The sequence below is a fragment of the Pseudomonas sp. ASL7 genome, assembly GCF_056680375.1.
Window position 1 is genome coordinate 401,768 of record NZ_CM155279.1, and the last position, 57,386, is coordinate 459,153.

Consider the following 57,386-nt stretch of genomic DNA (forward strand, 5'->3'; position numbering starts at 1 on the left):
TGTTTCTGTCTTGGAAACTCAGCAATTCTTCTTTGCGTTGGGTGTAATTCTTTTTAGCACCTTCGAGTTCGCTGTGAGCAAATCGCATTTGCTCGCGTGCAATGCCGTGAGAGACTTCGTTCACGAAGTGCTCACTGGCTTCTAGGATAGTATTGACCATTTGCTCAGCTAGTTCTGGGCTGAATGCTTGCACTTCAACTTTCAGGAGGCCAGTGGTTTCGTCATAGTGGGCGGAGACCATACGTTGGTAATACTTGAGCATTTCTTCGCGAGGAGTGTCAGTGGCCAACCAGAAGAGTGGGTCACCGCGTTGCTTGCTGTACTGTTCAACCCACTGCAGGCGATCTTCCAGTAACTGCATCATGTCCATCGACACAATGTACTCCCGCAGGTAGAGAGTTTCCTCTCGGGAGGCGGGGTTTGTACCTGTAAGCAGCATTGCCAAGCCAGGCAGTTGTGCGCCTGGATTGCTACCCTCTTGGCGCACAACCACCTGGGCAGAACTGACAAAGCGGTCCACGGCAAAAAAACCATAGTAGACAATTGCCAATAACATTGGCGCTACGATTAGTCCCAATGTTAGGCGCCAGCCTTTAAATTTACCCGTACTACTCATATGCACACGCATCCTTGAAATGAAACTGTCACGCCAGGTCCAGGCGATCAGGTGTTGTAGGCCTTGATGCCTTCATCGACATCGTCATAGATCTGTACTCCGCCATCACGCACCAGCAGCACGACGTCACAGAGTTTTTGGATTTCATTCATGCTGTGGGAAACCAGTACAACCTTGGATTTCTGCAGGCGTTCCTCGAACACGTCAGCGCATTTGCGCTTGAAGTGTGCGTCACCCACCGACATCACTTCGTCGATCAGGTAGTAGTCGAAGTCGAAGGCCATGCTCAGGCCGAAGGCCAGGCGTGAACGCATGCCGGAGGAGTAAGTTTTCACCGGTTCGTCGATCCAGCTGCCGATTTCGGCGAAGTCTTCGACGTAGGCGACCTTCTGGCGCATGGCGTCACCGACCGCGCCGTATACGCGGCTGACGAACTTGATGTTCTCGCGTCCGGTCATGGTGCTCTGAAAGCCGCCGGACAGACCCACTGGCCAGGAGATGCTTTTGTCGGTGGCAATGGTGCCGGAATCCGGCATATCAGCACCGCCGAGGAGGCGCATGAGGGTCGATTTGCCAGCGCCATTACGGCCGATCAGGCCAATGTTTTTTCCGGCGGGGATCTTCAGCGACAGGTCACGAAAAACGTGGCGACGGCCTTTAGGGGTCAGGTACGACTTGGTGATGTTTCTGAGCTCGAACACGGGAAGCCTGCGGTTAGCCGTTCTTGGAAGAAATCAAATGCAGTCGACGAACCCGATAGGTACCCAGGGAGACGAACAGCAAGACTAGGGTGAACCCGATCACGTAGAGCACCGAAATGCCATCGACAGGAACGTAATGCGGGAAGATTTCGGCGCGTATCAGTTCCATCAGGTGCAGGAACGGATTGAGCAACAGCAGCGGCAGCATGGCGTGCGGCAGGTAGGTCGCGGGGATGAGTACGCCCGACATGAAATACAACGGGAAAAACATCATTCGGATAAACAGCGCGCTACTGGGCATTGCATGGGTAATCAGGGACAACAGCATGCCCAGGCCGAAGGAAAACACAACGCCTAGCAAAACAGTCAGCATCCACTCAATGGGTGATTTGATTGCCATGTCAAAACCGAACCAAGCGAAGCCGAACACGAGGATGGCGTAGACAGTCGCTGAAATGCTGAACTCAACCAGCACTCGGGCAATGTAAGTGTCGAGGGGCTTGATCTGTTTGTAGGAAAACAGCGCTCGGTTTTCCTTGGGGCTGTTCATTAGGCGCAAGGCGGTGTTGCGAAATAGCAGGAACGGGGCCAGACCCACCAGTACAAAGACCGGGAAGTCGATTCCGGCCACGGTGCGGCCACGAAGCAGCCCAAACAGCACGCTCAGAATCAGCAGGTGGCAAATCGGCTCGATCAGCGTCCAGCTAGCGCCCATACGGCGATCACCAAAACGCGAACGCGCTTCGCGCAGCACCAGGGCAAAAATGACGGATTTTTTGATTTGCAGGGGAGAGCGAGGCTTTAGCATTATTTACCGCACAGCACACAACAGCGCGATAAACGCGCTGCTTGAATTCATTTTCAGAGCTCTATCAGTCGTAAATGACAGATTGCTTCCATTCGTGGGGCGGGAGGGTAAACGGTGTGCCCGACAGGAGTCAAGCCGCTTAGTTCCCTAACGATAATCAGCTGATTTTGCCAATATTCAGGGCGATTTGATGTTTTTAACCGATATTCAGGCCCTGTCTGTTCTGACTTCCCATTACTCAACCCGCCAGCATCGGGTAGGTAAAAAGACCGAAATGCAGCAGGTTCAAACCGAAATGGGTGGCAATGGCTGCCGCCAGTCCACCGAATCGATAGGCCAGCCCATAACCAATTCCCGCCAGGCTTGCGAGCACTACCCATTCCCACCCGGCACCCCAATGGGCCAGTCCGAACAGGAGCGAGGCGATCAGCAGGGCAAGGTGTTCACCGTAGGGCAGATGTTTTAAGCATCGGCTCAGGCCGCCCTGTATGTAGCCACGAAATAATGCTTCTTCTACTACGGTCACCAGCAGGAGGTTGTTGTTTATCCACAGCCACGCCTGATCCGGCCACTTGGGTGCCCACTCGACGATCCCCAGCAGCCAAGCGGCTCCAAACGTGACGGATACCGTCAGGCTCAAGGCCGCAGCGCTTGCTTTGAGTGTCGGTAGCAACGGATGGCGGTCGACGATCCAGGGGCACACCAGTAACAGCCAGAAACCAATTAGCGGTTTGTCGAGGTTAAGGTTCATCGAAAACGGGACGGCGTCCTCGGTAAAGCGCTCGTGGTCGATCATCTTGGCGTTGTAGAACCCAGGCCACCAATGCAATGCCAATGCGAGTGCCAGCAGGACGAATAATGTGTGGCCGACGTATCGAAGGTAGCGGTAGTCGGGTTGTCGGATGGCAAGACCGGCGAGCACCAGCAGGATGATTGCCATGCTCGCCAGGACAGTCAGTTGTCCATAAGTGAGTGCCAGGACATAGCCGGCGGTGAGTAGTGTCAGGTACGGCCACGGCAGTACGAGCATGGGGTCATCCTGGTTGACTGACGAGGCCGCCTTATGTGAAGCATTCAGGTAGAAATGCCGGTGAATCAGCCTAAAGGTGCTGACTGTTTTCCTTAACTCAAGCGTAGAACTGAACCTGTGACTATGTTTAAGCATGCCTGACATTAACTTGAAGGGCGCTCTGCCGGATTTTCCTGAACCAGGGGATGCGCATGATGACTTGGCCTGTTATTGCTATGACGTTGTTGATGCTGGCGGCGCTTTTTGTTGTTGTGACTTCACTCAATGGTTGGGTTGAGCATTTCAGGATTGAAGGGGATACCGAGTTCTAGTTGCGGCTTGGCGAAACCTGCGGTCTTTACTATCGCGTGGGTCTTGAGCGCAGGGATGTGGCCTCCCAACAAAAACACCGCCCGAAGGCGGTGTTTGTGTCAGCTCGCGATTATGAGGCAATCAACTGCCGCAACACGTAGTGCAAAATCCCTCCTGACTTGAAGTACTCCACTTCATTGAGCGTATCGATCCGGCACAACACCTCGACTTTCTCGCGGCTACCGTCTTCACGGGTGATGACCAGGGTCAGGTTCATTCTCGGCGTCAGCTCGACGCCCGTGAGGCCAAGGATGTCCAGGGTTTCCTTGCCGGTCAGGTTCAGGCTTTTGCGATTCTGATCCAGCTTGAACTGCAAGGGCAGCACGCCCATGCCCACCAGATTGGAGCGGTGAATCCGCTCGAAGCTTTCGGCGATGACGGCTTTGACCCCTAGCAGATTGGTGCCCTTGGCCGCCCAGTCGCGGCTCGATCCGGTGCCGTATTCCTGGCCGGCGATCACCACCAACGGCGTGCCCGAGGCTTGATAACGCATGGCTGCGTCGTAGATCGGTACTTTTTCCCCGGTGGGAATGTAGATCGTGTTCCCGCCTTCTTCGCCGCCGAGCATCTCGTTACGGATGCGGATGTTGGCGAAGGTGCCGCGCATCATTACTTGATGGTTGCCGCGCCGCGAGCCGTAAGAGTTGAAGTCCCGAGGCTCCACGCCTTTCTCGCGCAGGTACTGGCCGGCGGGGCTGTCCACTTTGATGTTGCCGGCCGGGGAGATGTGGTCGGTGGTCACAGAATCACCCAGCAGTGCAAGGACTCTGGCACCGGTGACGTCCTTGACCACCGGCGGCGGCCCGCCAATGTCATCGAAGAACGGTGGGTGCTGGATGTAAGTCGAATCGTCCTGCCAGACATAAGTCGCCGCTTGCGGCACTTCAATCGCCTGCCATTGCGCGTCGCCGGCAAACACTTCGGCGTATTCCTTGTGGAACATCGAGGTATTGACCTGGTTCACCGCGTCGGCGATCTCTTTGGTGCTCGGCCAGATGTCCCGCAGATACACCAGGTTGCCCTCCCTGTCAGTGCCCAAAGGCTCGCTGCTGATGTCGATGCGCACCGTACCGGCCAGTGCATAGGCGACGACCAGCGGGGGCGAGGCGAGCCAGTTGGTTTTCACCAGCGGGTGCACGCGTCCTTCGAAGTTGCGATTGCCCGAGAGCACCGAGGCCACGGTCAGGTCGGCTGCCTGAATGGCTTTTTCGATCGGTTCCGACAAGGGGCCGGAATTGCCGATGCAGGTGGTGCAGCCATAACCGACCAGGTCGAAACCGAGTTGATCGAGGTACTGGGTCAGGCCGGCGGCCTTATAGTAGTCGGTGACCACTTTCGAGCCTGGGGCCAGCGAGCTTTTGACCCACGGTTTGCGCTTGAGGCCTTTTTCCACGGCCTTCTTCGCCACCAGCCCTGCCGCCATCATCACGCTCGGGTTAGAGGTGTTGGTGCAGGAGGTGATCGCGGCGATTACTACCGCGCCGTTTTTCAATCGATAGATCTGACCGTCGTATTCGTAATCGGCTTCACCGGCCAGGTCGGCATTACCCACCGCCACGCCACCACCGCCTTCACTTTCGAGGCGACCCACTTCCTTGCTGGTGGGTTTGAATTGCAGGTCGATGAAGTCACTGAACGCTTGCGCGACCTTCGGCAGCGAAACCCGGTCCTGAGGGCGTTTCGGCCCGGCGAGGCAGGCTTCGACGCGGCCCATGTCGAGGGCCAGGCTGTCGGTGAACACCGGTTCCTTGCCCGGCAGGCGCCACAAGCCTTGGGCTTTGCTGTAAGCCTCGACCAGTTTCACGGTTTCGACGGGGCGGCCGGATAAACGCAGATATTCAAGGGTGATGTCATCTACCGGGAAGAAGCCGCAGGTGGCGCCATATTCCGGGGCCATGTTGGCGATGGTCGCTCGGTCGGCCAGCGGCAGATCCGCGAGGCCGTCACCGTAGAACTCGACAAATTTGCCGACCACGCCTTTCTTGCGCAGCATCTGGGTCACGGTCAGCACCAGGTCGGTGGCGGTGATGCCTTCCTTGAGCTTGCCGGTGAGTTTGAAGCCGATGACTTCGGGAATCAGCATCGACACCGGTTGACCGAGCATCGCCGCTTCCGCTTCAATCCCGCCGACGCCCCAGCCGAGCACGCCGAGGCCATTGATCATGGTGGTGTGGGAATCAGTGCCGACCAGGGTGTCGGGGAAGGCGTAGGTGCGGCCGTCCTCGTCCTTGGTCCAGACCGTGCGGCCCAGGTATTCCAGATTCACCTGGTGGCAAATGCCGGTGCCCGGTGGCACCACACTGAAGTTGTCGAAGGCGCTCTGGCCCCAGCGCAGAAAGGCGTAACGCTCGCCATTGCGCTGCATTTCGATGTCGACGTTCTGTTCGAAGGCGCTTGAACTGCCGAACTTGTCGACCATCACTGAGTGGTCAATCACCAGGTCCACCGGCGAGAGCGGGTTGATGCGCTGCGGGTCACCGCCGGCCTTGGCCATGGCGGCGCGCATCGCGGCCAGGTCGACCACGGCGGGGACGCCGGTAAAGTCTTGCATCAATACCCGCGCCGGGCGGTATTGGATTTCGCGATCGGAGCGGCGCTCCTTGAGCCAGGCGGCAATCGCCTTGAGGTCGGCGCCGGTGACAGTTTTTTCGTCTTCCCAGCGCAGCAGGTTTTCCAGCAGCACTTTCAACGACATCGGCAGCTTGTCCAGGTCGCCCAGGCTTTTGGCGGCGTCCGGCAGGCTGAAGTAGTGATAGGTCTTGTCGTCGACTTGCAGGGTTTTAAGGGTTTTCAGGCTATCGAGGGACGGCATTGAAATGACTCCTTTGAGTCCGTATGACTACAGACTGACGGGACGAACAGAGCTTTTAACCTAGCCCTGTTTAGGCGTTAAGGCTAATAACTGGACTCTATGGTCGAGTCCAAGGTTCCGAACTCGGCTATCATGCGCCGGTTTTCGTGACAGGCTTTGCTTCAACGCAAGTCTGGGCATCGCGCAGTGGCTGAATTTCTCGCCTACTGCCCAGGAGTAAGAATGAACACCCTCTTTATGCATTGCCGGCCGGGCTTCGAAGGCGAAGTCTGTTCCGAGATTTCCGAACACGCCGCGCGGCTGAATGTGGCCGGTTATGCCAAGGCCAAGACTGCCAGCGCCTGCGCCGAATTTATCTGCACCGAAGAAGACGGCGCCGAGCGCCTGATGCGTGGCCAGCGTTTCGCCCAACTGATTTTCCCGCGGCAATGGGCGCGCGGGATTTTCATCGACCTGCCGGAAACCGACCGCATCAGCGTAATCCTCGCGCACATGGCGGACTTCCCCGTGTGCGGCAGCCTGTGGCTGGAAATGGTCGACACCAACGACGGCAAAGAGCTGTCGAACTTCTGCAAGAAATTCGAAGTGCACCTGCGCAAGGCGCTGATGGCGGCCGGCAAACTGGTGGAGGATGCCAGCAAGCCACGTTTGCTGCTGACCTTCAAAAGCGGCCGTGAAGTGTTCATGGGTCTGGCAGAGTCGAACAATTCAGCGATGTGGCCGATGGGCATTCCGCGCTTGAAGTTCCCGCGTGATGCACCGAGCCGTTCAACCCTCAAACTGGAAGAGGCCTGGCACCACTTCATCCCACGCGACCAGTGGGACGAGCGCTTGCACAGCGACATGACCGGCGTCGATCTCGGCGCTGCGCCCGGCGGCTGGACCTGGCAGCTGGTCAACCGTGGCATGCTGGTGACCGCCATCGATAATGGCCCGATGGCCGAAAGCCTGATGGACACCGGGCTGGTGCAGCACTTGATGGCCGACGGTTTCACCTTCAAGCCCAAGCAGCCGGTGGACTGGATGGTGTGCGACATCGTCGAGAAACCGGCGCGCAACGCCGCGATGCTCGAAGAATGGATTGGCGAGGGGCATTGCCGTGAAGCGGTGGTCAACCTCAAGTTGCCGATGAAACAACGTTACGCGGAAGTGAAACGTTTGCTTGAGCGCATCGCCGACGGGTTCAAGGAACGCGGGATTCGGGTGGAGATTGGCTGCAAGCAGCTGTACCACGACCGCGAAGAAGTGACCTGCCACTTGCGCCGGATTGATGCGAAGAAGCCCAAGTCCCGCTGATTTTTGAAGTTGACTCGGACCACTGTGGGAGCGAGCTTGCTCGCGATAGCAATAGATCAGCCAGCACACCTGTTGGATGTGATGCCCTCATCGCGAGCAAGCTCGCTCCCACAGGGACGGTGTACGACACACCCGGCAATGCGCGACAATGCCGGCAAGTTTCAGGAGTGAATCATGAGTGAAATGATTGATACGCCGGTAGACGGCACCCTCGACGCCAGCGGCCTCAACTGCCCCGAGCCGGTGATGATGCTGCACCAACACATCCGTGACCTGGTGCCCGGCGGCCTGCTCAAGGTGATCGCCACCGATCCCTCGACCCGCCGCGACATTCCCAAGTTCTGCGTGTTTCTCGATCACGAACTGGTCGCGCAGCACGAAGAGGCAGGCACCTACCTCTACTGGATCCGCAAAAAGTCCCTTTAACGGACGCTGATCCTTGTAGGAGCGAGCTTGCTCCTACAGCATTTCAAGCCTTTTTTTACGCGGTCAACCCGTCGAGTGACTGATGCGGATCCGCTTGCGTGCACTGCGCGTCAGGCGGATCGACAGCATCAGCGCCGCGCAACTCAAGCCCACGATCAAACCCTGCCACAGCCCGCTCGGGCCACTCGGCGTGCCTAACCAATCGGTCAGGCCCAGTGCGTAACCCACCGGCAAACCAATGCCCCAGTAGGCGAACAACGTCAGGATCATCGTCACCCGCGTGTCCTGATAGCCACGCAAGGCACCCGCAGCAGTCACCTGGATAGCATCGGAAAACTGGAACAGCGCCGAATACACAATCAGCATGCCTGCGACGTGAATCACTGTCGGGTCCGCGGTGTAGATGGTCGCGATGTGCTCGCGCAGTAACAGCATCATGCTCGCGGAAAGACAGGCGTAAGCCAGTGCCGTGCCCATGCCGACCCCCGCGGCGAAACGTGCTTCACGCGGTTGCTGGCGGCCGAGCGCCTGACCGACCCGCACCGTCACGGCCATGCCGAGGGAGTAGGGGATCATGAACACCAGCGAGCTGAAATTCAGGGCGATCTGGTGCCCGGCCACCACGGTGGCGCCGAGACTGCCGATCAGCAGAGCGATCACGGCGAAGATGCTCGATTCGGCGAACACTGCGATGCCGATCGGCAGGCCGATGCCCAACAGGCGCTTGATCACCGACCACTGCGGCCAGTCGAAGCGGCTGAACAACTGACTCGACTGATACGCCGGCGCCCAGCGTTCCCAACCGGCCATGCCCAGCGCCATCACCCACATCACAATCGCCGTGGCCCAGCCGCAACCGACACCGCCCATGGCCGGCACACCGAAATGGCCGTAAATGAAGATGTAGTTCAGCGGAATATTCAGCGCCAACCCGCACAGGCCCAGCACCATCGCCGGCCGGGTACGTCCCAGGCCGTCACTGAAGCAGCGCAGTACGTGGTAGAAGGCGACGGCGGGCAAACCACTGGCGATCCCATGCAGGTATTGCATGCAGGGGCCGATCAGCTCGGGATCGACCTTCATGGCATGTAAAATCGGCTCGGCGCTGAACAGCATGCCGGTCGCCAGCAACCCCACCACCAGGGCCAGCCACAACGCCTGACGGACAATCGCACCGATCTCGCTGTGGGTGCCGGCGCCGAAGCGCTGGGCGACGTTCGGCGTGGTGGCCAGCAAGGTGCCAGTCATTAACAGAAACACCGGGACCCAGATCGAGTTTCCCAGCGCCACCGCCGCCAGGTCACGCGGTCCGACACGGCCCGCCATCACTGCATCGACGAAGCCCATCGCGGTAGTGGCGAGCTGCGCAACCATGATCGGCAGCGCGAGCGCGAGCAGGGTTTTAAGCTCCAGGCGAACCCTGGCGGGGCGATTGAGGGAAAGTGCGGCGGAGCGGTCAGTCACGGAATTCAAGGGCGAAACGTCCAAAAGAGTTTGATGCGCGAGGCGGGGCATTCTACGCGTTGACGCATCGGTCAGGAAAAGTCCTGTGTTAGCGATTTGTAATCCACCAGGCATGCACGCATTCCTGTAGGAGCGAGCGTGCTCGCGATGGACTCAAGAACGGCGCGTTTATTCAGAAAACACGCGTTATCGTGAACGTCCATCGCGAGCACGCTCGCTCCTACAGGGATGCGTGCTAGGCGTGGCATGTCATCTGCGCCTACACTGCCGACCCGCCAAAGGAGCCTGCTCATGCTGATTGTTGCCGACGAAAATATCCCGCTGCTCGATGCCTTCTTCCACGGTTTCGGTGAAATCCGTCGCGTACCGGGACGTTCCATCGACCGCGCCACCATCGAAGAGGCCGATGTGCTGCTGGTGCGCTCGGTAACCAACGTCAACCGCGCGTTGCTCGACGGCAGCAAAGTACGCTTTGTCGGCACCTGTACCATCGGCACTGATCACCTGGATCTGGATTACTTCAAGCAGGCCGGCATTACCTGGTCCAGTGCACCGGGCTGCAACGCCCGGGGCGTGGTCGACTATGTTCTCGGCAGCCTGCTGACCCTGGCTGAAATAGAAGGCGCCGACCTGACTAAACGTACCTATGGCGTGGTGGGTGCCGGTGAAGTCGGCGGCCGTTTGGTCAAGGTGTTGCAAGGTTTGGGCTGGAACGTCCTGGTCTGCGATCCACCACGGCAAGCGGCAGAAGGGGGCGATTTCGTCAGCCTCGAGCAAATCATCGAGCAGTGCGACGTCATCAGTCTGCACACGCCGTTGAAGAAACACGGCGCCCAGTCAACCTGGCATCTGTTTGATAAAAACCGTTTGAACCAACTCAACCCCGGCACCTGGCTGGTTAACGCCAGTCGTGGCCCGGTGGTGGACAACGCCGCCCTGCGCCAGGTGCTGCTGCAGCGTGAAGACCTGCAAGCGGTGCTGGACGTCTGGGAAGGAGAGCCTGAGGTCGATGTGGCGCTGGCCGAACTCTGCGTGTTGGCGACGCCGCACATCGCCGGTTATAGCCTTGATGGCAAGCAGCGCGGGACGGCGCAGATCTACCAGGCGTATTGCCAATTCCTTGGGCAGCCGGCTCAGGTCAGCTTGAGCGATTTATTGCCGGCGCCGTGGTTGTCGCGCGTGTCGTTGAACGCTGACAGCGATCCGGCTTGGGCGCTGGCGATGTTGTGCCGTGGCGTGTACGACCCGCGCCGGGATGATGCTGATTTCCGCCGCAGTCTTGTAGGCAGCGTGAACGAGCAACGTGCGGCGTTTGATGCGCTGCGCAAGCATTACCCGCAGCGGCGGGAGATTGATGGGTTGCAGGTGCGCATTGACGGGGATTCTCCTGGGTTGCAGAAGATCGTGGCGGCTTTGGGTGCAACGGCTGTCTGAAACCGAGTTGGCCCAATCGCGAGCAGGCTCGCTCCCACAGGAGTCTTGTCGTACACACATTTGAATTCACTGGAGATCCTGTGGGAGCGAGCCTGCTCGCGAATGGCCGCAGCGCAATATCTGGATCAACACCCATAAAAAACCCGGCCATCAGGGCCGGGTCAAGAAGACGATGGCTACATCACTTTTGTTCGGCAGGCTTGACCAATCGCTGTTCCAGTTCGCGGCAAGCTTTCTGGATCATGTCTTCAGTGATCGGTACTTCGCGCCCTTCTGCATCAATAATCGAGCAACCCAGAGACTGGTGCGGCTTCGTGCGGATCACTTGAATTTTGTCATCGCTGCTGTTTTGCAAGGACATGGCCTGTCTCCTCATCAAGTGTGTGTCGACTTTAAAACCGTCAGGTGACCGGGTTGTGACAGCTCCCGCGATCTTTCCAGGACGGCACTTGCAGTCCACCAGAAATACCTCGGTGTTGCCACCCGGACTTTAGACCAATAACGCCTAGGCACTAGTCTTGGCGATCATATTTAACCGGACTCATTATGATTTATAGAGTTCCAGGTTTGGGACGAGTGTAGGCTAAGCCCTGTCAATTTTCTGTGATCAGGCTATCGGATGATTTCAATGCTTTCCTCCCGTCATCGCCGCGCCATTCGATTGACCAGTCGGTTTCTTGCGCCTTATCGATGGCCAGCTTTCGGTGCCTTGCTGGCATTAATTGTCACGGCGGGCATCACGTTGTCCATGGGACAAGGCATTCGATTACTGGTTGATCAGGGTTTTATGACCCAGTCGCCCCATTTGCTCAACCAGTCCATTGGTCTGTTTATGTTGCTGGTGTTCGGTCTGGCGGTCGGCACCTTCGCGCGTTTTTATCTGGTGTCGTGGATCGGTGAGCGTGTCGTCGCCGACATCCGCCAGCAGGTGTTTAATCATCTGATTTACCTGCATCCGGGTTTCTACGAGGACAATCGCAGCTCCGAGATACAGTCGCGACTGACCGCTGATACGACATTGCTGCAATCGGTGATCGGCTCTTCGCTATCACTGTTTTTGCGCAATCTGCTGATGGTGATCGGCGGGATCGTGTTGCTGTTTATCACTAACCCCAAGCTCACCAGCATTGTGGTCATTGCGTTGCCACTGGTGATCGCGCCGATTCTGATTTTCGGTCGCCGGGTTCGCAACTTGTCGCGGCTGAGTCAGGACCGGATCGCCGATATCGGCAGTTATGTGTCCGAAACCCTGGGCCAGATCAAAACCGTGCAGGCCTACAACCATCAGGTTCAGGACGAGCAGCGGTTTGCCGTCACGGTAGAAGAAGCTTTCGACACTGCCCGTAAACGCATTTTCCAGCGGGCCTGGTTGATAACACTGGTGATCGTGCTGGTGTTGGGCGCGGTTGGGGTGATGCTCTGGGTCGGCGGCATGGACGTTATCGCCGGGCGGATTTCCGCGGGTGAGTTGGCGGCGTTTGTCTTCTATAGCCTGATCGTCGGCAGCGCCTTCGGTACGTTGAGTGAAGTGATCGGCGAGTTACAGCGGGCGGCAGGGGCGGCTGAGCGGATTGCCGAGTTGCTGCGTTCGGAAAACATCATCCAGCCACCGGCCACAGGCCTGGTGACGTTGTCTGAGCGAGTGAAGGGTGATCTGGCGCTGCAAGACGTGCGCTTTTCCTACCCGTCGCGTCCGGAAAGCTACGCCGTCGATGGCTTGAATCTGACCATCCGTGCCGGCGAAACCCTCGCGCTTGTAGGGCCGTCCGGTGCAGGTAAGTCAACGGTGTATGACTTGCTCCTGCGCTTTTACGACCCGGCCGAAGGATGCATCTTGCTGGATGGCGTGCCGCTGACTCAGCTTGATCCGCTGGACCTGCGACGTTGTTTCGCGTTGGTATCGCAAACGCCAGCGCTGTTCTTCGGCAGCATCAAAGAGAACATCCGCTATGGCAATCCGACAGCAACCCTGGCGCAGGTTCAGGAGGCGGCGAAAATCGCTTACGCCCATGACTTCATCGAGGCCATGCCCAACGGCTACCAGACCCACCTCGGTGATGGCGGCCTAGGCTTGTCCGGTGGCCAGCGCCAACGCCTGGCCATCGCCCGGGCGCTGCTGGTGGATGCACCCATTCTGCTGCTCGACGAAGCAACCAGTGCCCTCGACGCCCAAAGCGAACACCTGATCCAGCAGGCGCTGCCGAGCCTGATGAAAAACCGCACCACCCTGGTCATTGCCCACCGCTTGGCCACAGTGAAAAATGCTGACCGGATTGCAGTAATGGACCAGGGGAAACTGGTGGCGGTGGGGACACATCAGGAATTGATTGCGAACAATGCGTTGTATGCGCGGTTGGCGGCGTTGCAGTTTAGTGACGGCAAGCCTGAATTCGGTCTTCACTTGTAGGGCTGAAAGGCTGATGGACTGTAGGAGCTGTCGAGTGAAACGAGGCTGCGATCTTTTGATCTTGATCTTCAGCGCTGCCGATAAGATCAAAAGATCGCAGCCTCGTTTCACTCGACAGCTCCTACATAGCTCCTACACCGCTTCCAGATAACCGGTATTCCGGTTATTGATCGTCGAAGTACCGCTCATGCCAATCCACCAGCGGCTGCGGCGAGTTCAGCTTCTGGCCGTAGATCACTGAGTACGACAGCACGTTCTGCACGTACTGACGGGTTTCGTCGAACGGGATGCTTTCTACCCACACGTCGAAGCTCAGGTGGTCCGCGCCGCGCAGCCACTGGCGCACGCGGGCGGGGCCGGCGTTGTAGGCGGCGGAGGCGAGCACGCGGTTGCCATTGAACTGACTATGAACCTGGCTCAGGTATGCGGCGCCGAGTTCGATGTTCTTGTCCGGGTCGAGCACTTGCTGCGGTGAAGCCAGCGGAATGCTGAACTTGCGCGCGGTTTCCTTGGCGGTGCCAGGCATCAATTGCATCAGGCCGCTGGCGCCGACGCCGGAACGAGCGTCGTCCATGAAGGCACTTTCCTGCCGGGTGATAGCGAACACCCAGCTCGAATGCAGGCCACGTATCTTGGCTTCACGCACCAGGGTTTCGCGGTGGGCCATCGGGAAGCGAATGTCCAGGTCGTCCCAATACTGCGCCTGACTGATGGTGCGGATCGCCGGGAAATACCATTTCAAGTCGTAGGCCAGTTTCGCCTGGGCGACCATTTCGTCACGGCTGAAGTGGCGGCTGACGTAATACCACTCGCGGCGACCGTCGACGATCTGTCCGCGAGCGTGGAGTTCCAGGGCGCGCCGAATGCCTGGGGTATTGCGCACCTTGTTTATCAGCGCCTGGCTAAGGACCAGCGGCTTATTGACCAGCGAATAAGGTGACTGCGAACGATCGGCGGCGAGGAAACCGTAGAAATCCCGCTCGCGAGCAAGACTTTTATAGAGCGTCTGGGCTTCCGGGTTTTGCGGCTGCGCCAGTTCCAGGCTACGGGCCTGCCAGTAGCGCCAGCGGTTGGTCGTCGCCAGATCCTGAGGCAAGCGGCGGGTCAGCTGATAGGCATCCTCCCAGCGGGCCAGGCGCAGCAACAGTCGCAGGCGCCATTCGGACACCGTGTTGTCCCGCAGTTCCGGGTCGTACTTGGTCATCACGTCCAGCGCACGGCTGTCGAAACGTCGGGCGAGGGTCAGTCCGATTTCCCGGGCGATCGCCACTTTTTCATCGCGGGAGAAGTGCATGCTGCTGGCATAGCCGTCGAGCAGGTCCATGGCCTTGTCCGGATCCTCGCGCGCCAGGCGGCGCAGGCCAAGGCTGACCACATCAGACATCGGCTCGTCGGCCGGGGTGAACCGCGAGGGCTGGTTAAGCAGCTCGGGTTTCTGCGCGACATCCACCAACAACCGACCGCGAGGGGCGAGGGTGGTCAGGCTGTTGACCAGGCTGTTGGCCAGCGGATAGTTGCGAGCCTGGGCCGCCAACTTGGTGCGTTCCCAGCGTTTCTGCTCGGTCAGCTGGCCTTCGGCGGCCCATTGCCCGAAGAGTGCATCGCAAGCCGCGGGTTGAGATTTGCCCGTCAGCCAGAGTTTTTCGGCGTTGGCATAACCTGCAGGTTTCTGGTTATGACCGATCTGATACTGAGCATTCAGGCAGTCCAGTTCGGTGAAGTTCATCTTGGGGTCGTAGTACTTGACGAAAGTCGCCCAGTCGCCGCGATCGGCCAGCCAGCGCAACCAGCGCAATTTCATCCAGTTGGCTTGCGGCAGGTCACCGTGTTCGGCGAGGAATCTCTCGATTTCTTCATTGCTTGCGGTTTTAAGGCGTGCGGTCAGCTCGTCATACGCCAGGTAGGGCTCCAGCGGGTAATCGCTGAGGGCCTGGCTGTAACGGAAATAAGGACCGGTATCACCCTTGGCCAGGGCGCGCTTGGCCTCGTCGTAATATTGGCGTTGGGTGGACAGGTCCACCGCCTGGGCTGGTTGAACGGCAGCGGCAGAGAGAAGCAAACACGATAAAAGACTGAAAAGGCGACTGCGCATGAGACATCCGAGCAGAAAAATCATGACAAGTGCGGGCACTACCGGCACTGAATAAGATGTAGCTTAGCCTTTTGCCAGCAAGGGGCGAAAGCTTTGCCGGCCCGGCAGCATAAGTTCGCAACATTTGTCATGCAGAGTGCTTCCACATTGAAATTGCCGGCCTTCTGAAGCCTCAAGTCAGGTAGAATACGCGCCCGGTTTTTGGAGAAGCTCATGACCCTGCTCAAATTCAGCGATGTGTCCCTTGCTTTCGGCGCTATGCCGTTGTTGGACAAGGTGTCCTGGCAGATCGCCCGTGGTGAGCGGGTGTGCATCATCGGCCGCAACGGCACTGGCAAGTCCAGCATGATGAAGCTCGTCAAGGGCGACCAGAAGCCAGACGACGGCTCCGTATGGCGTGCGCCAGGCCTCAAGATTGGCGAATTGCCGCAAGAATTGCCGGTCGCCGACGAGCGGACGGTGTTCGACGTGGTGGCCGAAGGCCTGGACGGCGTCGGCGAACTGCTTGCGCAGTATCACCACCTGAGCCAGAACATCGTCACCGACGCCGATCTGGACAAGCTGATGCACGTTCAGCACGACCTCGAGGCCCGCGATGGCTGGCGCTTGCAGCAATTGGTCGACAGCACGCTTAGCCGTTTGCAGTTGCCTGCCGACAAGACCCTCGCCGAATTGTCCGGCGGCTGGCGTCGCCGCGTCCTGCTGGCTCAGGCCCTGGTTTCCGAACCGGACCTGCTGCTGCTCGACGAGCCGACCAACCACCTGGACATCGGTGCCATCGCCTGGCTCGAAGAGGCGTTGAAGGATTTCCAGGGCGCCGTGCTGTTCATCACGCACGACCGTTCCTTCCTGCAAAACCTTGCGACCCGTATTCTGGAACTGGATCGCGGTGGCTTGATCGACTGGAACGGCGATTACGCCAGCTTCCTGGTGCACAAAGAAGCCTCGCTGGCCGCTGAAGAAACCGCCAACGCGCTGTTCGACAAAAAGCTGGCCCAGGAAGAAGTCTGGATCCGTCAGGGCATCAAGGCACGCCGCACTCGTAACGAAGGCCGTGTCCGCGCACTGAAAGCCCTGCGCGTCGAGCGCAGCGAACGTCGCGAGCGTACCGGCAAGGCCAACATTCAGCTGGATACCGCCGACAAATCCGGCAAGCAGGTGATGGTCCTCGAGAACGTGAGTTTCGCGCATCCGGGCGGTCCGTTCCTGATCAAGGATTTCTCGATGGTCCTGACGCGCGGCGACCGTATCGGTCTGCTTGGCGCCAACGGCACCGGCAAAACCACCTTGCTGAAACTGATGCTCAGCGGTCTGCAACCGACCAGCGGCAAAGTGGAAGAAGGAACGCGCATCGACGTGGCCTACTTCGACCAGTTGCGCCATCAGCTGGACCTGGAAAAGACCGTGATCGACAACGTTGCGGAAGGCCGTGACTTTATCGATATCGATGGTCAGAGCCGTCACGTGCTGAGCTACCTCGGCGACTTCCTGTTCAGCCCGCAGCGTGCCCGCACGCCGGTGAAGGCGCTGTCCGGTGGTGAGCGTGCCCGTCTGTTGCTGGCCAAGCTGTTCAGCAAGCCGGCGAACCTGCTGGTTCTCGACGAACCGACCAACGATCTCGACGTCGAAACCCTCGAACTGCTGGAAGAGGTCTTGCTGACCTTCAACGGCACCGTACTGATGGTCAGCCACGACCGGGCATTCCTCGACAACGTGGTGACCAGCACCCTGGTCTTCGAAGGTGAAGGCAAGGTTCGCGAATACGTCGGTGGTTATCAGGACTGGCTGCGTCAGGGCGGTTCGCCGCGCCTGCTGGGCGTGACCGAGAGCAAATCCGGCAAAGCCGACCTGACGTCTGCTGTCGTGACGGCCGAAGCAGCGCCAGTCGCCGCTGCAGTCGAAGCACCGGTGGCAAAGAAGAAGCTCAGCTACAAATTGCAGCGTGAGCTGGAAATGTTGCCGGGTCAGATCGAAGCCATGGAAAAGCAGATCGTTACCGTTGAGGCGCAAATGGCCGATGCCGGTTTCTATCAGCGTCCGGCTGCCGAGACGGCTGCGGTGATCGCTCAGCTGGAACAGTTGCAGGCTGAGCTCGACATTATGGTTGAGCGCTGGGCCGAGCTGGATGCCTGATTGATCCTGTTGTAAAAAAAGCCCGGCGTTCAGTGATGAGCGCCGGGCTTTTCGTATGGAATGCGATCCAGAAACGGTTACAGATCTAATGTGGGAGCGAGCCTGCTCGCGAAATCGTTTTATCACTCAACATTAATGTCGGCTGATACACCGCTTTCGCGAGCAGGCTCGCTCCCACAATGAGTTTTTCGTGTTGTCAGGTTTTGATCAGGCGCACCGCGAGCACATCGCAAGGTGCACCATGCAAGACATCATTGGCGGTGGAGCCCAGCAGGAGCGCCAAGCCATGTCGACCATGGCTGCCCACTACGATCAGGTCGCACGTTTGCTCCTTGGCCAGGTGGTGAATCTCCTGGCGCGGCTGGCCGTAGGTCAGGTGGCTGTATTCCCTGGAGATTTCCGGATATTTCAGGATCAGCCGGTCCAGGCGCTCTTTGGCCTGATCGAACTGCTGTTGCTGCAGTTGTGACAGGTCCATCGGCACGTCGCCACCGAAGGCCATGGCCATCGGTTCGACAATGTGCACCAGGGACAGCTTTGCGCCGTTGCTCACCGCGAGTTCGCGAGCGCGGTGGATTACAGGATCGCACTCTTCGGTTAGATCTACAGCGACCAGAATGTGGTTGTAGGGCATGAGGTGCTCCTCCTGAGGATTGCAATATTGGTAAGTATGGCTGGTTTCAAGCGCATTGTTTCCAAAGTGACTGAATGCGCCCATCAAGAATCGGGAGTACAGATATGACGGTCTGGATAGTGGTGTCAATCCTGCTGGTGGTGTTGAGTCCGCTGGCATGGTTGCGGCCGTCCCGCCACCAGAGCGGCCGTATGGCCCTGCGCATGGAGGCGCGACGCCTCGGGCTGGCGATGCAACTGGCGCCTCAGGAATGGCCGCACTGGCTGAGTCAGGAGCCGCCGAGCCCCTGTGCGCAATACCATCGACCACGGCGTGGGAATCGGCCGGGATGCTGGAGTTACTGGCAAAAAGCGCCGGGTGTTTGGGTGAATCAGTGGCAAGAAGTCTGCGAAGATCCGGCGTTGTTGATTCATTTCGAAAAGTTGCCAGACAACGTTTACAAGATCGAAGCGGACAAGCAAATGATCACCTTGTATTGGGGCGAAAAGGGTGACGCGACTGTTTTGCAACAGATTGATATCACCCTCAAAGCCCTTGCCTGAAACACCCCTGTGTAGGAGCGAGCTGGCTCCGGGCGGCGTTCCGACGATGGTCGTCAACGATAACGCGGGAATCTGACACCCTGGACGTTCTCAGGCTTTTCGCGAGCAAGCTCGCTCCTACAACGGTTTGCAATTGCCGGTATCTTCGCAGGCAATAAAAAAGCCCGACATCAACATCGGGCCGGGGTTGGCCAGGCAGGCCGGTAATTCGGTGTGGGGCTGATCTTGCGCTGGGCATTCGCCAACAGCGTTGATGTTTTTTCCTGAGTGTTTCGCCAGCGTAGCCCGTTAAACAAAGGCTGCAGCGAATTAGGGCGACTTTTCTAACTATTGATTCTATGAATGGCCTCACATGCATCCGCGTGTTGTAGGGCTTCGCGGTACGGAAATGACCGGAAAGTCGCGTTTCACCCCGTATTTTGGGCGATTGACAATTGTCGGAAATTCCGTGAAGGTGACGTACCCAAATCAAACGGGCGTATGAATTGAGCGTTTGTATTTCAGACCGCTCCTACAGAATCCCGACTATCGCGTTGGCGGGTGTGTCGGGTGGATTGGCGTTAGCATCGACGCAAAGCGTCCCTGCCAAGCCATTCGCCTGCGTCCGACGTGTACTGTTCAGCTTCCATATCGTGGAGATCAGTTGATGATTTACGAAGGTAAAGCCATCACGGTTAAGGCTCTTGAAAGTGGCATCGTCGAACTGAAGTTCGACCTCAAGGGTGAGTCCGTCAACAAGTTCAACCGTCTAACCCTGAACGAACTGCGTCAGGCCGTAGACACCATCAAGGCAGATGCTTCGATCAAGGGTGTGATCGTCAGCAGTGGCAAGGACGTGTTCATCGTCGGTGCCGACATCACCGAATTTGTCGAAAACTTCAAGCTGCCTGATGCCGAGCTGGTTGCTGGCAATCTGGAAGCCAACAAGATTTTCAGCGATTTCGAAGACCTCAACGTCCCGACTGTCGCCGCGATCAACGGAATCGCCCTGGGTGGCGGTCTGGAAATGTGCCTGGCGGCGGACTACCGCGTCATGTCCACCAAGGCCAAGATCGGTCTGCCGGAAGTCAAGCTGGGTATCTACCCAGGCTTTGGCGGCACCGTGCGTTTGCCGCGCCTGATCGGTGCCGACAACGCCATCGAATGGATTGCCGCGGGTAAAGAAAACCGTCCTGAAGACGCGCTGAAGGTCGGCGCCGTGGACGCCGTGGTTGAGCCTGAGAAACTGCAGGAAGCGGCCCTTGAGCTGATCAAGCGCGCCATCTCCGGCGAGTTCGACTACAAGGCCAAGCGTCAGCCGAAACTGGAAAAGTTGAAGCTGAACGCGATCGAACAAATGATGGCGTTCGAAACCGCCAAGGGTTTCGTCGCCGGTCAGGCTGGCCCGAACTACCCGGCGCCGGTTGAAGCGATCAAGACCATTCAGAAAGCTGCGAACTTTGGCCGCGACAAGGCGCTGGAAGTCGAAGCTGCCGGTTTCGTCAAACTGGCCAAGACCTCTGCGGCGCAGAGCTTGATCGGTCTGTTCCTGAACGATCAGGAGCTGAAGAAAAAGGCCAAGGCCTACGACGAAATCGCTAAAGACGTGAAGCAGGCTGCCGTGTTGGGCGCCGGCATCATGGGCGGCGGTATCGCTTATCAGTCGGCCTCCAAAGGTACGCCGATCCTGATGAAGGACATCAACGAGCACGGTATCGAGCAGGGCCTGGCTGAAGCCGCCAAGCTGCTGGTGAGTCGCGTTGATAAAGGTCGCATGACAGCTGCAAAAATGGCTGAAGTACTTAACGGCATTCGTCCAACCCTGTCCTACGGTGATTTCGGTCACGTGGATCTGGTGGTTGAAGCGGTCGTCGAGAACCCGAAGGTCAAGCAAGCCGTTCTGGCCGAAGTGGAAGACAACGTCAAAGAGGACACTATCCTCGCGTCCAACACCTCGACCATTTCCATCACCTTGCTGGCCAAAGCCCTCAAGCGTCCGGAAAACTTCGTCGGCATGCACTTCTTCAACCCGGTGCACATGATGCCGCTGGTTGAAGTCATTCGTGGTGAGAAGTCCAGCGAGCTGGCCGTTGCCACCACCGTTGCCTACGCCAAGAAAATGGGCAAGAACCCGATCGTCGTCAACGACTGCCCGGGCTTCCTGGTCAACCGCGTGCTGTTCCCGTACTTCGGCGGTTTCGCCAAATTGGTCAGCGCCGGTGTGGACTTCGTCCGTATCGACAAGGTCATGGAAAAATTCGGCTGGCCAATGGGCCCGGCGTACCTGATGGACGTGGTCGGCATCGACACCGGTCACCACGGTCGTGACGTAATGGCTGAAGGCTTCCCGGACCGCATGAAAGACGACCGTCGTACGGCAATTGACGTGCTTTACGAAGCCAAGCGCCTGGGCCAGAAGAACGGCAAAGGCTTCTATGCCTACGAGACCGACAAGCGCGGCAAGCAGAAGAAAGTTGCCGATCCGTCGGTGCTGGAAGTGCTCAAGCCGATCGTTTACGAGCAGCGCGAAGTCACTGACGAAGACATCATCAACTGGATGATGATCCCGCTTTGCCTGGAAACCGTGCGTTGCCTGGAAGACGGCATTGTCGAAACCGCCGCCGAAGCCGACATGGGTCTGGTCTACGGCATTGGTTTCCCTCCATTCCGTGGCGGTGCGCTGCGTTACATCGATTCGATCGGTGTTGCAGAGTTCGTTGCCCTGGCTGACCAGTACGCTGATTTGGGCGCGCTGTACCACCCGACCGCGAAGCTGCGTGAAATGGCCCAGAACGGCCAGAGCTTCTTCGGTTAAGCGCCCCCAACTAGAGTGAGAGTGAACTTATGAGCTTGAATCCTAGAGACGTCGTGATTGTCGACTTCGGTCGTACTCCGATGGGCCGCTCCAAGGGCGGCATGCACCGCAACACCCGCGCTGAAGACATGTCGGCGCACCTGATCAGCAAATTGCTGGAACGCAACGTCAAGGTTGACCCGAGCGAAGTCGAAGACGTGATCTGGGGCTGTGTAAACCAGACCCTGGAACAGGGCTGGAACATCGCTCGCATGGCGTCCCTGATGACTCAGATCCCGCACACTGCCGCCGGCCAGACCGTCAGCCGTCTGTGTGGCTCGTCGATGAGTGCCCTGCACACTGCCGCGCAAGCGATCATGACCGGCAACGGTGACGTATTCGTGGTGGGCGGCGTCGAGCATATGGGCCACGTGAGCATGATGCACGGTGTCGATCCAAACCCGCACATGTCGCTGTACGCGGCGAAAGCCTCGGGCATGATGGGCCTGACTGCTGAAATGCTGGGCAAAATGCACGGCATCACTCGCGAACAACAGGACGCTTTCGGCGTGCGCTCCCACCAGCTTGCTCACAAGGCGACTGTGGAAGGCAAGTTCAAAGACGAAATTATCCCGATGCAGGGCTACGACGAGAACGGTTTCCTGAAACTGTTCGACTACGACGAAACCATTCGTCCGGAAACCACCCTGGAAAGCCTGGCGGCATTGAAGCCAGCGTTTAACCCGAAGGGCGGTACCGTGACAGCCGGTACTTCGTCGCAGATCACTGACGGTGCTTCGTGCATGATCGTGATGTCGGCGCAGCGTGCACAGGACCTGGGCATTCAGCCTATGGCGGTGATTCGTTCGATGGCAGTGGCAGGTGTGGATCCGGCAATCATGGGCTATGGTCCAGTACCGGCCACACAAAAAGCACTGAAGCGCGCGGGTCTTGGCATTAACGATATCGACTTCTTCGAGCTCAACGAAGCTTTCGCTGCACAGGCCCTGCCGGTGCTGAAAGATCTGAAAGTACTCGACAAGATGAACGAGAAGGTTAACCTGCACGGCGGCGCGATCGCCCTGGGTCACCCATTCGGTTGCTCCGGTGCGCGAATCTCCGGCACTTTGCTGAACGTGATGAAGCAAAATGGCGGTACCTTCGGGGTAGCCACCATGTGCATTGGTCTCGGCCAAGGCATCTCCACCGTCTTCGAACGCGTTTAAGCGTTCCGTTGATGGAAGCCGGGGCCAAGTGCCCCGGTTTTTGTTTTTCTGAATTTTTTTATTTTTTATTTGTGTGAGGGCCAAATCATGCCGATACAACCTGGGCTCTATCAACATTACAAAGGTCCGCAGTACCGCGTATTCAGTGTTGCGCGGCATTCGGAAACCGAAGAAGAAGTGGTCTTCTACCAAGCCCTGTATGGCGATTACGGCTTTTGGGTGCGTCCCTTGAGCATGTTCCTGGAGTCGGTCGAGGTTGACGGCGAACAGGTGCCACGCTTTGCTTTGGTGCAAGCCGAACCGAGTCTTTTTACCCAGCCATAAGCTGAGTGCGCGCCGAACCCTGCGCTTGACCTCACCTTGTAGCCACTATATATAGCGGTGCCGCGTCAGGCGCCAACCGCCTTTCACTTCTAGAATTCAGGAATTTTCTGATCCATGGGCAAATCGCTGGTCATTGTGGAATCCCCGGCTAAGGCCAAGACCATCAACAAGTATCTGGGTAACCAATACGTGGTGAAGTCGAGTATCGGCCATATCCGAGACCTGCCCACCAGCGGTTCGGCTAGCGCCAGCAAAGAGCCAGCCGCCAAGCGCGGCAAGGCTGCCGCGGGTGAAGGTCCGGTGCTCACGCCGAAAGAGAAGGCGCGCAAGCAACTGGTCTCGCGCATGGGTGTCGATCCCGATCATGGCTGGAAAGCCAAGTACGAGATCCTCCCGGGCAAGGAAAAGGTCATCGAAGAGCTGCGCCGGCTCGCCAAAGATGCTGACACCATCTATCTCGCAACCGACTTGGATCGCGAGGGGGAAGCCATTGCCTGGCACCTGCGCGAAGCCATTGGGGGTGACGACAGCCGCTACAAGCGCGTGGTGTTCAACGAAATTACCAAGAAGGCGATTCAAGAAGCCTTCTCCAAACCCGGCGAGCTGGACATCGACCGTGTAAACGCCCAGCAGGCGCGTCGCTTCCTCGACCGCGTGGTGGGTTACATGGTTTCGCCGCTGCTGTGGGCCAAGATCGCCCGTGGCCTTTCCGCTGGTCGCGTGCAATCGGTTGCCGTGAAGCTGGTGGTCGAGCGCGAGCGCGAAATTCGTGCTTTCAACCCGGAAGAATACTGGGAAGTTCACGCCGACCTCGGCAGCGCCAAGGGCGCCACCGTGCGCTTCGACGTGGCTCGTGAGAAAGGCGAAGCCTTCAAGCCGCTGAACGAAGCCCAGGCCATGGCCGCGCTGGAGAAGCTCAAGGCATCCAGCTACAGCATCGTCAAGCGCGAAGACAAACCGACCAGCAGCAAGCCGTCGGCACCGTTCATTACTTCCACGTTGCAACAGGCCGCGAGTAACCGCCTGGGCTTCGGCGTGAAGAAAACCATGATGATGGCCCAGCGTTTGTATGAAGCCGGCTACATCACCTATATGCGTACCGACTCCACCAACCTCTCGGTTGACGCCGTGGCGATGGCGCGTACTTACATCGAAGGCGAGTTCGGCAAGAAGTACCTGCCGGAAACCCCGAACGTCTACAGCAGCAAGGAAGGCGCACAAGAGGCTCACGAAGCGATTCGTCCGTCCGACGCCAACACAGAGCCAAGCAAGCTGTCCGGCATGGAGCGCGATGCAGAGCGGCTCTACGAGCTGATCTGGCGCCAGTTCCTGGCTTGCCAGATGCTGCCAGCCCAATACCTGTCGACCACGGTCACCGTCGGTGCCGGCGACTTCGAATTGCGCGCCAAGGGCCGCATCCTGAAGTTCGACGGTTACACCCGCGTCATGCCGCAAATCACTAAGCCAGGCGACGACGATGTGCTGCCGGACATGGCCCAGGGCGACGCGATGAAGCTGATCAAGCTTGATCCGACCCAGCACTTTACCAAGCCGCCGGCGCGTTACTCGGAAGCCAGCCTCGTCAAGGAAATGGAAAAGCGCGGTATTGGTCGTCCTTCGACCTACGCTGCGATCATTTCGACCATCCAGGATCGCGGCTACGTGGCGCTGCATAACCGTCGTTTCTATTCGGAAAAGATGGGCGACATCGTCACCGAGCGCCTGGCCGAGAGCTTCTCCAACCTGATGGACTACGGCTTCACTGCCGGCATGGAAGAGAACCTCGATGACGTGGCCCAGGGCGAGCGCGACTGGAAAAACGTGCTGGACGAGTTCTACGGCGACTTCAAGAAGAAGCTGGAAGTAGCCGAAAGCGCCGAAGGCGGCATGCGCGCCAACCAGCCGGTGATGACTGACATTCCGTGCGTGGTGTGCGGTCGGCCGATGCAGATTCGCACTGCATCGACCGGCGTATTCCTCGGCTGCTCGGGCTATAGCCTGCCGCCGAAAGAACGCTGCAAGGCCACCGTTAACCTGGTGCCGGGCGATGAAATCGCCGCGGACGATGAGGGTGAGTCTGAATCGCTGGTGCTGCGTGGCAAGCACCGTTGCCCGATTTGCAGCACCGCGATGGACGCTTACCTGCTCGACGAGAAGCGCAAGCTGCACATTTGCGGTAACAATCCGGATTGCTCGGGTTACGAGATCGAAGAGGGCACCTATCGTATCAAGGGCTATGAAGGTCCGAGCCTGGAGTGCGACAAGTGCGGCAGCGAGATGCAACTCAAGACCGGCCGTTTCGGCAAGTTCTTCGGTTGCACCAACGCGACCTGCAAGAACACTCGCAAACTGCTGAAAAGCGGTGATGCGGCGCCGCCGAAAATGGACCCGGTGAAGATGCCTGAGCTGAAATGCGAAAAGGTCAACGACACCTACATCCTGCGCGACGGGGCTTCCGGCCTGTTCCTGGCGGCCAGCCAGTTCCCGAAAAACCGCGAGACCCGTGCTCCTTTGGTCATGGAAATTGTGCCGCACAAGGACGAGATCGATCCGAAGTACCACTTCCTCTGCGAAGCGCCGAAGAAAGATCCGGACGGCCTCCCGGCGGTGATCCGTTACAGCCGCAAGACCAAAGAGCAATACGTGCAGACAGAAGTCGAGGGCAAACCGACGGGCTGGAAGGCGTATTACGACGGCGGCAAGTGGACGGTGGAAGACAAACGCCCAGCGAAGGCTGCCAAGGCTTAAAGAGCTTTACTGTAGGAGCGAGCTTGCTCGCGAAGAACCTGAGGGCGGCGTTTGCATCCAGATAGCACGCGTCATCGTTAACGTCCTTCGCGAGCAAGCTCGCTCCTACAGCAAGCGTCCTCGCTACGAAAGGCCGCATGACAACCTTCGGGTTTTCATGCGGCCTTTTTGTTTTGGGCTTGCGGGAAGCGGAGGTGATCCACGACACTGTCTTATCTGTGTGAAGCACCTATTTCGTAGTGGAGGCTGCCGTCATGGCCTACGAACTCTATACCCGTACCAACCAGAAGCTTTATTTCGCCGGCCTGTCGCTGGAGGCGCTCGCCAAAGCCGAAGAGGGACGGGCGATGAACTCTCTGGCGTTGATTCAGGCTGGGCGTGAATCATCGTTGTTTCACCTGTACGGTGCGTTGCTGGGGCTATGCCATGAAATTGCCGGCTTCTATCGCTTGCCTCAGGCCAGCGCGCCTCGGGCCGAGATGCTGCTGACCCGCGAGGTGCTGGAAGCCATCGCCATTCCCGAAATGGCCGAGATGGTCGAATTGGCTAACAATCCGGAAACCTGGCTGGCCAAACTGTTGGTGGCCCATGCCGCACTGTTTCAGCCGCCTCGCGCTCCACACAAACCCAAGGGTGACGTGACACAGCCGCTGATTCTGGCCGTTAACCTGGATGAGGAAGAGGCCACTGAGGAGTTGAGCCGGAGCGAGCTGGAGAGTTGGCGTCAGAATCTGAAAGGGTTGGCGATTCGGTTTCGCGAAGGCCTGAACGAGTGCTGATTGCGGTCATCCAGTGGTGTGATTAAGAACGCTGCTGGTCAAGATCCCGAGCGAAGCCTGAGCGATGCCTATATAATCCCCGCCTTTCGTGGAGAACAGACCTTTATGCCAACGTCCTTTCTAGAAATTGTCGAGTTACCAGACGGTCGTATCGAGTTGCGCAGGGCTGAGGACGAGGGTTCTCTGGTTACTTTGGATTTCTCCAAGGATGCCAAAGCGTTCCTGCAAGGCCAACACGTGGAAGTCGCCAAGGCGATGTTGAGCGTCGGTGTACAGATGGCGGGACGTCTGGTGGAAGGCGAATTCAACACGGAAGAAGGTGCGCGGGTTCTTCATTGACCCCCGTCCGTCGGTTTCTACGGATACCGCTACAGATCGGCTTCTCTATCCTTGGAGAAGCCCTGCGCTGTTCCAGGCGCGCATTGTGTGTTCAGTTAACCCAGTCGAATATTTAAGCTTTGTGCGTCCCCGGTGCGGGCGGCGCTGATCAATTGTTGCCGTGAAGTTGTGCTCAGTGGGTTGAGCCAGCTGACGACTGTATGGCTGCGGCCCAGGCGCAAGGCTTCGCAAGTCAATTGCTGGGCGCTTTGAGTGCCGCGCGGTTGCAGCAGCAAGATGCCTTCGCGGTTCAGGCCGGCGTCCCGCAGCCAAGCCTGAGTCAGGCTGGCGGGCGGGGCGATCAGTGTCAGCCAGCGCGCATCCTGATCCTGGCTCAATTCCCTGAGGATCGGTGCCAGAAGGTTCAGGCAGTTCCCAGTCGCACCACGCAGTGACAGTTCACTGAAAACTTCAGGTTCGGCGCTCCAGGGCGACTCGATCACGTCTTTCAGGATAGGCGCCAACGGCTGCGCCATAAATGCCTCGAACAACGGCAGTTGGGCTTGCTGTGGTGTGTGTGGGAACTGCATAAAGCCTCCTTTAGCGGCGAATGACGCCGACGCTCAAGCCTTCGATCACCAGTTCCTGATCTTTCAGGTTCACTTCGATAGGGGCGAATTCCGGGTTTTCGGCAATCAACCAGACTTTGCTGCCATCGCGCTTGAAGCGCTTGACGGTCACTTCGTCACCGATTCGCGCCACCACGATTTGACCGTTGCGGGCTTCGCGGGTGGTGTGGACGGCCAGCAGGTCACCGTCAAAGATGCCCACGTCCTTCATGCTCATGCCATGAACCCGCAGCAGGTAATCAGCGCGAGGGTGGAAGAAGGTCGGGTTGATGTTGCAGGATTCTTCAATGTGCTGTTGGGCGAGAATCGGTGCACCGGCGGCCACTCGGCCAATGATCGGCAGGGTGGATTCGTCGGCCTTGGCTTCAAAGCCGGGGATGCGAATTCCGCGGGAGGCGCCGGGCGTCATTTCGATCGCCCCCTTGCGGGCCAGTGCCTTGAGGTGTTCTTCCGCCGCGTTGGGCGACTTGAAACCCAGTTCTTGAGCGATTTCCGCCCGGGTCGGCGGGTACCCGTTGTCATCTAGGCAGCGTTTGATGAAGGCCAGAATCTCTGCTTGGCGTGGCGTCAGCTTTAGCATATTGATCGCTCTGTCTTTTTATACAGTGACTGGGATTATATACAGTGAAAGCGTCTTGGCAATGCCCCTTTTTTTGCCTGCCGCCGGACGGTCGATCAGCCTGCTGATTTATGCTTTCCAGTTGTATGGTTAAATAGCTGACCGACCATTCCCAAAACGAACCGCCAGGCCTTGACAAGGCCAAGGCTGAAACGTATGTTTCAAACAAGTGTTTGTCAGGCGGAGTAGTCATGGCCCAGTCGGAAACCGTTGAACGTATTCTTGATGCTGCCGAGCAGCTGTTCGCGGAAAAAGGTTTCGCTGAAACCTCGTTGCGTCTGATCACCAGCAAGGCCGGTGTCAATCTGGCGGCGGTGAACTATCACTTCGGATCGAAGAAGGCGCTGATTCAGGCAGTCTTCTCGCGCTTTCTTGGACCGTTTTGCCTCAGTCTCGATAAAGAACTGGAGCGACGTCAGGCCAAGCCCGAGAACAAGCCGACACTTGAAGAACTGCTGGAAATCCTCGTCGAACAAGCCCTGGTGGTGCAGCCACGCAGCGGTAATGATCTGTCCATTTTCATGCGTTTGCTGGGGCTGGCCTTCAGTCAGAGCCAAGGTCACTTGCGTCGTTATCTGGAAGACATGTACGGCAAGGTGTTCCGTCGCTACATGATGCTTGTCAACGAAGCCGCGCCGCGTATTCCACCGATCGAGCTGTTCTGGCGCGTGCATTTCATGCTCGGTGCCGCAGCGTTCAGCATGTCCGGTATCAAGGCGTTGCGTGCGATTGCCGAGACCGATTTCGGGGTCAACACGTCCATCGAGCAAGTGATGCGACTGATGGTGCCGTTCCTGGCCGCTGGCATGCGGGCCGAAACCGGCGTCACCGATACGGTCATGGCCAGCGCGCAGTTGCGTCCGCGCAGCAAATCGACCCCGGTAGCCGCCAAGGTTTAACCGCACACGGGTGGGCGCGACAGCTTACATCCGCTAAGCTAGCCGCCCATGCCGACTCTCGTTCTGAACCCGCTCCCCATTTATAGCACCGACCTGCCGGGCACAGCCCTTGGCCGCGACCGCGTGCGAGCCGGGTTAATCGTTATCAAGGAATCTCTATGACTGCTGGCCTGCAAGGCTCGTTGATGGTGGACGTCGCCGGTACCTGGCTGACGGCCGAAGATCGCCAATTGTTGCGTCAGCCCGAAGTGGGCGGCCTGATCATTTTTGCCCGCAACATCGAACATCCACGCCAGGTGCGTGAGCTGATCGCTGCAATTCGTGCCATCCGTCCTGATCTGCTGTTGGCGGTGGACCAGGAGGGGGGGCGGGTTCAGCGCTTGCGGCAGGGCTTCGTCCGGTTGCCCGCCATGCGCGCCATCGCCGACAACCCGAATGCTGAATACCTGGCCGAGCAGTGCGGCTGGATCATGGCGACAGAGGTGCTGGCCGTCGGTCTCGACCTGAGTTTCGCCCCGGTGCTGGATCTGGATTACCAGCGCAGCGCAGTGGTCGGCACTCGTTCTTTCGAAGGTGACCCCGAGCGCGCAGCGTTGCTCGCCGGCGCCTTTATCCGCGGTATGAACAGCGCTGGCATGGCCGCCACCGGCAAGCACTTCCCGGGTCACGGCTGGGCCGAGGCGGATTCTCATGTTGCGATCCCGAATGACGAACGCAGCCTCGACGAAATCCGCTCCAAAGATCTGGTGCCGTTCGCCCGACTGAGCAAGCAACTGGCCGCCGTCATGCCCGCCCATGTCATTTACCCACAGGTCGACTCCCAACCAGCCGGCTTCTCTCGTCGCTGGCTGCAGGACATCTTGCGCGGCGAGTTGCAGTTCGACGGCGTGATTTTCAGCGACGACCTGTCCATGGCCGGTGCCCACGTGGTTGGCGATGCCGCCAGCCGAATCGAAGCGGCGCTGACGGCCGGTTGCGACATGGGCCTGGTGTGCAACGATCGCGCAGCCGCGGAGTTGGCCCTGAGCGCTGCCCAACGCCTGAAGGTGAAACCGTCCGAGCGCATTGCGCGGATGCGCGGTCAGTCGTACGCCAGCATTGAGTACCGACAAGACCCGCGCTGGCTCACCGCTATTGGCGCACTCAAAGAAGCTCAACTGATTGATTAAGGACTTTTCGTTATGACGGTTTACGCGATTATCGGTGGCACCGGTCTGACTCAACTCGAAGGCCTCGACATTCGTCAGTCGTTGGCGGTAGACACACCCTATGGCGCGCCTTCAGCCGAGTTGCAGATCGGTGAGTACGCCGGCAAGGAAGTGCTGTTCCTGGCACGTCACGGTCATCCACATCGTTTTCCGCCGCATCAAGTGAATTACCGCGCCAACCTCTGGGCGCTGAAACAGGCGGGTGCCGAAGCGATTCTGGCGGTCAACGCGGTGGGTGGGATTCATGCCGCGATGGGGACGGGCCATTTCTGCGTACCGCATCAGCTGATCGACTACACCAGCGGTCGCGACCACACCTATTTCGCCGACGACCTGGAACAGGTCACTCACATCGACTTTAGCTATCCGTACAGCGAGCTCCTGCGTCAGCAATTGATCGCGGCGTTGGCGGCTGAAGGCGTGGGCTACAGCAGTCATGGTGTGTATGCCTGCACACAAGGCCCACGGCTGGAAACCGTTGCTGAAATCGCGCGACTGGAGCGTGACGGTTGCGACATCGTTGGCATGACCGGCATGCCGGAAGCGGCATTGGCGCGTGAGCTGGAACTGGATTACGCCTGCCTGGCGCTGGTGGTGAACCCGGCGGCGGGCAAGTCGACGGCGGTGATTACCATGGCCGAGATCGAGCAGGCGTTGCATGACGGGATGGGCAAGGTGAAGTCGACGTTGGCGCGGGTGCTTAAGGGCTGAGGCAGGCTTCACACCGGGTTGACCCTTTCGCGAGCAGGCTCGCTCCCACATTAATTGTGTATTGGCAGGCAAACACAAATCCAATGTGGGAGCGAGCCTGCTCGCGAAGGCAATCTACCGGACACCGAGTACCTCAGCGCTTCTCCAGCTTATCCGGTAACGGCGCAAACAACGCCTCAATATCATCACTCTGCAATTTCCAGTCTCCGGTCTTGCGTCCATCCAGTACGCCGGCCGCCAGGTCGGACTTTTCCTTTTGCAGGTGCTGAATCTTCTCTTCCACCGTGCCGCGGGCAATCATCTTGTAGACGAACACCGGTTTTTCCTGACCAATGCGATACGCCCGGTCGGTTGCCTGGTTTTCCGTCGCGGGGTTCCACCACGGATCGTAATGAATCACCGTGTCCGCTTCAGTCAGGTTCAGCCCGACACCCCCCGCCTTCAAACTGATCAGAAAGATCTGACGCTTGCCGCTCTGAAAGTCTTTTACCGGCGCGCGTCGGTCGCGGGTTTGTCCGGTCAACAACGCATATTCAACACCGCGCTTCTTAAGTTCGATTTCGATTAACGCGAGCATTGAAGTGAACTGCGAGAACAGCAGAATCCGCCGGCCCTCTTCGAACAATTCATCCAGCATTTCCATCAGGCCATCGAGCTTGCCCGATGTGCTGCCGCGAGTCGGCAGCGCGGCCTCGTTGACCAGGCGCAAGTCGCAGCACACCTGGCGCAGTTTCAGCAACGCTTCAAGAATGATGATCTGGCTGCGGGCCACACCCTTGCGGGTGATCTCGTCGCGGACTTTCTTGTCCATGGCCAGGCGCATGGTTTCGTACACGTCGCGTTGGGCTTCATTGAGTTCGACCCAATGGATGATCTCGGTCTTCGGCGGCAGCTCGGTGGCCACTTGTTCTTTGGTGCGACGCAACAGGAAGGGTTTGATCCGGCCGTTGAGGTGCTGAAGCCTGACTTCGCTCGCACGCTTTTCGATGGGGACACGGTAATCGCGATTGAAGCTTTTCACGTCGCCGAGCCAGCCGGGCAGCAGGAAGTGAAACAGCGACCATAGCTCTCCCAGGTGGTTTTCCAGCGGCGTACCACTCAGGCACAGCCGCTGGCGGGCATTCAGCTCGCGGGCGGCCTGGGCGGCCTTGCTGTTAGGGTTCTTGATGTACTGCGCTTCATCCAGCACCAGCACGTGCAACGGCTGTGCGGCCAGACGTTCGACGTCTTTGGGCAGCAGCGCGTAGGTGGTCAGGATCAGATCGTAATCAGCCAGATTATCGAAGTGTTTTTTGCGAGTGGCACCGTACAGCGCCAGTACGTTGAGTTGCGGTGTGAAATGCGCCGCCTCATCCAGCCAGTTGGGGATCAGGCTGGTGGGCATCACCACCATGCACGGCCGATCGAGGCGTCCGGCATTCTTCTCACTGAGAATATGCGCCAGGGTTTGCAGGGTTTTACCCAGGCCCATGTCGTCCGCGAGGATCCCTCCGACTTCCAGTTGCCGCAACGATTGCATCCAGCTCAGCCCTTCCAGCTGATACGGACGCAACGTGGCGTTCAAGCCTTCCGGTGCGGCAGTGGTGAAGTCTTTAATGTCCCGCAGGCGCTGAGCGAACGTGCGGATCTGTTCGCCACCTTCCCAAAGGAGTGGCATGTCTTCCAGCGGGTTCAGGCGCGTGGCGTCAGCCTTGCTCAGGCGCAACGTGGTTTCGCCGGGCCCTTGCAAATAGAACTCGCCGAGGGTCGCCAGCACCGGTTTCAAACGGCCGAAGGGCAGGGCGACCTGTAATGGACCGTGCTCGGAGTTCGGGCGGTTGGGGATGTTCACCAGGATCAACTCGTCGTCGCGCCGTCGGGCCAGACGTTCCGGGTTGAGGATTTCGGTGTGGGAACGCATCAGGTTCAACAGGATCGGCAATAGACTCAGCCGCTCACCGTTGACGATGATCCCCAGCTCCAGGTCAAACCAGTCGCGCTCCGGAGCCTGTTCGACCGTGGCGTACCAGTCATCCACGGCGGTCAGGTCGAAACCGAATTCCTCGTCGATCTGCAGCTCCCAGCCTTGGGTGCGCAGTTTCGGCAGCTCATTGAGGGTAAAGGTCAGCCAGGCGCTGTCATTGACCATCTCGAAGAGCTCGCCGGCACTTTCCGGCAAGGCTTTGCTTTGCCGGGTGGCGATTTTGAAACCGAGAATTCGCAGCTGTTCCCTGTAGGTTTGTTCGACTTCCGGATGACGTTTTATCCGCAGTGTCTGGGTTTCCTGGCGGATCAGGATGTCGGCGTTCTTCTGCCCGGAAACGTATTCGTCCAGATAGCTGAACGACAGCGCCGCGCGATGCTGGATGTAGCGTTGCATCTTGCCGTTGCGTGGTTCGAAGGCGCTGAACTCGATGCTCGCCAGCCACAGGCGCGGCAACGGTTGCACGTTATCCACCAGCACTTGCGGCGGTGCCTTGGGGCTACGGTTTTCCAGCACGGCCTGGAGCTTTTCCAGCAGTTCGGCGTCTTGTGCTGCTGCGGGATAAGCCAGGGTTTCCTGAACTTTCAGTAGCACTGCCGCGCAATGCTTGCAGTTGCTGTGGACCGGGCAAGTGCAGTTGGCGTCGACCATCAGCAAGGTAGCTTTGGCTGACTCGCGCAGGCGAATGGTCTGACGGTAAACGTTACCGCCAGAGCCTTCGCAGGCAGCAATGATGGTGGCGTCGCCGGCCTCGACGATCCTGACGCGGTTCTCCAGCGCGTAGCGACGGCCACGCTCCAGGCTCTGCTCCTTGAATCGGCTGACCCAGGAAGGTGCCAGTGGTTTGCTCAGGGTCGGAGGCATAGGGGCGTTCTCAATTAGTTTTCCCGCCGCGTTGTCGCCTTAAAGCGGGCCAGGCAAGGCGCAGGCCGCTGGTAATGGTTGTTCCCTTGCCAAGGCCTGCAACGCAGCCTGGCCCGCTTTAAGGCACAACCCGAAGGGCCGGGCCTGCTGTTGTGCAGGGCTGCGTTGCTCGAAGCTTGTTTGGAATGACCAAACCACGCTTCTCGCGCCTTGCCCTGCACAACAGCAGACCCGGCGCGGCGTGAAAACTAGTTGAGAACGCCCCCTAGGACTTCAATCAGTCCGGAATTTCATCGGGGACCGTCCGAGGCGCAGGGACCGTCAGCGAAGTGATCTTGATCAGCAGGCCCAGGTGGCCATTGTCGAGGAAGTTCAATTGGCCGTTCTTGGTGTGGCTTTCCTGCTTCAGGCGTTCGCTGGCGGTAACCACGCCGTTGGCGTCGAACTGGTTGACCCAGAAATCGGCGTCGACGTCGGTGAAGCGTCCCAGTTTCAGGTTCAACGTACCCTCGATCGGAAATTGGCCGTATTGCTCTTTGCCCTCGCTGATCGCTACTTTGCTGGTGGCTTCACCGAGGGTCTGTTGCCAGGCCTTATGCAGCAACACGGTGTAGTCGGGGCTGGTGGTGAGTTTTTCCGCTTCGCCATTGAGGCTCGGCGTGCGCAGGCTGTTGGGGTTGATGCGCTGGGCACCGGTGGCCCAGTCTTCCGGTGCGGTGCGGCTGACGATGGCCGGCACAGCATTTTGGCGGACCAGGATCATTTCAACCTGATACAGATCATCGGCAAACACCGAGGGTGCAACCAGGGTGATCAACAAGGTCAGCGAGCGAAACAGGCGCATGCGGCGTCCTTCAAGCAGTTTTCGGAATGAGGCGCTCGAACAGCGCCTCTACAGTATTAAAGCGCTCTTCCGGGCGCTCCATCGGCACCTGGAATTTAAACATCGTGGCGCCTTCGAATTTGTAGCGTTTGGGTTGGCTCTGGATCAGCTTGATCAGCGTCAACGGGTCGACCGGGGTTTGCGCCGCGAACTCGATTCGACCCCCTTGCGGGCCGCCATCGACCTTCTTGATGCCCAGCAGCTCGGCCTGCAACTTCAGCGCGGTGATGCGCATCAGGTTCTTGGTCGGCTCCGGCAGCAGGCCGAAACGGTCGATCATCTCCACTTGCAGGTCCTTTAGGCCTTCCTCATCGGTGGCCGAGGCAATGCGCTTGTAGAGAATCAGTCGGGCATGAACGTCCGGCAGATAGTCTTCGGGAATCAACGCCGGTACGCGCAGATTGACTTCCGGACCACCGCCCAGCGGCTGATCGAGGTTCGGTTGTTCGCCCTTGCGGATCGACTTCACCGCGCGCTCGAGCATCTCCATATAGAGCGTGAAACCGACAGCCTGGATTTGTCCGCTCTGTCCGTCGCCAAGCAATTCGCCGGCGCCACGGATTTCCAGGTCGTTGGTGGCAAGCACGAAGCCTGCGCCAAGGTCCTGGGTGTTGGCGATCGCTTCCAGACGCTTTTCCGCATCCGGTGTAATTTGCTGGCGCGGCGGTGTCAGCAGGTAAGCATATGCCTGGTGGTGACTGCGACCGACACGGCCGCGCAACTGGTGCAGTTGCGCCAGGCCGAATTTGTCGGCGCGCTCGATGATGATGGTGTTGGCACTCGGCACGTCGATGCCGGTCTCGATGATGGTCGAGGCGATCAGCACATTGAAGCGCTTGTGATAGAAGTCGCTCATTACCTGTTCGAGATCACGTTCGCGCATCTGCCCGTGGCCGATGCCGATCCGCGCCTCGGGCACCAGTTCGGCGAGGTCGGCGGCGCATTTCTCGATGGTCTTCACATCGTTGTGCAGATAATAGACCTGGCCACCACGGAGCAACTCACGAAGCAGGGCCTCCTTGACCGTGCTTTTGTTTTGCTCCATGACGAATGTCCGCACCGACAGCCGACGAGCCGGCGGCGTGGCAATGATCGACAGGTCACGCATGCCCGACACCGCCATGTTAAGCGTGCGCGGAATCGGTGTGGCGGTCAGGGTCAGGATGTCGACTTCACTGCGCAGTGCCTTGAGCTGTTCCTTTTGACGGACACCAAAACGGTGCTCTTCGTCGATGATCACCAGCCCGAGGTTTTTGATCTTCACGTCGTCCTGCAACAGTTTGTGTGTGCCGATGACGATGTCGATCTTGCCTTCGGCGAGGTCCGCGACCGCCGCATTGACTTCCTTGGTCGACTTGAACCGGCTCATCACTTCCACGGTCACCGGCCAGTCGGCAAAGCGATCGCGAAAACTATTGTAGTGTTGCTGGGCGAGCAGGGTGGTCGGCACCAGAATGGCCACCTGACGACCGCCATGCACGGCAATGAACGCCGCGCGCATTGCCACTTCGGTCTTGCCGAAGCCGACGTCGCCGCAGACCAACCGGTCCATCGGTTTCGGTGCGAGCATGTCGGCGCGTACCGCTTCGATGGTGGTTTGCTGGTCCGGGGTTTCCTCAAACGGGAAGCCGGCGCTGAAGGTCGCGTAATCGGCTTTCGGGTCGGCGAAGGCATAGCCCTCGCGGGCGGCGCGGCGGGCATAGATGTCGAGCAACTCGGCGGCGACATCGCGCACTTGTTCGGCGGCTTTGCGTTTGGCTTTCTGCCAGGTCTCGGAGCCGAGGCGGTGCAGCGGGGCCAAGGCATCATCGCTGCCGGTGTAGCGGGCGATCAAATGCAGGTTGGCCACCGGCACGTAAAGCTTGGCGTTTTCAGCGTATTCGAGGGTCAGGAATTCGGCGGCCTGACTGTCGATCTCCAGAATCGTAAGACCGAGATAACGCCCGACACCGTGATCGATGTGTACCACCGGCGCGCCTTCGCGCAGTTCGGTGAGGTTCTTGATGACGGCATCGTTGTTGGCATCGGCGCGTTTTTCGCGGCGCCGACGCTGCATGACCCGCTGACCGAACAATGGACTTTCGGCAACCAGCGCCAGCGCCGGGTCGTCGAGCACCAGGCCTTCATCGAGCGGGGCGATGGTGATAGCCAGGCGTTCCTTGCTCGCGACAAAGTCCGGCCAGCTGTCGACGGTTTTCGGTCGCAACTTCAGGCGTTCGAGCAATTCCAGCAGCACTTCACGACGGCCCGCCGACTCGGCGGTAAACAGCACGCGACCGGGGAACTCGTCGAGGAAGCTCGCCAGTGCCGCCAATGGCTGAGTGGCCTTGGCTTCGATGGCCAGGTTCGGCAGCTCCCGCGCCGGGAAGCGTTCGCGACCGACGCCGGTTTCCACGTCCTGTTGACTGGCAACCACCCGTGGCCAGTTCTTCAGGCGAGCGAAGCAGTCTTCCACTGGCAGGAACAACTCGGCGGGTGGCAATAAAGGACGGGCCGGATCGACACGGCGTTCTTCGTAGCGATTGCGCACGTCGTTCCAGAAATTCTCCGCCGCCTGTTCGATGCCGGGCAGGGAAAACACTTGCGTGTCCTGGGGCAGGTAATCGAACAGCGTGGAGGTTTCGTCGAAGAACAGCGGCAGGTAGTACTCGATACCGGCCGGTGTAATCCCGCTGCTCAAATCCTGAAAGATCGGGCAACGACGGAAGTCGACATCGAAACGCTCACGGAAGCGCGCCTTGAAGCGGGTCACCGCATCTTTTTGCAGCGGAAATTCACGCGCGGGCAGCAGGCGGACGGTGTCGACTTTGTCGATGGAGCGCTGGTTTTCCGGATCGAATGTACGAAGGGTCTCGATTTCGTCGTCGAACAGGTCGATCCGGAAGGGCAATTTGCTGCCCATCGGGAAGAGGTCGATCAGCGAGCCGCGTACGGTAAATTCGCCGTGCTCGTAAACCGTATCGACGTAGCGATAGCCGCTGGCTTCAAGCCGGGTGCGCATTTGCTCGACATCGAGTTTCTGGCCGACGTCCAGCACGAGGCTGCTGCCGAGCAGGAATTTGGTTGGCGCCAGGCGATGCAGGGCCGTGGTGATCGGCACCACCAACACGCCATGACTGAGCTCCGGCAACCGATAAAGGGCCGAGATGCGCTGAGAAATGATGTCCTGGTGCGGCGAAAACAGGTCGTACGGCAAGGTTTCCCAGTCCGGGAAATGCAGCACTGGCAAATCCGGGGCGAAGAAACTCAGCTCCTGTTCCAGCCGTTCGGCGCTTTGGCTGTCGGCGGTCAGTAGCAGGGTAAAGCGCTTGGCAGCGCTGGCGGCCTCGGCGATGGCCAGGCTCAGGGCGGCACCGGGCAGGTTGCCCCAGTGCTGTTTACCTGCCGCGGCAGGGAGTATCGGTAGACGCAGAACGGGCACGGAAGGTTGAGCTCCAAGCGTTGCGACAAAGTCGGTAATTGTAGCGGCCTCGGGTGCCGCCTGTCAGTTGCAGACTGCGTCTATTACGCAGGTTGGGCGAAATGTAGTGGTAAAGACAAAAACCGGCGGTTTTTGAGCGGGAATTACCGAATATGTAGTGGCAAAACGAGTGAGTGTTACGGAGGGTTACGGACAAGGCGGCGTTGTTTTCAGAAAAATGACTGTGCTGAAAGCCCCGGTTTTATTGGGCTTGAGCGCAGCGTGTTTTTTTCGAACGAGATTTTGTTACCGATGGTACGACAGGCGCGCATTGCTACGGGAGGCACTCGGCGGCATAATGTAGCCCCTTTTTTCTGCCCCTACATGTGGAAGGTTCCCGTGACTCAGAAGCCCGACCAGTGTCTTGGTGAATGGATCGACCGTGAAGCACTCGCAGAAGCGATGATTCCGCTTATCGGTCAGCTCTACCGCAATAACAACGTGGTGAGCTCGATCTATGGCCGCAGCCTGATCAATCGTTCAGTCATTGCGATTCTCAAAGCTCACCGCTTTGCTCGCCATCGCCAATCCGATGACAGCGAACTGTCCGTCCACGAAACATTCCCGCTGCTCAAGGCGATGAGCGAGCTCAAGCTCGGCGCTGCTTCGGTAGACCTGGGCAAGCTGGCGGTCAAATTCAAGGCCGAAGGCAAAGGCCGCACGGCCGAGCAGTTCGTTCGTGACGAGTTGGCTGATGTGGTTGGCCAGCAGAACGCTTCCGCTCGCAAAGGCACCGATGTTGTTCTGTACGGCTTTGGCCGTATCGGCCGTCTGCTGGCGCGTATCCTGATCGAGAAAACCGGTGGTGGCGACGGTCTGCGTCTGCGCGCCATCGTTGTCCGCAAGGGCGCCGAGAACGATCTGGTCAAACGTGCCAGCCTGCTGCGTCGTGACTCGGTTCATGGTCCGTTCGATGGTACTATCACCATTGATGAAGCCAACAACACCATCACCGCCAACGGCAACCTGATCCAGGTTATCTACGCGAAAAACCCTACTGAAGTGGACTACACCCAGTACGGCATCAAAAACGCGCTGCTGGTAGATAACACCGGTGTATGGCGCGACGCCGATGGCCTGGGTCAACACCTGGCTTGCCCGGGTATCGACCGTGTGGTTCTGACCGCGCCTGGCAAAGGCAAGCTGAAGAACATCGTTCACGGCATCAACCACGGTGAAATCACCGCTGATGACAAGATCGTTTCCGCCGCTTCCTGCACCACCAACGCCATCGTGCCGGTGCTGAAAGCAGTCAATGACAAGTTCGGCATCATCAACGGTCACGTTGAAACGGTTCACTCGTACACCAACGACCAGAACCTGATCGACAACTTCCACAAGGGCGATCGCCGTGGCCGTAGCGCCGCGTTGAACATGGTAATCACCGAGACCGGTGCTGCTACCGCTGCTGCCAAGGCGCTGCCTGAGCTGGCCGGCAAACTGACCGGTAACGCGATCCGCGTTCCGACGCCAAACGTGTCGATGGCCATTCTCAACCTGAACCTTGAGAAAGCCGCTACCCGTGAAGAGATGAACGAGTACCTGCGCTACATGGCGCTGCACTCCGATCTGCACAAGCAAATCGACTACGTCAACTCGCAGGAAGTGGTTTCCACCGACTTCGTTGGCTCGCGCCACGCAGGCGTTGTGGACGCGGAAGCGACCATCACCCAAGACAACCGCGTTGTTCTGTACGTTTGGTACGACAACGAATTCGGCTACAGCTGCCAGGTTGTTCGCGTGATGGAAGACATGGCCGGTGTAAACCCGCCAGCGTTCCCGCGCTAAGCGTCAGTTAGCGGTACATGAAAACGCCCCGACTTTGGTCGGGGCGTTTTTGTTTGTGGGGCAGAGGTAGAGGTTGTCAGGGCTGGCCTCTTCGTCGGAACGCCGCCCGGAGCCGGCTCGCTCCCACAGGATTCGCGGCGATCCAATGTGGGAGCGAGCCTGCTCGCGAAGGCGATCCGACGAATGCGGTCTATCGGGTGCCGCCGACCACCGCGGGCTGCGCAGTGCGCAGTTCGTGCCGATTGCCACGGAACAACACCAGCGTTGCGATTAACCCCAGCACTGCCGCTCCACTGAGCCAGATCCCCGGCGCCGCCTTGTTGTCCAGCACATGGATCAGGTACGTGCACACCGCCGGCGTAAACCCACCGAAGGTCGCCGTGGCCAGGCTGTAGGCCAAAGAGAAACCAGTCGTACGAACTTCCACCGGCATGATCTCGGTCAGGGCCACCACCATGGCGCCGTTGTACGAGCCATACAGGAACGACAGCCACAACTCGACGATCAGCAAATGGCTGAAGCTGGGGTTGGCTACCAGCCACGCAAGAGCAGGGTAGGCGGTGAGGATCGCCAGAATGGTCGCCGCCAGCAGTAGGGGTTTACGTCCGATCCTGTCAGACACCGAGCCCATCACCGGCAGCCAGAAGAAGTTCGAGAGGCCGATGCACACCGTGACGAGTAGCGCGTCCATATCCGACAGATGCAGTTCGGCTTTGCCGAACGTCGGGGTGTAGGCGGTGATCAGGTAGAACGACACCGTGGTCATCACCACCAGCGCCATGCCGGCGATGACAATGCCGAAATTCTGACCGATCGAACGGACAATATCCCGCAGCGTTGGGCGATGCTTGCGGGCCTGGAATTCAGGCGTTTCCTCCAGTGAACGACGAATCACGAAGATCACCGGCACGATCATGCAGCCGATCAGGAACGGCACGCGCCAGCCCCAATCGCCCATTTGTTCCGGGCTGAGCCAGTGGTTCAGACCGACACCCAGCAGGCCGGCGAATACCACCGCGGCTTGCTGACTGGCGGACTGCCAACTGACGAAGAACCCTTTGCGGCCCGGCGTGGCAATCTCTGCCAGGTACACCGATACGCCGCCCAGCTCCACCCCTGCCGAGAACCCTTGCAGCAGTCGGCCGAACAGTACGATCAGCGGTGCGGCAACGCCGAGGGTGGCGTAACCCGGCACGCAAGCAATCAACACCGTACCGGCGGCCATCAAGGCCAGCGTGATAATCAGCCCTTGGCGGCGGCCATGGCGGTCGATGTAGGCCCCGAGAAAAATCGCCCCCAACGGGCGCATCAGGAAGCCGGCACCGAAGGTGGCCAGCGACAACATCAGGGAAGCGAAAGCGCTGTCGGCCGGGAAGAAGGTTTTGGCAATGGCCGTGGCGTAAAAGCCGTAGACCATGAAGTCGAACATTTCGAGAAAGTTACCGCTGACAACGCGAAAAATCGCTTTGCCTTTGCCCGTATTCGAGGACATTTGAACGTACTCACTTTTGGCTATCTTGTTGGAAATCCTTGGTCTAGATGCGTCCTCGCCGCCGCCCATAGGGGCAGGCTCCGTCGGCGAACAGCTTTGTAACGATATGTGTGTGGAGTTGGATAGGCAACAACTAGTTAGCTTGCTGCTTAAACGATATAGCCATTACGCGGCATGAATCGCTGACTGGAGTGAATTACGGCTGCGGGCAGCACCCGATCAACTGTGGGAGCGAGCTTGCTCGCGATGAGGACGTGACATTCAACATCGATGTTGTCTGACTGTCCGCCATCGCGAGCAAGCTCGCTCCCACAGTTCTATCGCATAATGGCCAGCACTGGCGTTGTGTCAGGGATTTATTCAGGAGAGGCAGGATTTGTCACACGTGTGGAAGGGTTTTTTCCTGGTCCTGATGGGCACTTTGTCTGGCTGCGGCAACGGCGATTCCATGGAGAGCTTCGGCGGCCCGACCATGGGCAGTACTTATTCGATCAAATACCTGCGCCATGCCGGGTTACCCGGCCCGAAAGAGGTGCAAGTTGAAGTCGAAAAAATCCTCGCCGACGTTGACCGGCAAATGTCCACCTACCGCAGCAACTCGGACATCGAGCGCTTCAATGATCTGCCCGCCAACCGCTGTCAGGCAATGCCTGCGCCGATCCTCGAATTGGTCCGAGTCGGTGAACAACTGTCGCAGGAAAGCGACGGCTCCTACGACCTGACGGTTGAACCGCTGATGAACCTCTGGGGGTTCGGCCCGCAGGCCCGAGAAGAAAAAGTCCCGAGCGCTGAAGTGCTGGCCGAGGCGATGCAGCGAGTGGGTCACGCGCACCTGCGCATCGACGGCGATCAACTCTGCAAGGACGCCGCGGTCGAGGTCGATTTCAATAGCATCGCTGCCGGTTACACGGTCGACACCATTGCTGCCAGACTCGAAGCGATGGGTATCCACAACTACCTCGCTGAAGCCACCGGCGAACTCAAGGCGGTCGGCAAGAAGCTCGATGGCTCACCCTGGCGCATCGCCCTGGAAGAACCCCGTGACGATAAGCAAGTCGCAGAGCGCGTCATAGCGGTCGACGGCTACGGCGTATCCACCTCCGGCGATTACCGTAATTATTTCGAACAGGGGGGGCAGCGCTATTCCCACACCTTCGACGCGCGCACCGGCGCACCGATCACCCACAGCCTGGCCTCAGTCACGGTGATTAATCCTTCAACGTTGATGGCCGATGGCTTATCGACGCTGCTGTTGATTCTCGGTCCGGAGCGCGGTTGGGACTACGCGGAAAATCACGGCATCGGCGCCTTTTTTGTGATTCGTGCCGATACAGGTTTTGTCACACGAACCAATCAGGCTTTTGAGCGCCTCAGTGGCGGCAAAACCGAATGAACGCGGCGTTTGTACATTGAATTCTGGTGTTGTAGTGCAGGCAAAACTAGCCTACGACGCGACCAAGGGTTAATGTGCGCGGCGTTGACGCTTCTATAGACTGTGTCCGGGTTCTGCACTGGCCCCAAATTGTTCCTTCACGCCGCAGATCGGCGTGATTTAGCCGCAGGTGCCGAGGGCGCCGCGGCCTGTTCTGAGGAGTACGCATGGCTGTCTACAACTACGACGTGGTGGTGCTGGGTTCCGGTCCGGCGGGAGAAGGCGCGGCAATGAACGCCGCCAAAGCAGGGCGCAAGGTCGCGATGGTCGATAGCCGTCGCCAGGTCGGCGGTAACTGCACCCACCTGGGCACCATCCCGTCCAAGGCGTTGCGTCACTCGGTCCGGCAGATCATGCAGTTCAACACCAACCCGATGTTCCGGGCCATTGGTGAGCCACGCTGGTTCTCGTTCCCGGACGTGTTGAAAAGCGCTGAAAAAGTTATCTCCAAACAAGTCGCTTCGCGTACCGGCTACTACGCCCGTAACCGCGTCGACGTGTTCTTCGGCACCGGCAGCTTCGCCGACGAGCAAACCATCGAAGTGGTTTGCGCCAACGGTGTGGTCGAAAAACTGGTGGCCAAGCACATCATCATCGCCACCGGTTCGCGTCCTTATCGCCCGGCGGACATCGATTTTCATCACCCGCGTATCTACGATAGCGACACCATCCTCAGCCTCGGCCACACCCCGCGCAAACTCATCGTTTACGGCGCAGGCGTGATCGGTTGCGAATACGCCTCGATCTTCAGTGGTCTGGGTGTACTGGTTGAACTGGTGGATAACCGCGGTCAGTTGCTGAGCTTCCTCGACTCGGAAATTTCCCAGGCGCTGAGCTATCACTTCAGCAACAACAACATCACGGTTCGCCACAACGAAGACTACGACCGCGTCGAAGGCGTGGACAACGGTGTGATCCTGCACCTGAAGTCCGGCAAGAAGATCAAGGCCGACGCCTTGCTCTGGTGCAACGGCCGTACGGGTAACACTGATCAGTTGGGTCTGGAAAACATCGGCGTGAAGGTCAACAGCCGTGGCCAGATCGAAGTCGACGAGGCCTACCGCACCTGCGTTCCGAACATTTATGGTGCCGGTGACGTGATCGGCTGGCCGAGCCTGGCCAGTGCTGCTCACGACCAGGGCCGTTCGGCCGCTGGCAGCATCGTCGATAACAACAGCTGGCGCTTTGTGAATGATGTGCCGACCGGCATCTACACCATTCCGGAGATCAGCTCGATCGGCAAGAACGAGCAGGAACTGACTCAGGCGAAAGTGCCGTACGAAGTGGGCAAGGCCTTCTTCAAGAGCATGGCGCGGGCGCAAATCGCCGGCGAGCCTCAAGGCATGCTGAAGATCCTGTTCCACCGCGAGACGCTGGAAGTGCTGGGTGTTCACTGCTTCGGTTATCAGGCGTCGGAGATCGTGCACATCGGTCAGGCGATCATGAGCCAGCCGGGCGAACAGAACACGCTGAAGTACTTCGTCAACACCACGTTCAACTACCCGACCATGGCTGAAGCCTATCGGGTAGCGGCATACGATGGCCTCAACCGGCTTTTTTGAGCGGCTCCGGCCGGTGGCCTGAGCCGGCCGGGGAGACCGATTTCAGCAATTCTCGAGCGTGGCAGTGGCCAAACCGGGAAAGTCTGTAATCAGGCTGTCAACGCCGAAGTCGGCGAGTCTGCGCATCAGCGCGGGCTCGTTGACTGTCCATACCGACACATGCAGTCCCTGACGTTGCGCCTTCTGCAGGCGTTCCGGCGTACACAGGGTCCAGTTCAGCGCCAGAATCTCACAGCCGTAACTTTGGGCGACCTTCAACGGGTCGAGCCAGGCGTATTCGGCCACCAGTCCACGAGAGACGTCCGGCACCAGGTCCAGCGCGGCTTTCAATACTTCGCGTGAGCTTGAGGTGATCGTCACCTTGTCCAGCAAGCCATGCCGTTGCGCCATTTCGCGAATCGCCAGCACCGTCGTCGCGGCACGGGTGCGTGACGCGCTTTTGACTTCCAGTTGCCAGTGCTCGAAATCGCATTGCTCGAACAGCGCTTCCAGCGTAGGAATCGGGCAGGGCTTGATCCAGCCAGGGCCGCCCTTGCGCGCGTCATAGGTCACCAGTTCGGCGGCCATATGTTCAACCACCTTGCCGCGACGGTCGGTGGTGCGCTTGAGGGTCGGGTCGTGAATGACCATCAACTCGCCGTCCATGGACAGGTGCAGGTCCAGTTCGCAGCGGCGCACGCCATGTTTGAGACATTGCTGAAAACTGGTCAGCGTGTTTTCCGGTGCTTCGCCCTTGGCGCCGCGATGGCCGTAGATGAGGGTCACGGTTCTTCCTTAAATTAATTGCCTGATTCGTTGTGTTCGCGGGCCAGGCGTCGTTCCTGGGCCTGCTTCTGCAAAATGTAGCGGGCCAGCAGTTGGCGCTGGGCATCGGTCGGGGTTTGAAACTCGGTGCCGATGTCATAGCCCTCGCCCTTGCGGTCGCAGTGGGTGACCTTGGCCCGCAACAACAGGCCCAGCGCTTGTGGCATCAGCACCAGCTTGACCGACAGGTGAGTACCGGCAGCGAAGGGCGTCGGGTTTTGAAAGTCGATGCCACCTTCGGAGATGATCACCGGCTGCGGCTCGCCGATTTGCCCAAGCACGGTGATTGCGATCACCTGACTCAACAAGTCGATACGTTTGTTCTGGGATTTCAGGAACGCTGCGAGGTTCCGGTCGCGCTCGCTGATCTGGCGCAGCAGGTGTTGCGACTCGAATTCACTCAGGTGAAGTTCGCTGAGCAGGTTGAAGAGCGGGGAAGCATCCTGTAACACTTCCTGGCCCGCCGCTTCGACAGCGGACAGGGACCGAATTTCCAGTGCGATCGAATCCTCGATACGGTAGTATTCGCGGCGATCTTCTTCATCTAATGTCGACATGGCGAACCCATGGTAGCGGCGGTGGTCTGAGTGTAAAGCTGGTTATCGACCCCCGCCACAAGGACGTTCCTTTTCCCTCCGAACAAGCCCCGACATGTTCAGACCTCTCTTCGTATTTATTGGCACGCGTTATACCCGTGCAAAGCGTCGCAATCATTTTGTGTCGTTCATTTCCCTGACCTCGATGATCGGACTCGCCCTCGGCGTTGTCGTGATGATTGTGGTGCTGTCGGTCATGAACGGCTTCGATCATGAGATGCGCACCCGCGTGCTGGGCATGGTGCCCCACGCAACCATCGAGTCCGGTGAACCGATCAGCGACTGGCAAAGCCTGGCCGCCAAGGTCAAGCAGAACCCGCAGGTGACGGCCGTTGCGCCGTTCACTCAGATGCAGGGTCTGCTGACCAACAACGGCAAAGTCTCCAAAGTCCTGCTCAATGCCGTGGACCCTGCGCTGGAACGGCAGGTCTCGATCATTGATAACTTCATGCAGCAGGGCAAGCTCGACGACCTGACGCCTGGCAGTTTCGGCATCGTCATCGGCGACAAGGCGGCGGCCAAGCTCGGCGCGGCCATCGGCGACAAGCTGACATTTGTCGCGCCGGAAGTCACGGTGACCCCCGCCGGAATGTTCCCGCGCATGAAACGCTTTACCGTGGTCGGCATTTTCCATGTCGGCGCCGGTGAGCTCGACGGCTACCTGGGCGTCACCAATCTGCAGGATCTGGCGAAGCTGCACCGCTGGAAACCGGATCAGGTGCAGGGTATCCGGTTGAAGTTCGACGACCTGTTCCAGGCGCCACGCACCGCGTGGACCATCGCCCAGCAGCTCGGTGAAGATCATTATTACGCCCGTGACTGGACCCGCACCCACGGCAATTTGTATCAGGCTATCCGTATGGAAAAAGCCATGATCGGTTTGCTGTTGCTGCTGATCGTCGCCGTTGCGGCGTTCAACATCATTTCCACGCTGGTGATGGTGGTGAACGACAAGAAGGGCGATATCGCGATTTTGCGCACACTCGGCGCCACACCAGGGTCGATCATGGCGATCTTCATGGTGCAGGGCACCGTCATTGGCGTGGTCGGTACGCTGATCGGCGCCGTGGTCGGGATTTTCGCTGCGTTGAACGTCAGCGCCGCGATCTCGGTCCTCGAAGGCCTGATCGGGCACAAATTCCTCAACGCCGACGTGTATTTCATCGATTACCTGCCGTCGCAAGTGCAGAGCCAGGATGTGTTGATGGTCTGCGCCGCCGCGTTGGTCCTGAGTTTCCTCGCCACCCTGTATCCAGCCTGGCGTGCCGCGCGCACCCAGCCTGCGGAGGCGTTACGTTATGAGTGAGTCGGGCATGAGTGATAAAGCAATCTTGAGCTGCCGCAACCTGGGCAAGTCCTACTTGGAAGGCCCGGAGTCGGTCGAGGTCCTGGCCGGTCTGCAACTGGAGCTGCATCCAGGCGAGCGCGTGGCGATCGTCGGAACGTCGGGTTCGGGTAAAAGTACCTTGCTCAACCTGCTGGGCGGCCTCGACACGCCGACCAAGGGCAGCGTCTGGCTCGACGGTGAAGAGCTTTCGGCACTGAGCGAAAAGAATCGTGGCCTGCTGCGTAACCGTTCCCTCGGGTTCGTGTACCAGTTCCACCATTTGCTGCCGGAATTCACCGCGCTGGAAAACGTCTGCATGCCGCTGTTGATCGGCAAAACCTCGATCCCGCAAGCGCGTCAGCGTGCAACGGCATTGTTGGAGCGGGTAGGGCTGGGCCATCGTCTGGAGCACAAACCGGCTGAATTGTCCGGTGGCGAACGCCAGCGTGTGGCCATTGCCCGTGCGCTGGTGAATAAGCCAGGGCTGGTGATGCTCGACGAGCCGACCGGCAACCTCGACTCCCACACCGCCCAGGGCATTCAGGATTTGATGCTGGAACTCAGCACCTCGATGCGCACGGCGTTCCTGGTGGTGACTCACGACATGAACCTGGCTCGCCAGATGGATCGCGTCCTGCATTTGCAGGAAGGTTACCTGACCCCCATCTGATTGGCTGAAACCCGGCGTCACTGAACAGTGCGTCGGGTCTTTTATTTTTATACGGTGCCCCAGCGAATGTTCAGACCGTTATCGATCTTTATCGGCATGCGCTATACCCGCGCCAAGCGCCGCAATCGCTTTGTCTCCTTCATCTCGATGACGTCGATGATCGGCCTCGCCCTCGGCGTGCTTTCGATGATCGTGGTGTTGTCGGTGATGAATGGCTTTCAGCGCGAAATGAGTTCGCGCATCCTCGGCATGGTGCCGCATGCGACCATCGTCGGTGTGAACCCGATCGACGATTGGCAGCCGGTTGCCGCCGCCGCGATGAAAAATCCCGAAGTGACGGCGGCGGTGCCGTTCACCGAGATGGAAGGCATGCTCTCTTATAAAGGCACGATGCAGCCGATCCAGGTCAGCGGTGTCGATCCTGCGCTGGAAGGCAAGGTGTCGATCGTTGCTCAGCACATTGTCCAGGGCCGACTCGATGCCTTGAAGCCGGGCGAGTTTGGCGTGGTGGTCGGTGAAATCACGGCGCGGCGCTTCCGCTTGAATGTCGGCGACAAAATCACCCTGATCGTGCCGGAAGTCAGCAATGCACCGGGGGGCATTACCCCGCGCATGCAGCGACTGAACGTTGTGGGCGTGTTCAAGGTGGGCGCTGAGCTGGACGGCTCCATGGCGCTGATCCACGTCGCCGATGCCGCGCAGATGCAGCATTGGCAGCCGAATCAGGTGCAGAGCGTGCGCTTGGCGGTGAAGGACTTGTACGCTGCGCCGAAGGTCTCCAGCGACATTGCTGGCGGGCTGGGCGCTGCTTACAAGGCTGACGACTGGACCCACACCCAGGGCAGTCTGTTCAGTGCGATGAAAATGGAAAAAACCATGATCGGCCTGCTGTTGCTGATGATCGTCGCCGTGGCGGCGTTCAATATCATCGCGACCCTGATCATGGTCGTGAACGACAAGGGCGCGGACATCGCGATCCTGCGGACCATTGGTGCGACGCCGCGGCAGATCATGGCGATCTTCATGGTGCAGGGCACGGTGATCGGCATTGTCGGGACCTTGATCGGTGGCGTGCTGGGCGTGATTGCGGCGCTGAACGTCAGTGAAATGGTGGGATGGATTGAGCGGGTGAGCGGGCAGCACATCTTCAGTTCTGACGTGTATTTCGTCAGTAACTTGCCGTCTGAACTGCAGGGTGGGGATGTGTTGTTGATCTGCTCGGCAGGGTTCATCTTGAGCTTCCTCGCTACCGTTTACCCAGCGTGGCGGGCGGCGAAGATCGAGCCGGCTTACGCGTTGCGGTATTCGTAAGCCCTGAAATCGTCATCGCGAGCAAGCTCGCTCCCACATTGGATCTGAGTCGACTCGGACAAGTGTGGGAGCGAGCTTGCTCGCGATGGGGCCTGTCTTGCTGACCTCAATCTCCCTTTGGTAATTCGATTACAAACCTAGTCCATCCGTTATCCGACTCACAGCGAATCTGCCCACCATGGGCACGGATGATCGACTGGGTAATCGCCAATCCCAATCCCGCGTGTTCACTGCTGCCTTCCTGTCGCGACGGATCAGCCCGGTAGAAGCGATCAAACAACCGAGGCAGCAACGCCCCGTCAATGCCATTTCCGCTGTTCTCTACCGTAAGACTCAACCCTTTAGGTTGATCGACAATCCGGACCCGAACCTCACCCCCGACCGGTGTGAACCGCAACGCGTTATCCAGCAAATTCGAAAGCGCCCGCCGCAACATGCTGCGGTCGCCCTCCATGCGAGCAGCTCCGTTGCGGCTCAACGTCACCCGAGTGTCCTCGGCCAACGGCGCAAAAAATTCCAGCAGCAGATCCGCTTCTTCCGCCAGTTCCAGTGGTTCGCGCTTGGGCATCAGCAACCCATGGTCAGCCTTGGCCAGGTACAACATGTCGTTGACCAGTTGCGCCATCCACTGCAGTTCTTCGAGGTTACTGTGCAGCGCTTCGCGGTAATCCTCGATGGGCCGTGGGCGGGTGAGGGTGACCTGAGTGTGGGTCAACAGGTTTGACAATGGCGTGCGCAGTTCATGGGCGATGTCGGCGGAGAAGGCCGAGAGTCGTTGAAAAGAGTCGTCGAGGCGCCCGAGCATGGCGTTGAAGCTGTGAGCCATTTCCGCGAGCTCTGGCGGCATGTTTTCTTCGGGCAGGCGTGCGTTGAGCGATTGCGCCGAAACACCGCTGGCGACTGCACTCATGCGTCGCAGCGGCCGCAAGCCACTGCGCGCGGCCCATGCGCCGAGCAGGGCGGTGGCCAGGGCTGACAAACCCACCGTCAGCCAGATCAGGTGCTGCATGCGTTGCAGAAAGTGCTGGTGATGAGTGATGTCCAGCAGCAGGATTAGTTGCGGTGAATCAGGCTTGTCGACAAACAGCGGCGCATTCAGGACACGATAGTCGGTGCCGTCGTCGTTCAGGGTCGACAAACCCGGTTTTTGCGCAAGCTTATCGGGCAGGCGCGATGAGCTGTCATACCAGCGCTGGCCATCGCTGCCCGTGATCCGTAGCGACAGATCAGCCTGCCGGCTCAATTCATCGGCCAGTTTTATTTCGCTTTCACTCGACTGAATGTCATGCAGCGCCCGGCGCAAGCCAATCAACTTGCCATCCAGCAATTGCTGATCGAGTTCGATGAAATGCGCCTCACTGGCACGACTGAACAGCACCCCGGCAAACAGCGAAACCACGGCCGTGCACGCGGCAAACAGCAGCGCCAGACGACTGCTTAACGAAAGTCGGCGCATCAGGCGGGGCGCTCTTCAAGGACGTAACCCATGCCGCGTACGGTGTGGATCAACTTGTTCGCAAAGTCATCGTCGATCTTCAGGCGCAGACGGCGGATTGCGACTTCGATGACATTGGTGTCGCTGTCGAAATTCATGTCCCACACCTGAGAGGCGATCAGCGACTTGGGCAAGACTTCGCCCTGACGGCGCAGGAGCATTTCCAGCAGGGCGAATTCCTTGGCCGTCAGGTCGATACGCTGACCGCCGCGCTCAACCCGGCGACGGATCAAATCCAGTCGAAGATCGGCCAGTTGCAGGCTGGTTTCCTGTGGCGTGGCGCTGCCGCGCCGCAACAGGCTGCGGACCCGGGCCAGCAGTTCGGAAAAGGCGAACGGCTTGACCAGGTAATCGTCGGCGCCCAGTTCGAGGCCGTGAACCCTGTCCGCCACCGCGTCGCGTGCGGTCAGAAACAGTACCGGCGTGTCGAGGCCAGCACCCCGCACTGCTTGCAGAATCTGCCAGCCATCGCGGCCGGGCAACATCACATCGAGGATCAGCAGCGCGTAATCACCGCTCAACGCCAGTTGCTGGCCGGTGCTGCCGTCAGCCACGAGTTCGGTGTTGAAACCGGCCTCGGTCAGGCCCTGGCGCAGGTAATGGCCCGTTTTCGGTTGGTCTTCGACGATCAGCAGTTTCATGGTCAACTCGGGCAAATGGAACGAACGCTTTATACCGTGGGCTGTGTGAGTGCAGGCCAACCTGACAAAGTTGTAATCTGTCTGTCAGGTTGCGGGCAGTGGTGGCAGTTTAGAGTTTTCCACAGGCTGAACCTTATCTTGTTGGAGTACGACTATGTTTTTGCGCAAATCTCTGGTGCTGACGGCGTATTTGCTGGCGCTGAGTTCGCCGGTATGGGCATCGCCAACGACGACTTATGATTTCGGTCAGCCGGCCCCGGCGGCCAAGGCTACCCGCAGCGTTGAAGTGGTGATGGGCGATATGTCGTTTACGCCGAAGGCCATCGATATCAAGGCCGGTGAGACGGTTCGTTTTGTGCTGGTGAATAAAGGTCAATTGCTCCACGAATTCAACCTCGGGGACACGGCGATGCATGCAAAGCATCAGCAGGAAATGCTGAAGATGCAGCAGAGCGGCATGCTCACGCCTACAGGCATGAAGAACATGGACCACGACGCCATGGCCGGCATGGACCATGGAATGATGAAACACGACGACCCGAATAGCGTCCTCGTAGAACCGGGGAAAACTGCAGAATTGACCTGGACCTTTACCAAAGCCACCAACCTGGAATTTGCCTGCAATATCCCCGGCCATTACCAGGCCGGCATGGTCGGCAAGTTGACTGTCAGTCAGTAAGCACTCAAAGGTGGGAGCAAAGGCTGGTAGAATCCGCTGATTCTTCAGTCAGGTTTCCGCCATGCATCCCGCAGCCGAACACTCGCCGCTGGGCAAATCCAGCGAATACATCGCCACATACACACCGTCCTTGCTGTTTCCGATCCCGCGCACAGCGAAATGGGCGGAGCTGGGCCTGACGGCGCAAACCCTGCCGTATAAAGGTGTGGATTTCTGGAACTGCTTCGAGCTGTCGTGGTTGTTGCCGTCGGGCAAGCCAGTCGTGGCGATTGGTGAGTTCAGCATCCCGGCGGACTCGCCAAATATCATCGAATCAAAGTCGTTCAAGCTGTATCTGAACTCCCTGAACCAGACGCCGTTTGCCGACACCGCGAGCCTTGAAGCGACGCTGATGAAAGACCTGTCGGCCGCTGCCGGCAAACCGGTGGGCGTGCGGATTCGCAGCTTGAAGGATGTCGAGGCCGAAGGTGTCGTGGCGTTGCCGGGCGTGTGTATCGATGACCTGGATATCAGCGTCAGCAATTATGAACATCCACGTCCGGAGCTGCTGCGTTGCGATGATTCGCGGATTGTCGAAGAAAGCGTGCACAGTCATTTACTCAAATCCAACTGCCCGGTGACCAGTCAGCCGGACTGGGGGAGTGTGGCGGTAGAGTACCGTGGCGCGGCGCTGGATCACGCGAGTTTGCTGGAGTACATCGTGAGCTTCCGTCAGCACTCCGACTTCCATGAGCAGTGCGTGGAGCGAATTTTCCTTGATCTGCAGCGGTTGCTCAAACCCGAGAAATTGACGGTGTATGCACGATATGTACGTCGCGGCGGGTTGGACATCAACCCCTATCGCAGCACTGAAGAAGTGCAGCTGCCGAACCATCGACTGGTCCGCCAATAAAGCCCCCCCTGTAGGAGCGAGCTTGCTCGCGAGGGTGTGTCAGCTGCATTGATGTCGACTGACACACCCTCGCGAGCAGGCTCGCTCCCACAGGGGGTTGCATTTCAAGTCTGCAGATATGAAAAAGCCCCGCCATTGATAGCGGGGCTTTTTTGTATCTGACAGGTTCAGACCCCGATACTGACCAAGGTTTGCGCAATATTGCGCAAGGTGCCGGCAATAACGGGGTGTTCAAGTTCGAAGCGTTCGACAGCCCGGTTGACGCCGTCGGCCAGGCTGGAATCCTTGGTTTTGGTTTCGAGCTCTAGCTCAAGCTCGATTTGTTGCATCAGCACGTGCAGGTCTTCGCGCTCGGCTTCGGACAGCGGAGGATTCTGTTCCAATTGCTCGCGCAGAGTATTGAGCTGTTCTTGCAGTTCGCGGGCAGGCATGGCGTTCTTCCTTTTATCGATAGGCACTGGCATAGACCGCAGCAGCACGCCAAAAGTCTATGGCTGACCTTTAGATTAATCCACTCGCGCACAACGTGCATGATCTCGATCAGGGCTTTTCGCCCTTGAGTCGGCGCAAACTGATGTCTGCCAGGCAGGTGTCCAGTTCACCGAGGTGGTCAATCACCGAATGCACGCCCAGACCGAACAGCTGGACCGTCGCCTTGCCCCGTTTGAATTCCCTTTCCTGTTGAGTCAGCGCCTGCCATTCGTTGGGCGCCATTGCGCAAAGCGAGCCGCAGGATGCCAGGCCAATCGTCCACAACCCGGCATTGAGCCCGGCTTGCAGCAATCGCGGTTCGCCGCTGACCAGCACGCAACCCTCCAGGCGTTCGACATTCAAGGTCATTAACGCTTGCCAGCAGGCATTCGGTGCCGGCCAAGGGTTGTTTGTTTCTGGATGTTGCGAGGGTTTGATCCAGTCCGGCAAGGCGGCGGCCAGTGAGTGGCTGAGGGCAGGGGGGAGCTCATCGAGCCAGGCACAGGGGATCTGCTGACGTTGCAGACTGCGCAGACTCTCCAGCGCGCCAGGTGTCACCTCGGCGTGTTCGGCAACAGGACCGTCATGCGGGCGCGTGCGGGCGCCGAAATCCACCAGGCAACCACTGAGACCGAACAACACGGCGGTCAGGCTGGGCGCAACGAGGGGCAATGTTTCGGCATGTGGCATGTCAACGTCCCTGAAATAGTGACAAGGCTAGGCGTCGCCGGTGACAGTTGAGTGACATTGTTGTGAATCGCTCACAATCATGACCAATCATCCGTAGGCCACCGCGCCCGATGCTGCCTAATCCGGCTTTTACGTCTTATACTAACCAGCTTAACGCCCGGGCCCAGTGCCCGCGCCAGTACCATTCCAAGGAGTTTTTCTATGCGCTGGAGCAATCGTCTCGCTCAGCTTTGTGTGTGTGCCAGTGTATTGCTGGTTCCGTTTGTTGCTCAGGCCGCTTCGGAAGACGATCCTTGGGAAAGCATCAACCGTCCAATCTACAAGTTCAATGATGTACTCGACACTTACGCGCTGAAACCTTTGGCTAAAGGCTACCAGTACGTGACACCTCAATTTGTCGAAGATGGCATTCACAACTTCTTCCAGAACATCGGTGATGTGCGCAACCTGGCCAACGATGTCCTGCAGGCCAAGCCAGCCGCAGCCGGCGTTGATACGGCGCGTCTGATTTTCAACACCACCTTCGGCTTGCTGGGGGTTATCGATGTCGGCACCAAAATGGGCCTGCACCGCAATGACGAAGACTTTGGCCAGACACTCGGCCATTGGGGCGTAGGCAGCGGTCCTTACGTGATGCTGCCGTTCTTCGGCCCAAGCACCTTGCGTGATGCGCCGTCCAAGTACATCGACACCTACACCGGCCCTTATCGTTACGTTGACGATGTAGCGGTGCGCAATTCGTTCTTCGCTCTGGATACCATCGACACTCGCGCGAGCCTGCTGTCGTCCGAGAAGCTGATCACCGGCGACAAGTACATCTTTATCCGCGAAGCGTACTTGCAGAACCGCGAATTCAAAGTCAAAGACGGCAAGGTCGTAGACGATTTTTGATCTCGACCGCCCTGTAGGAGCGAGCTCGCTCGCGATGGTTGTTAACGATAACGCTTGTTTACTGGCTAAACGCGGCGCTCTTGAGTCCATCGCGAGCAAGCTCGCTCCTCCAAGGGGATCCGGGTTATTTCATCTTCAGGATTGTAAGCCCAAGTTTCTGACTGCTGCCGTCCTGTTCCCTGATCCACACCACTTCTGTGTCGGCTTCAAGCCCCTTGAGGGCTGCGTGCTCTGAATCTATCCGTATGCTCAAGTGGTCACCGACCTTGAACGAGCGCGGTGCTTTTACCTGCATGCCACTGCTGGAAAGGTCGATACAGACGGCTGCAACCTCGTCTCCTTGATGAATCAGCGATACATCGGCATCGACCCGCATGCGGATGAAGTCACGCTTTTCGCTGTAGTCCCGATCGATTTGACTCATGGGCTTGGACCTTCCATTGGGTTACGGTTTTGCCTGTTCTTATAACTCTCGGTGATTTGACAAGTAAAGACGTCAGGCGACCATCGGCGTGAGCTTGAAACGCCCCGCGGATGGGAGTACCGTCTGCGCCTTAGAAGGGCACCTCTGGTGTACCTGTGTGTAGGGCAAACGCTCGAAAACAGTGCAGCAGAGAGGCTAGAAAGCGAATCCAGTAGTGTGAGCCGGGCCAAAAAACCCCGCCTGCTACGCCAACCTAATTCTGGCGCCGTTTGCCCACATGCCAAAAACCAGTGCCACGCTGCTGATAATCGATGATGACGAAGTAGTGCGCGCGAGCCTCGCCGCCTATTTGGAAGACAGTGGTTTCAGCGTCCTGCAGGCCAGCAATGGCCAGCAGGGACTTCAGGTATTCGAGCAAGACAAGCCCGACTTGGTCATCTGCGATCTGCGCATGCCGCAGATGGGCGGACTCGAACTTATCCGCCAGGTCACCGAGCTGTCGCCGCAAACCCCGGTCATCGTGGTTTCGGGCGCTGGCGTGATGAACGACGCAGTCGAGGCCCTGCGCCTGGGCGCGGCGGACTACCTGATCAAGCCTCTCGAAGATCTGGCTGTGCTCGAGCACTCTGTGCGCCGGGCCCTGGATCGCGCGCGTCTGTTGCTGGAAAACCAGCGCTACCGCGAGAAGCTGGAAAAGGCCAATCGCGAGCTTGAAGCCAGCCTGAACCTGCTCCAGGAAGACCAGAATGCCGGTCGCCAGGTGCAGATGAACATGCTGCCGGTCAGCCCCTGGACCATCGACGAGTTCAAGTTTGCTCACCAGATCATCCCGTCGCTGTACCTGTCGGGTGATTTTGTCGACTACTTTCGGGTCGACGAGCGTCGGGTCGCCTTTTACCTGGCGGACGTTTCAGGGCATGGCGCCTCTTCAGCCTTCGTGACCGTGCTGCTGAAATTCATGACCACGCGCTTGCTGTTCGAGTCCAAGCGCAGCGGTACATTGCCTGAATTCAAGCCTTCAGAGGTCCTTGGTCATATCAACCGAGGCCTGATCAGTTGTAAGCTGGGTAAACACGTCACAATGGTCGGTGGAGTCATCGACGAGGAGACAGGTTTGTTGACCTATAGCATCGGCGGTCATTTGCCGTTGCCAGTGTTGTACACGCCAGACAGTGTTCGTTATCTGGAAGGGCGCGGTCTGCCGGTGGGCCTCTTCAATGAAGCCACCTACGAAGACCACGTGCTGGAGCTGCCGCCGACGTTCAGCCTGACGCTGATGTCCGATGGCATTCTGGACCTTTTGCCAGAACCAACACTCAAAGAAAAAGAAGCGGCTTTGCCTCAACGGGTCAAGGCAGCGGGCGGCAGCCTGGATGGTCTGCGGCAGGTTTTTGGATTGGCCACGCTAGGGGAGATGCCGGATGATATCGCCCTGTTGGTGTTGAGCAGGAATCTTTAATGAGTACCGGTAGAATCCAGTTCGCCGAGCAGGATGGCACCTTCGTCCTGAAGTTCGTCGGTGAAGTTCGCCTGACCCTGTGTTCGGCGTTGGATGCGACAATTGAGCGGATCTTCACGGCGTTGAACTTCAACGCGATCGTGATCGACCTGACCGAAACCCGCAGCATCGACAGCACCACCCTTGGCCTGCTGGCCAAGCTGTCGATACTGTCGCGGCAAAAAGTCGGCTTGCTTCCGACCGTCGTCACCACCCACGAAGACATCACCCGGCTGCTGCAGTCCATGGGCTTCGAGCAGGTGTTCAACATCGTTGACCGCCCGATTCCGTGTCCTGAATGCCTGACCGACCTGCCAGATCAGGATCAGTCCGAAGAGGTGGTGCGAATCAAAGTGCTCGAGGCGCACAAGATCCTCATGGGCCTCAATGACTCCAATCGTGAAGCGTTTCATGACCTCGTGAATGCGCTGGAGCGTCACTGATTCCACAATGTGATGTGGCCGGTCTGGCCCCTTCGCGAGCAGGCTCGCTCCCACACAGTGTGGGAGCGAGCCTGCTCGCGAAGGCGGCCTGACAAACACTACACATCTCGGCGCGACCTCCAATACCCAA

General features: G+C 58.7%; 48 protein-coding genes (1 of these 48 cut by a window edge). 26 read left to right on the forward strand and 22 right to left on the reverse strand.

Annotation, left to right across the window (positions count from 1 at the left end; all coding sequences use genetic code 11):
* The 5 genes from AC1MDT_RS01795 to acnA all read right to left on the reverse strand — a co-directional run.
* Window positions 1-616 carry the 5' portion of a KpsE/RkpR family capsule polysaccharide export protein gene (locus AC1MDT_RS01795; protein WP_480420418.1) on the reverse strand. 491 nt of this gene lie to the left of the window's left edge, so the window shows 616 of its 1,107 coding nt (coding positions 1-616); the start codon lies at window positions 614-616; the stop codon falls past the left edge of the window.
* A 47-nt stretch (window positions 617-663) separates the two neighbouring features.
* Window positions 664-1,317 (reverse strand): ABC transporter ATP-binding protein, encoded by a 654-nt coding sequence (locus AC1MDT_RS01800; RefSeq protein WP_480420419.1) that lies wholly within the window; start codon window positions 1,315-1,317, stop codon window positions 664-666.
* Window positions 1,318-1,330: 13 nt separating this feature from the next.
* Window positions 1,331-2,125: an ABC transporter permease gene (locus tag AC1MDT_RS01805; RefSeq protein ID WP_480420420.1), complete on the reverse strand. Its 795-nt coding sequence runs from the start codon at window positions 2,123-2,125 to the stop codon at window positions 1,331-1,333.
* Between the two features lie 238 nt (window positions 2,126-2,363).
* A complete protein-coding gene (locus tag AC1MDT_RS01810; RefSeq protein WP_480420421.1) occupies window positions 2,364-3,155 on the reverse strand; it encodes a CPBP family intramembrane glutamic endopeptidase in 792 nt (263 codons plus the stop codon).
* Window positions 3,156-3,576: 421 nt separating this feature from the next.
* Complete coding sequence (acnA, locus tag AC1MDT_RS01815; RefSeq protein WP_480420422.1) at window positions 3,577-6,318, reverse strand: aconitate hydratase AcnA; 2,742 nt, start codon at window positions 6,316-6,318, stop codon at window positions 3,577-3,579.
* 222 nt (window positions 6,319-6,540) lie between these two features.
* Between acnA and rlmM the strand changes: the two genes are divergently transcribed.
* Window positions 6,541-7,614: a 23S rRNA (cytidine(2498)-2'-O)-methyltransferase RlmM gene (gene rlmM / locus AC1MDT_RS01820; protein ID WP_480420423.1), complete on the forward strand. Its 1,074-nt coding sequence runs from the start codon at window positions 6,541-6,543 to the stop codon at window positions 7,612-7,614.
* Window positions 7,615-7,788: 174 nt separating this feature from the next.
* Entirely contained in the window at window positions 7,789-8,040 is a 252-nt protein-coding gene (gene tusA, locus AC1MDT_RS01825; protein WP_480420424.1) for a sulfurtransferase TusA, read from the forward strand.
* 63 nt (window positions 8,041-8,103) lie between these two features.
* Here tusA and AC1MDT_RS01830 read toward each other — a convergent pair whose 3' ends face one another.
* Window positions 8,104-9,513, reverse strand: coding sequence for an MATE family efflux transporter (locus AC1MDT_RS01830; RefSeq protein WP_480420425.1), 1,410 nt, complete (start codon window positions 9,511-9,513; stop codon window positions 8,104-8,106).
* A 282-nt stretch (window positions 9,514-9,795) separates the two neighbouring features.
* Between AC1MDT_RS01830 and pdxB the strand changes: the two genes are divergently transcribed.
* Window positions 9,796-10,938, forward strand: coding sequence for a 4-phosphoerythronate dehydrogenase PdxB (gene pdxB, locus AC1MDT_RS01835; protein WP_480420426.1), 1,143 nt, complete (start codon window positions 9,796-9,798; stop codon window positions 10,936-10,938).
* A 181-nt stretch (window positions 10,939-11,119) separates the two neighbouring features.
* Here the strand turns inward: pdxB and AC1MDT_RS01840 are convergent, their stop codons facing one another.
* Complete coding sequence (locus AC1MDT_RS01840) at window positions 11,120-11,299, reverse strand: PA1571 family protein (RefSeq protein WP_480420427.1); 180 nt, start codon at window positions 11,297-11,299, stop codon at window positions 11,120-11,122.
* Window positions 11,300-11,557: 258 nt separating this feature from the next.
* On the opposite strand from AC1MDT_RS01840, the gene AC1MDT_RS01845 reads away from it, so the two are divergent.
* Window positions 11,558-13,345 (forward strand): ABC transporter transmembrane domain-containing protein, encoded by a 1,788-nt coding sequence (locus AC1MDT_RS01845; RefSeq protein ID WP_480420428.1) that lies wholly within the window; start codon window positions 11,558-11,560, stop codon window positions 13,343-13,345.
* 163 nt (window positions 13,346-13,508) lie between these two features.
* On the opposite strand, the gene AC1MDT_RS01850 is transcribed toward AC1MDT_RS01845, so the two are convergent.
* Window positions 13,509-15,437 (reverse strand): transglycosylase SLT domain-containing protein, encoded by a 1,929-nt coding sequence (locus tag AC1MDT_RS01850; protein WP_480420429.1) that lies wholly within the window; start codon window positions 15,435-15,437, stop codon window positions 13,509-13,511.
* Between the two features lie 213 nt (window positions 15,438-15,650).
* Between AC1MDT_RS01850 and AC1MDT_RS01855 the strand changes: the two genes are divergently transcribed.
* Complete coding sequence (locus AC1MDT_RS01855; RefSeq protein WP_480420430.1) at window positions 15,651-17,570, forward strand: ATP-binding cassette domain-containing protein; 1,920 nt, start codon at window positions 15,651-15,653, stop codon at window positions 17,568-17,570.
* Between the two features lie 196 nt (window positions 17,571-17,766).
* Here AC1MDT_RS01855 and AC1MDT_RS01860 read toward each other — a convergent pair whose 3' ends face one another.
* Window positions 17,767-18,204 (reverse strand): universal stress protein, encoded by a 438-nt coding sequence (locus AC1MDT_RS01860; protein WP_480420431.1) that lies wholly within the window; start codon window positions 18,202-18,204, stop codon window positions 17,767-17,769.
* 104 nt (window positions 18,205-18,308) lie between these two features.
* On the opposite strand from AC1MDT_RS01860, the gene AC1MDT_RS01865 reads away from it, so the two are divergent.
* The 7 genes from AC1MDT_RS01865 to AC1MDT_RS01895 all read left to right on the forward strand — a co-directional run bounded on the left by AC1MDT_RS01865 (window position 18,309) and on the right by AC1MDT_RS01895 (window position 26,935).
* Window positions 18,309-18,746 (forward strand): hypothetical protein, encoded by a 438-nt coding sequence (locus AC1MDT_RS01865; protein WP_480420432.1) that lies wholly within the window; start codon window positions 18,309-18,311, stop codon window positions 18,744-18,746.
* A 646-nt stretch (window positions 18,747-19,392) separates the two neighbouring features.
* Entirely contained in the window at window positions 19,393-21,540 is a 2,148-nt protein-coding gene (fadB, locus tag AC1MDT_RS01870) for a fatty acid oxidation complex subunit alpha FadB (protein ID WP_480420433.1), read from the forward strand.
* Window positions 21,541-21,569: 29 nt separating this feature from the next.
* Window positions 21,570-22,745 (forward strand): acetyl-CoA C-acyltransferase FadA, encoded by a 1,176-nt coding sequence (gene fadA / locus AC1MDT_RS01875; protein WP_201118219.1) that lies wholly within the window; start codon window positions 21,570-21,572, stop codon window positions 22,743-22,745.
* 87 nt (window positions 22,746-22,832) lie between these two features.
* A complete protein-coding gene (locus AC1MDT_RS01880; protein ID WP_108219232.1) occupies window positions 22,833-23,069 on the forward strand; it encodes a DUF1653 domain-containing protein in 237 nt (78 codons plus the stop codon).
* Window positions 23,070-23,183: 114 nt separating this feature from the next.
* Window positions 23,184-25,817 carry a type I DNA topoisomerase gene (topA, locus tag AC1MDT_RS01885; RefSeq protein ID WP_480420434.1) on the forward strand — a complete coding sequence of 878 codons (2,634 nt, stop codon included), beginning with the start codon at window positions 23,184-23,186 and terminating at the stop codon, window positions 25,815-25,817.
* Window positions 25,818-26,071: 254 nt separating this feature from the next.
* Window positions 26,072-26,596 (forward strand): DUF6586 family protein, encoded by a 525-nt coding sequence (locus tag AC1MDT_RS01890; RefSeq protein ID WP_480420435.1) that lies wholly within the window; start codon window positions 26,072-26,074, stop codon window positions 26,594-26,596.
* A gap of 105 nt (window positions 26,597-26,701) precedes the next feature.
* Window positions 26,702-26,935 carry a hypothetical protein gene (locus AC1MDT_RS01895; RefSeq protein WP_414906490.1) on the forward strand — a complete coding sequence of 78 codons (234 nt, stop codon included), beginning with the start codon at window positions 26,702-26,704 and terminating at the stop codon, window positions 26,933-26,935.
* Window positions 26,936-27,030: 95 nt separating this feature from the next.
* Here the strand turns inward: AC1MDT_RS01895 and sulA are convergent, their stop codons facing one another.
* Together sulA and lexA are read right to left on the reverse strand one after the other, a co-directional pair.
* Window positions 27,031-27,504: an SOS-induced cell division inhibitor SulA gene (gene sulA, locus AC1MDT_RS01900; protein WP_414906491.1), complete on the reverse strand. Its 474-nt coding sequence runs from the start codon at window positions 27,502-27,504 to the stop codon at window positions 27,031-27,033.
* A 10-nt stretch (window positions 27,505-27,514) separates the two neighbouring features.
* Window positions 27,515-28,123 (reverse strand): transcriptional repressor LexA, encoded by a 609-nt coding sequence (gene lexA / locus AC1MDT_RS01905; protein WP_092270751.1) that lies wholly within the window; start codon window positions 28,121-28,123, stop codon window positions 27,515-27,517.
* 230 nt (window positions 28,124-28,353) lie between these two features.
* Between lexA and AC1MDT_RS01910 the strand changes: the two genes are divergently transcribed.
* From AC1MDT_RS01910 to AC1MDT_RS01920, 3 genes are all read left to right on the forward strand, one after another.
* On the forward strand, window positions 28,354-29,061 hold the full coding sequence (locus AC1MDT_RS01910; RefSeq protein WP_480420436.1) for a TetR/AcrR family transcriptional regulator: 708 nt from the start codon (window positions 28,354-28,356) through the stop codon (window positions 29,059-29,061).
* A 170-nt stretch (window positions 29,062-29,231) separates the two neighbouring features.
* Window positions 29,232-30,230, forward strand: a complete 999-nt coding sequence (gene nagZ / locus AC1MDT_RS01915; RefSeq protein ID WP_480422681.1) for a beta-N-acetylhexosaminidase — start codon at window positions 29,232-29,234, stop codon at window positions 30,228-30,230.
* Between the two features lie 12 nt (window positions 30,231-30,242).
* Window positions 30,243-30,980 carry an S-methyl-5'-thioinosine phosphorylase gene (locus tag AC1MDT_RS01920; RefSeq protein WP_480420437.1) on the forward strand — a complete coding sequence of 246 codons (738 nt, stop codon included), beginning with the start codon at window positions 30,243-30,245 and terminating at the stop codon, window positions 30,978-30,980.
* A gap of 133 nt (window positions 30,981-31,113) precedes the next feature.
* Here AC1MDT_RS01920 and AC1MDT_RS01925 read toward each other — a convergent pair whose 3' ends face one another.
* From AC1MDT_RS01925 to mfd, 3 genes are all read right to left on the reverse strand, one after another.
* On the reverse strand, window positions 31,114-33,807 hold the full coding sequence (locus tag AC1MDT_RS01925) for a DEAD/DEAH box helicase (RefSeq protein WP_480420438.1): 2,694 nt from the start codon (window positions 33,805-33,807) through the stop codon (window positions 31,114-31,116).
* A 277-nt stretch (window positions 33,808-34,084) separates the two neighbouring features.
* Entirely contained in the window at window positions 34,085-34,651 is a 567-nt protein-coding gene (locus tag AC1MDT_RS01930) for a CsiV family protein (RefSeq protein ID WP_480420439.1), read from the reverse strand.
* Window positions 34,652-34,661: 10 nt separating this feature from the next.
* The gene (mfd, locus tag AC1MDT_RS01935; protein WP_480420440.1) at window positions 34,662-38,111 is read right to left on the reverse strand and encodes a transcription-repair coupling factor; all 3,450 of its coding nucleotides are present in this window, start codon (window positions 38,109-38,111) and stop codon (window positions 34,662-34,664) included.
* 363 nt (window positions 38,112-38,474) lie between these two features.
* Between mfd and AC1MDT_RS01940 the strand changes: the two genes are divergently transcribed.
* Entirely contained in the window at window positions 38,475-39,938 is a 1,464-nt protein-coding gene (locus AC1MDT_RS01940) for a glyceraldehyde-3-phosphate dehydrogenase (RefSeq protein WP_480420441.1), read from the forward strand.
* A gap of 190 nt (window positions 39,939-40,128) precedes the next feature.
* Here the strand turns inward: AC1MDT_RS01940 and tcuC are convergent, their stop codons facing one another.
* The gene (gene tcuC, locus AC1MDT_RS01945) at window positions 40,129-41,430 is read right to left on the reverse strand and encodes a tricarballylate/proton symporter TcuC (protein ID WP_480420442.1); all 1,302 of its coding nucleotides are present in this window, start codon (window positions 41,428-41,430) and stop codon (window positions 40,129-40,131) included.
* A 412-nt stretch (window positions 41,431-41,842) separates the two neighbouring features.
* Between tcuC and AC1MDT_RS01950 the strand changes: the two genes are divergently transcribed.
* Both AC1MDT_RS01950 and sthA read left to right on the forward strand, forming a co-directional pair.
* On the forward strand, window positions 41,843-42,823 hold the full coding sequence (locus tag AC1MDT_RS01950; protein ID WP_480422682.1) for an FAD:protein FMN transferase: 981 nt from the start codon (window positions 41,843-41,845) through the stop codon (window positions 42,821-42,823).
* Between the two features lie 206 nt (window positions 42,824-43,029).
* Window positions 43,030-44,424, forward strand: coding sequence for a Si-specific NAD(P)(+) transhydrogenase (gene sthA / locus AC1MDT_RS01955; protein WP_480420443.1), 1,395 nt, complete (start codon window positions 43,030-43,032; stop codon window positions 44,422-44,424).
* A 42-nt stretch (window positions 44,425-44,466) separates the two neighbouring features.
* Here sthA and AC1MDT_RS01960 read toward each other — a convergent pair whose 3' ends face one another.
* Entirely contained in the window at window positions 44,467-45,189 is a 723-nt protein-coding gene (locus tag AC1MDT_RS01960; protein WP_480420444.1) for a glycerophosphodiester phosphodiesterase, read from the reverse strand.
* A gap of 14 nt (window positions 45,190-45,203) precedes the next feature.
* Entirely contained in the window at window positions 45,204-45,785 is a 582-nt protein-coding gene (locus tag AC1MDT_RS01965; protein ID WP_480420445.1) for a PilZ domain-containing protein, read from the reverse strand.
* A 94-nt stretch (window positions 45,786-45,879) separates the two neighbouring features.
* On the opposite strand from AC1MDT_RS01965, the gene AC1MDT_RS01970 reads away from it, so the two are divergent.
* The 3 genes from AC1MDT_RS01970 to AC1MDT_RS01980 all read left to right on the forward strand — a co-directional run bounded on the left by AC1MDT_RS01970 (window position 45,880) and on the right by AC1MDT_RS01980 (window position 49,132).
* On the forward strand, window positions 45,880-47,130 hold the full coding sequence (locus tag AC1MDT_RS01970; RefSeq protein WP_201118184.1) for a lipoprotein-releasing ABC transporter permease subunit: 1,251 nt from the start codon (window positions 45,880-45,882) through the stop codon (window positions 47,128-47,130).
* Window positions 47,131-47,137: 7 nt separating this feature from the next.
* Window positions 47,138-47,821: a lipoprotein-releasing ABC transporter ATP-binding protein LolD gene (lolD, locus tag AC1MDT_RS01975; protein WP_414906503.1), complete on the forward strand. Its 684-nt coding sequence runs from the start codon at window positions 47,138-47,140 to the stop codon at window positions 47,819-47,821.
* A 66-nt stretch (window positions 47,822-47,887) separates the two neighbouring features.
* Entirely contained in the window at window positions 47,888-49,132 is a 1,245-nt protein-coding gene (locus tag AC1MDT_RS01980; RefSeq protein WP_480420446.1) for a lipoprotein-releasing ABC transporter permease subunit, read from the forward strand.
* A 106-nt stretch (window positions 49,133-49,238) separates the two neighbouring features.
* Here AC1MDT_RS01980 and AC1MDT_RS01985 read toward each other — a convergent pair whose 3' ends face one another.
* Window positions 49,239-50,588, reverse strand: coding sequence for a heavy metal sensor histidine kinase (locus AC1MDT_RS01985; RefSeq protein WP_480420447.1), 1,350 nt, complete (start codon window positions 50,586-50,588; stop codon window positions 49,239-49,241).
* On the reverse strand, window positions 50,588-51,268 hold the full coding sequence (locus tag AC1MDT_RS01990; RefSeq protein ID WP_480420448.1) for a heavy metal response regulator transcription factor: 681 nt from the start codon (window positions 51,266-51,268) through the stop codon (window positions 50,588-50,590). The genes AC1MDT_RS01985 and AC1MDT_RS01990 overlap by 1 nt, the downstream gene beginning before the upstream one ends.
* Window positions 51,269-51,422: 154 nt before the next feature.
* Between AC1MDT_RS01990 and copI the strand changes: the two genes are divergently transcribed.
* Both copI and queF read left to right on the forward strand, forming a co-directional pair.
* A complete protein-coding gene (copI, locus tag AC1MDT_RS01995) occupies window positions 51,423-51,947 on the forward strand; it encodes a copper-resistant cuproprotein CopI (protein WP_480420449.1) in 525 nt (174 codons plus the stop codon).
* 61 nt (window positions 51,948-52,008) lie between these two features.
* The gene (queF, locus tag AC1MDT_RS02000) at window positions 52,009-52,839 is read left to right on the forward strand and encodes an NADPH-dependent 7-cyano-7-deazaguanine reductase QueF (RefSeq protein WP_480420450.1); all 831 of its coding nucleotides are present in this window, start codon (window positions 52,009-52,011) and stop codon (window positions 52,837-52,839) included.
* A 167-nt stretch (window positions 52,840-53,006) separates the two neighbouring features.
* Here queF and AC1MDT_RS02005 read toward each other — a convergent pair whose 3' ends face one another.
* Both AC1MDT_RS02005 and pcrP read right to left on the reverse strand, forming a co-directional pair.
* Window positions 53,007-53,270, reverse strand: coding sequence for a DUF4404 family protein (locus tag AC1MDT_RS02005; protein ID WP_480420451.1), 264 nt, complete (start codon window positions 53,268-53,270; stop codon window positions 53,007-53,009).
* 109 nt (window positions 53,271-53,379) lie between these two features.
* On the reverse strand, window positions 53,380-54,000 hold the full coding sequence (pcrP, locus tag AC1MDT_RS02010) for an HAD superfamily inactivated hydrolase PcrP (RefSeq protein ID WP_480420452.1): 621 nt from the start codon (window positions 53,998-54,000) through the stop codon (window positions 53,380-53,382).
* A 201-nt stretch (window positions 54,001-54,201) separates the two neighbouring features.
* Here pcrP and AC1MDT_RS02015 point away from each other — a divergent pair, with 201 nt between their 5' ends.
* Window positions 54,202-54,891, forward strand: a complete 690-nt coding sequence (locus tag AC1MDT_RS02015; protein ID WP_480420453.1) for an MlaA family lipoprotein — start codon at window positions 54,202-54,204, stop codon at window positions 54,889-54,891.
* 124 nt (window positions 54,892-55,015) lie between these two features.
* Here AC1MDT_RS02015 and AC1MDT_RS02020 read toward each other — a convergent pair whose 3' ends face one another.
* Entirely contained in the window at window positions 55,016-55,315 is a 300-nt protein-coding gene (locus AC1MDT_RS02020; protein WP_480420454.1) for a PilZ domain-containing protein, read from the reverse strand.
* Window positions 55,316-55,592: 277 nt separating this feature from the next.
* Between AC1MDT_RS02020 and rssB the strand changes: the two genes are divergently transcribed.
* Window positions 55,593-56,774 (forward strand): two-component system response regulator RssB, encoded by a 1,182-nt coding sequence (rssB, locus tag AC1MDT_RS02025; RefSeq protein ID WP_480420455.1) that lies wholly within the window; start codon window positions 55,593-55,595, stop codon window positions 56,772-56,774.
* Complete coding sequence (gene rssC / locus AC1MDT_RS02030) at window positions 56,774-57,256, forward strand: anti-sigma factor antagonist RssC (RefSeq protein WP_007935262.1); 483 nt, start codon at window positions 56,774-56,776, stop codon at window positions 57,254-57,256. Before rssB ends, rssC begins: the two co-directional genes overlap by 1 nt.
* Window positions 57,257-57,386: the final 130 nt, after the last annotated feature.

What these genes read in the sequence shown, in the direction of transcription:
- AC1MDT_RS01805 (WP_480420420.1), bottom strand. Translation starts at nt 2,125, where the DNA reads ATGCTAAAGCCTCGCTCTCCCCTGCAAATCAAAAAATCCGTCATTTTT.
- AC1MDT_RS01810 (WP_480420421.1), bottom strand. Translation starts at nt 3,155, where the DNA reads ATGCTCGTACTGCCGTGGCCGTACCTGACACTACTCACCGCCGGCTAT.
- acnA (WP_480420422.1), bottom strand. Translation starts at nt 6,318, where the DNA reads ATGCCGTCCCTCGATAGCCTGAAAACCCTTAAAACCCTGCAAGTCGAC.
- rlmM (WP_480420423.1), top strand. Translation starts at nt 6,541, where the DNA reads ATGAACACCCTCTTTATGCATTGCCGGCCGGGCTTCGAAGGCGAAGTC.
- tusA (WP_480420424.1), top strand. Translation starts at nt 7,789, where the DNA reads ATGAGTGAAATGATTGATACGCCGGTAGACGGCACCCTCGACGCCAGC.
- pdxB (WP_480420426.1), top strand. Translation starts at nt 9,796, where the DNA reads ATGCTGATTGTTGCCGACGAAAATATCCCGCTGCTCGATGCCTTCTTC.
- AC1MDT_RS01840 (WP_480420427.1), bottom strand. Translation starts at nt 11,299, where the DNA reads ATGTCCTTGCAAAACAGCAGCGATGACAAAATTCAAGTGATCCGCACG.
- AC1MDT_RS01845 (WP_480420428.1), top strand. Translation starts at nt 11,558, where the DNA reads ATGATTTCAATGCTTTCCTCCCGTCATCGCCGCGCCATTCGATTGACC.
- AC1MDT_RS01850 (WP_480420429.1), bottom strand. Translation starts at nt 15,437, where the DNA reads ATGCGCAGTCGCCTTTTCAGTCTTTTATCGTGTTTGCTTCTCTCTGCC.
- AC1MDT_RS01855 (WP_480420430.1), top strand. Translation starts at nt 15,651, where the DNA reads ATGACCCTGCTCAAATTCAGCGATGTGTCCCTTGCTTTCGGCGCTATG.
- AC1MDT_RS01860 (WP_480420431.1), bottom strand. Translation starts at nt 18,204, where the DNA reads ATGCCCTACAACCACATTCTGGTCGCTGTAGATCTAACCGAAGAGTGC.
- AC1MDT_RS01865 (WP_480420432.1), top strand. Translation starts at nt 18,309, where the DNA reads ATGACGGTCTGGATAGTGGTGTCAATCCTGCTGGTGGTGTTGAGTCCG.
- fadB (WP_480420433.1), top strand. Translation starts at nt 19,393, where the DNA reads ATGATTTACGAAGGTAAAGCCATCACGGTTAAGGCTCTTGAAAGTGGC.
- fadA (WP_201118219.1), top strand. Translation starts at nt 21,570, where the DNA reads ATGAGCTTGAATCCTAGAGACGTCGTGATTGTCGACTTCGGTCGTACT.
- AC1MDT_RS01880 (WP_108219232.1), top strand. Translation starts at nt 22,833, where the DNA reads ATGCCGATACAACCTGGGCTCTATCAACATTACAAAGGTCCGCAGTAC.
- topA (WP_480420434.1), top strand. Translation starts at nt 23,184, where the DNA reads ATGGGCAAATCGCTGGTCATTGTGGAATCCCCGGCTAAGGCCAAGACC.
- AC1MDT_RS01890 (WP_480420435.1), top strand. Translation starts at nt 26,072, where the DNA reads ATGGCCTACGAACTCTATACCCGTACCAACCAGAAGCTTTATTTCGCC.
- AC1MDT_RS01895 (WP_414906490.1), top strand. Translation starts at nt 26,702, where the DNA reads ATGCCAACGTCCTTTCTAGAAATTGTCGAGTTACCAGACGGTCGTATC.
- sulA (WP_414906491.1), bottom strand. Translation starts at nt 27,504, where the DNA reads ATGCAGTTCCCACACACACCACAGCAAGCCCAACTGCCGTTGTTCGAG.
- lexA (WP_092270751.1), bottom strand. Translation starts at nt 28,123, where the DNA reads ATGCTAAAGCTGACGCCACGCCAAGCAGAGATTCTGGCCTTCATCAAA.
- AC1MDT_RS01910 (WP_480420436.1), top strand. Translation starts at nt 28,354, where the DNA reads ATGGCCCAGTCGGAAACCGTTGAACGTATTCTTGATGCTGCCGAGCAG.
- AC1MDT_RS01920 (WP_480420437.1), top strand. Translation starts at nt 30,243, where the DNA reads ATGACGGTTTACGCGATTATCGGTGGCACCGGTCTGACTCAACTCGAA.
- AC1MDT_RS01925 (WP_480420438.1), bottom strand. Translation starts at nt 33,807, where the DNA reads ATGCCTCCGACCCTGAGCAAACCACTGGCACCTTCCTGGGTCAGCCGA.
- AC1MDT_RS01930 (WP_480420439.1), bottom strand. Translation starts at nt 34,651, where the DNA reads ATGCGCCTGTTTCGCTCGCTGACCTTGTTGATCACCCTGGTTGCACCC.
- AC1MDT_RS01940 (WP_480420441.1), top strand. Translation starts at nt 38,475, where the DNA reads ATGTGGAAGGTTCCCGTGACTCAGAAGCCCGACCAGTGTCTTGGTGAA.
- tcuC (WP_480420442.1), bottom strand. Translation starts at nt 41,430, where the DNA reads ATGTCCTCGAATACGGGCAAAGGCAAAGCGATTTTTCGCGTTGTCAGC.
- AC1MDT_RS01950 (WP_480422682.1), top strand. Translation starts at nt 41,843, where the DNA reads ATGGGCACTTTGTCTGGCTGCGGCAACGGCGATTCCATGGAGAGCTTC.
- sthA (WP_480420443.1), top strand. Translation starts at nt 43,030, where the DNA reads ATGGCTGTCTACAACTACGACGTGGTGGTGCTGGGTTCCGGTCCGGCG.
- AC1MDT_RS01965 (WP_480420445.1), bottom strand. Translation starts at nt 45,785, where the DNA reads ATGTCGACATTAGATGAAGAAGATCGCCGCGAATACTACCGTATCGAG.
- AC1MDT_RS01970 (WP_201118184.1), top strand. Translation starts at nt 45,880, where the DNA reads ATGTTCAGACCTCTCTTCGTATTTATTGGCACGCGTTATACCCGTGCA.
- lolD (WP_414906503.1), top strand. Translation starts at nt 47,138, where the DNA reads ATGAGTGATAAAGCAATCTTGAGCTGCCGCAACCTGGGCAAGTCCTAC.
- AC1MDT_RS01980 (WP_480420446.1), top strand. Translation starts at nt 47,888, where the DNA reads ATGTTCAGACCGTTATCGATCTTTATCGGCATGCGCTATACCCGCGCC.
- AC1MDT_RS01985 (WP_480420447.1), bottom strand. Translation starts at nt 50,588, where the DNA reads ATGCGCCGACTTTCGTTAAGCAGTCGTCTGGCGCTGCTGTTTGCCGCG.
- AC1MDT_RS01990 (WP_480420448.1), bottom strand. Translation starts at nt 51,268, where the DNA reads ATGAAACTGCTGATCGTCGAAGACCAACCGAAAACGGGCCATTACCTG.
- copI (WP_480420449.1), top strand. Translation starts at nt 51,423, where the DNA reads ATGTTTTTGCGCAAATCTCTGGTGCTGACGGCGTATTTGCTGGCGCTG.
- queF (WP_480420450.1), top strand. Translation starts at nt 52,009, where the DNA reads ATGCATCCCGCAGCCGAACACTCGCCGCTGGGCAAATCCAGCGAATAC.
- AC1MDT_RS02005 (WP_480420451.1), bottom strand. Translation starts at nt 53,270, where the DNA reads ATGCCTGCCCGCGAACTGCAAGAACAGCTCAATACTCTGCGCGAGCAA.
- pcrP (WP_480420452.1), bottom strand. Translation starts at nt 54,000, where the DNA reads ATGCCACATGCCGAAACATTGCCCCTCGTTGCGCCCAGCCTGACCGCC.
- AC1MDT_RS02015 (WP_480420453.1), top strand. Translation starts at nt 54,202, where the DNA reads ATGCGCTGGAGCAATCGTCTCGCTCAGCTTTGTGTGTGTGCCAGTGTA.
- AC1MDT_RS02020 (WP_480420454.1), bottom strand. Translation starts at nt 55,315, where the DNA reads ATGAGTCAAATCGATCGGGACTACAGCGAAAAGCGTGACTTCATCCGC.
- rssB (WP_480420455.1), top strand. Translation starts at nt 55,593, where the DNA reads ATGCCAAAAACCAGTGCCACGCTGCTGATAATCGATGATGACGAAGTA.
- rssC (WP_007935262.1), top strand. Translation starts at nt 56,774, where the DNA reads ATGAGTACCGGTAGAATCCAGTTCGCCGAGCAGGATGGCACCTTCGTC.